56 protein-coding genes and 1 pseudogene (1 of these 57 only partly in view) are annotated in these 54,558 nt (G+C 67.8%); 33 read left to right on the forward strand and 24 right to left on the reverse strand.

The features are described from left to right. A pseudogene (locus B5Y19_RS26150) lies at window positions 1-321 on the forward strand (hypothetical protein); the annotation flags it as partial. A gap of 153 nt (window positions 322-474) precedes the next feature. Here the strand turns inward: B5Y19_RS26150 and B5Y19_RS17285 are convergent. Further along, window positions 475-2,103, reverse strand: coding sequence for a long-chain-fatty-acid--CoA ligase (locus B5Y19_RS17285; protein ID WP_055729503.1), 1,629 nt, complete (start codon window positions 2,101-2,103; stop codon window positions 475-477). A 140-nt stretch (window positions 2,104-2,243) separates the two neighbouring features. On the opposite strand from B5Y19_RS17285, the gene B5Y19_RS17290 reads away from it, so the two are divergent. The 4 genes from B5Y19_RS17290 (at window position 2,244) to B5Y19_RS17305 (ending at window position 6,122) form a co-directional block, all read left to right on the forward strand. Next, a complete protein-coding gene (locus tag B5Y19_RS17290) occupies window positions 2,244-2,708 on the forward strand; it encodes a MarR family winged helix-turn-helix transcriptional regulator (RefSeq protein ID WP_055729504.1) in 465 nt (154 codons plus the stop codon). Continuing rightward, entirely contained in the window at window positions 2,698-4,176 is a 1,479-nt protein-coding gene (locus B5Y19_RS17295) for an amidase (RefSeq protein WP_055729550.1), read from the forward strand. Before B5Y19_RS17290 ends, B5Y19_RS17295 begins: the two co-directional genes overlap by 11 nt. A gap of 153 nt (window positions 4,177-4,329) precedes the next feature. Next, complete coding sequence (locus tag B5Y19_RS17300; protein WP_055729505.1) at window positions 4,330-5,709, forward strand: aspartate aminotransferase family protein; 1,380 nt, start codon at window positions 4,330-4,332, stop codon at window positions 5,707-5,709. A gap of 203 nt (window positions 5,710-5,912) precedes the next feature. Beyond that, complete coding sequence (locus tag B5Y19_RS17305) at window positions 5,913-6,122, forward strand: hypothetical protein (RefSeq protein WP_055729506.1); 210 nt, start codon at window positions 5,913-5,915, stop codon at window positions 6,120-6,122. Between the two features lie 237 nt (window positions 6,123-6,359). Here B5Y19_RS17305 and B5Y19_RS17310 read toward each other — a convergent pair whose 3' ends face one another. After that, window positions 6,360-6,956 carry a L,D-transpeptidase gene (locus tag B5Y19_RS17310; RefSeq protein ID WP_055729507.1) on the reverse strand — a complete coding sequence of 199 codons (597 nt, stop codon included), beginning with the start codon at window positions 6,954-6,956 and terminating at the stop codon, window positions 6,360-6,362. A gap of 221 nt (window positions 6,957-7,177) precedes the next feature. Here B5Y19_RS17310 and B5Y19_RS17315 point away from each other — a divergent pair, with 221 nt between their 5' ends. Next, window positions 7,178-8,107, forward strand: coding sequence for a histone deacetylase family protein (locus tag B5Y19_RS17315; RefSeq protein ID WP_055729508.1), 930 nt, complete (start codon window positions 7,178-7,180; stop codon window positions 8,105-8,107). A gap of 117 nt (window positions 8,108-8,224) precedes the next feature. Here the strand turns inward: B5Y19_RS17315 and ribB are convergent, their stop codons facing one another. Both ribB and aroC read right to left on the reverse strand, forming a co-directional pair. Further along, window positions 8,225-9,505, reverse strand: a complete 1,281-nt coding sequence (ribB, locus tag B5Y19_RS17320) for a 3,4-dihydroxy-2-butanone-4-phosphate synthase (protein WP_055729509.1) — start codon at window positions 9,503-9,505, stop codon at window positions 8,225-8,227. Window positions 9,506-9,730: 225 nt separating this feature from the next. Then, window positions 9,731-10,849 (reverse strand): chorismate synthase, encoded by a 1,119-nt coding sequence (gene aroC / locus B5Y19_RS17325; protein ID WP_055729510.1) that lies wholly within the window; start codon window positions 10,847-10,849, stop codon window positions 9,731-9,733. A 372-nt stretch (window positions 10,850-11,221) separates the two neighbouring features. On the opposite strand from aroC, the gene B5Y19_RS17330 reads away from it, so the two are divergent. After that, window positions 11,222-11,983 (forward strand): pseudouridine synthase, encoded by a 762-nt coding sequence (locus B5Y19_RS17330; protein ID WP_055729511.1) that lies wholly within the window; start codon window positions 11,222-11,224, stop codon window positions 11,981-11,983. Window positions 11,984-11,990: 7 nt separating this feature from the next. Here B5Y19_RS17330 and B5Y19_RS17335 read toward each other — a convergent pair whose 3' ends face one another. Further along, window positions 11,991-16,010: a Pls/PosA family non-ribosomal peptide synthetase gene (locus B5Y19_RS17335; RefSeq protein WP_079591855.1), complete on the reverse strand. Its 4,020-nt coding sequence runs from the start codon at window positions 16,008-16,010 to the stop codon at window positions 11,991-11,993. 245 nt (window positions 16,011-16,255) lie between these two features. Continuing rightward, on the reverse strand, window positions 16,256-16,852 hold the full coding sequence (locus tag B5Y19_RS17340) for a histidine phosphatase family protein (protein ID WP_139384446.1): 597 nt from the start codon (window positions 16,850-16,852) through the stop codon (window positions 16,256-16,258). Between the two features lie 153 nt (window positions 16,853-17,005). Here B5Y19_RS17340 and folP point away from each other — a divergent pair, with 153 nt between their 5' ends. From folP to folK, 3 genes are read left to right on the forward strand one after another with little or no spacing between them, the layout of a single operon-like run. Then, window positions 17,006-17,848: a dihydropteroate synthase gene (gene folP / locus B5Y19_RS17345; protein WP_055729513.1), complete on the forward strand. Its 843-nt coding sequence runs from the start codon at window positions 17,006-17,008 to the stop codon at window positions 17,846-17,848. Next, on the forward strand, window positions 17,845-18,219 hold the full coding sequence (gene folB / locus B5Y19_RS17350) for a dihydroneopterin aldolase (RefSeq protein WP_055729514.1): 375 nt from the start codon (window positions 17,845-17,847) through the stop codon (window positions 18,217-18,219). The genes folP and folB overlap by 4 nt, the downstream gene beginning before the upstream one ends. Then, window positions 18,209-18,724, forward strand: coding sequence for a 2-amino-4-hydroxy-6-hydroxymethyldihydropteridine diphosphokinase (folK, locus tag B5Y19_RS17355; protein ID WP_055729515.1), 516 nt, complete (start codon window positions 18,209-18,211; stop codon window positions 18,722-18,724). Before folB ends, folK begins: the two co-directional genes overlap by 11 nt. Before the next feature lie 16 nt (window positions 18,725-18,740). Here the strand turns inward: folK and B5Y19_RS17360 are convergent, their stop codons facing one another. The 5 genes from B5Y19_RS17360 to B5Y19_RS17380 all read right to left on the reverse strand — a co-directional run bounded on the left by B5Y19_RS17360 (window position 18,741) and on the right by B5Y19_RS17380 (window position 21,938). Then, window positions 18,741-19,061, reverse strand: coding sequence for a type II toxin-antitoxin system PemK/MazF family toxin (locus B5Y19_RS17360; RefSeq protein WP_055729516.1), 321 nt, complete (start codon window positions 19,059-19,061; stop codon window positions 18,741-18,743). Further along, complete coding sequence (locus B5Y19_RS17365; RefSeq protein ID WP_055729517.1) at window positions 19,055-19,309, reverse strand: AbrB/MazE/SpoVT family DNA-binding domain-containing protein; 255 nt, start codon at window positions 19,307-19,309, stop codon at window positions 19,055-19,057. Before B5Y19_RS17365 ends, B5Y19_RS17360 begins: the two co-directional genes overlap by 7 nt. A gap of 75 nt (window positions 19,310-19,384) precedes the next feature. Further along, window positions 19,385-20,224, reverse strand: a complete 840-nt coding sequence (gene fabI, locus B5Y19_RS17370; protein WP_055729518.1) for an enoyl-ACP reductase FabI — start codon at window positions 20,222-20,224, stop codon at window positions 19,385-19,387. A 166-nt stretch (window positions 20,225-20,390) separates the two neighbouring features. Further along, the gene (locus B5Y19_RS17375; RefSeq protein WP_055729519.1) at window positions 20,391-21,329 is read right to left on the reverse strand and encodes a DnaJ C-terminal domain-containing protein; all 939 of its coding nucleotides are present in this window, start codon (window positions 21,327-21,329) and stop codon (window positions 20,391-20,393) included. A gap of 153 nt (window positions 21,330-21,482) precedes the next feature. Then, a complete protein-coding gene (locus tag B5Y19_RS17380) occupies window positions 21,483-21,938 on the reverse strand; it encodes an RT0821/Lpp0805 family surface protein (protein ID WP_079591857.1) in 456 nt (151 codons plus the stop codon). Between the two features lie 123 nt (window positions 21,939-22,061). On the opposite strand from B5Y19_RS17380, the gene pdxH reads away from it, so the two are divergent. The 5 genes from pdxH to B5Y19_RS17405 all read left to right on the forward strand — a co-directional run bounded on the left by pdxH (window position 22,062) and on the right by B5Y19_RS17405 (window position 24,857). Next, entirely contained in the window at window positions 22,062-22,676 is a 615-nt protein-coding gene (pdxH, locus tag B5Y19_RS17385) for a pyridoxamine 5'-phosphate oxidase (RefSeq protein ID WP_055729520.1), read from the forward strand. A 67-nt stretch (window positions 22,677-22,743) separates the two neighbouring features. After that, window positions 22,744-23,466, forward strand: a complete 723-nt coding sequence (locus B5Y19_RS17390) for an SDR family NAD(P)-dependent oxidoreductase (RefSeq protein WP_079591891.1) — start codon at window positions 22,744-22,746, stop codon at window positions 23,464-23,466. Window positions 23,467-23,482: 16 nt separating this feature from the next. Further along, window positions 23,483-23,962: an NUDIX hydrolase gene (locus B5Y19_RS17395; protein ID WP_055729553.1), complete on the forward strand. Its 480-nt coding sequence runs from the start codon at window positions 23,483-23,485 to the stop codon at window positions 23,960-23,962. Window positions 23,963-23,979: 17 nt separating this feature from the next. Then, a complete protein-coding gene (locus B5Y19_RS17400) occupies window positions 23,980-24,405 on the forward strand; it encodes a TIGR02301 family protein (RefSeq protein ID WP_244555625.1) in 426 nt (141 codons plus the stop codon). A gap of 182 nt (window positions 24,406-24,587) precedes the next feature. Next, a complete protein-coding gene (locus B5Y19_RS17405) occupies window positions 24,588-24,857 on the forward strand; it encodes a hypothetical protein (RefSeq protein WP_244555626.1) in 270 nt (89 codons plus the stop codon). A gap of 16 nt (window positions 24,858-24,873) precedes the next feature. Here B5Y19_RS17405 and B5Y19_RS17410 read toward each other — a convergent pair whose 3' ends face one another. From B5Y19_RS17410 to B5Y19_RS17430, 5 genes are all read right to left on the reverse strand, one after another. Next, entirely contained in the window at window positions 24,874-26,157 is a 1,284-nt protein-coding gene (locus B5Y19_RS17410; protein ID WP_055729523.1) for an RNA polymerase sigma factor, read from the reverse strand. 59 nt (window positions 26,158-26,216) lie between these two features. Then, window positions 26,217-26,642, reverse strand: a complete 426-nt coding sequence (locus B5Y19_RS17415; RefSeq protein ID WP_055729524.1) for a YciI family protein — start codon at window positions 26,640-26,642, stop codon at window positions 26,217-26,219. Between the two features lie 83 nt (window positions 26,643-26,725). Further along, window positions 26,726-27,133: a YciI family protein gene (locus B5Y19_RS17420; protein WP_055729525.1), complete on the reverse strand. Its 408-nt coding sequence runs from the start codon at window positions 27,131-27,133 to the stop codon at window positions 26,726-26,728. 93 nt (window positions 27,134-27,226) lie between these two features. After that, on the reverse strand, window positions 27,227-27,649 hold the full coding sequence (locus B5Y19_RS17425) for a YciI family protein (RefSeq protein WP_055729526.1): 423 nt from the start codon (window positions 27,647-27,649) through the stop codon (window positions 27,227-27,229). A 182-nt stretch (window positions 27,650-27,831) separates the two neighbouring features. Beyond that, window positions 27,832-29,172 (reverse strand): dihydroorotase, encoded by a 1,341-nt coding sequence (locus B5Y19_RS17430; protein WP_055729527.1) that lies wholly within the window; start codon window positions 29,170-29,172, stop codon window positions 27,832-27,834. 149 nt (window positions 29,173-29,321) lie between these two features. On the opposite strand from B5Y19_RS17430, the gene ygfZ reads away from it, so the two are divergent. The 3 genes from ygfZ to B5Y19_RS17445 are packed head-to-tail and all read left to right on the forward strand — an operon-like array spanning window position 29,322 to window position 31,464. Next, complete coding sequence (gene ygfZ, locus B5Y19_RS17435; RefSeq protein WP_055729528.1) at window positions 29,322-30,221, forward strand: CAF17-like 4Fe-4S cluster assembly/insertion protein YgfZ; 900 nt, start codon at window positions 29,322-29,324, stop codon at window positions 30,219-30,221. Continuing rightward, the gene (locus tag B5Y19_RS17440; protein ID WP_079591858.1) at window positions 30,218-30,859 is read left to right on the forward strand and encodes a DNA-3-methyladenine glycosylase I; all 642 of its coding nucleotides are present in this window, start codon (window positions 30,218-30,220) and stop codon (window positions 30,857-30,859) included. The genes ygfZ and B5Y19_RS17440 overlap by 4 nt, the downstream gene beginning before the upstream one ends. After that, window positions 30,859-31,464 (forward strand): YfbR-like 5'-deoxynucleotidase, encoded by a 606-nt coding sequence (locus B5Y19_RS17445; RefSeq protein ID WP_055729556.1) that lies wholly within the window; start codon window positions 30,859-30,861, stop codon window positions 31,462-31,464. Before B5Y19_RS17440 ends, B5Y19_RS17445 begins: the two co-directional genes overlap by 1 nt. 39 nt (window positions 31,465-31,503) lie before the next feature. Here B5Y19_RS17445 and B5Y19_RS17450 read toward each other — a convergent pair whose 3' ends face one another. Then, on the reverse strand, window positions 31,504-32,796 hold the full coding sequence (locus B5Y19_RS17450; protein ID WP_079591859.1) for a pilus assembly protein: 1,293 nt from the start codon (window positions 32,794-32,796) through the stop codon (window positions 31,504-31,506). A 305-nt stretch (window positions 32,797-33,101) separates the two neighbouring features. On the opposite strand from B5Y19_RS17450, the gene aceB reads away from it, so the two are divergent. Beyond that, window positions 33,102-34,709, forward strand: coding sequence for a malate synthase A (gene aceB, locus B5Y19_RS17455; RefSeq protein ID WP_079591860.1), 1,608 nt, complete (start codon window positions 33,102-33,104; stop codon window positions 34,707-34,709). Window positions 34,710-34,772: 63 nt separating this feature from the next. Here aceB and B5Y19_RS26155 read toward each other — a convergent pair whose 3' ends face one another. The 3 genes from B5Y19_RS26155 to B5Y19_RS17465 are packed head-to-tail and all read right to left on the reverse strand — an operon-like array spanning window position 34,773 to window position 36,118. Next, entirely contained in the window at window positions 34,773-34,934 is a 162-nt protein-coding gene (locus tag B5Y19_RS26155) for a hypothetical protein (protein WP_156367098.1), read from the reverse strand. Between the two features lie 18 nt (window positions 34,935-34,952). Next, entirely contained in the window at window positions 34,953-35,900 is a 948-nt protein-coding gene (locus tag B5Y19_RS17460) for a dihydrodipicolinate synthase family protein (RefSeq protein ID WP_055729531.1), read from the reverse strand. Window positions 35,901-35,908: 8 nt separating this feature from the next. Then, window positions 35,909-36,118: a hypothetical protein gene (locus B5Y19_RS17465; protein WP_244555627.1), complete on the reverse strand. Its 210-nt coding sequence runs from the start codon at window positions 36,116-36,118 to the stop codon at window positions 35,909-35,911. Window positions 36,119-36,297: 179 nt separating this feature from the next. Here B5Y19_RS17465 and B5Y19_RS17470 point away from each other — a divergent pair, with 179 nt between their 5' ends. From B5Y19_RS17470 to B5Y19_RS17510, 10 genes are all read left to right on the forward strand, one after another. Beyond that, window positions 36,298-37,344 carry a DUF3616 domain-containing protein gene (locus tag B5Y19_RS17470; RefSeq protein ID WP_055729533.1) on the forward strand — a complete coding sequence of 349 codons (1,047 nt, stop codon included), beginning with the start codon at window positions 36,298-36,300 and terminating at the stop codon, window positions 37,342-37,344. 5 nt (window positions 37,345-37,349) lie between these two features. Beyond that, on the forward strand, window positions 37,350-37,910 hold the full coding sequence (locus B5Y19_RS17475) for an NUDIX hydrolase (protein WP_055729534.1): 561 nt from the start codon (window positions 37,350-37,352) through the stop codon (window positions 37,908-37,910). A gap of 158 nt (window positions 37,911-38,068) precedes the next feature. Next, complete coding sequence (locus B5Y19_RS17480; RefSeq protein ID WP_055729535.1) at window positions 38,069-38,968, forward strand: DUF6662 family protein; 900 nt, start codon at window positions 38,069-38,071, stop codon at window positions 38,966-38,968. A 308-nt stretch (window positions 38,969-39,276) separates the two neighbouring features. Continuing rightward, on the forward strand, window positions 39,277-39,561 hold the full coding sequence (locus tag B5Y19_RS17485) for a metal-sensing transcriptional repressor (RefSeq protein ID WP_055729536.1): 285 nt from the start codon (window positions 39,277-39,279) through the stop codon (window positions 39,559-39,561). A 25-nt stretch (window positions 39,562-39,586) separates the two neighbouring features. Continuing rightward, window positions 39,587-40,699, forward strand: coding sequence for an S-(hydroxymethyl)glutathione dehydrogenase/class III alcohol dehydrogenase (locus tag B5Y19_RS17490; protein WP_055729537.1), 1,113 nt, complete (start codon window positions 39,587-39,589; stop codon window positions 40,697-40,699). A gap of 188 nt (window positions 40,700-40,887) precedes the next feature. Beyond that, window positions 40,888-41,724 carry an S-formylglutathione hydrolase gene (gene fghA / locus B5Y19_RS17495; RefSeq protein ID WP_055729538.1) on the forward strand — a complete coding sequence of 279 codons (837 nt, stop codon included), beginning with the start codon at window positions 40,888-40,890 and terminating at the stop codon, window positions 41,722-41,724. A 146-nt stretch (window positions 41,725-41,870) separates the two neighbouring features. Next, window positions 41,871-42,287: a low affinity iron permease family protein gene (locus tag B5Y19_RS17500; protein ID WP_055729539.1), complete on the forward strand. Its 417-nt coding sequence runs from the start codon at window positions 41,871-41,873 to the stop codon at window positions 42,285-42,287. Between the two features lie 104 nt (window positions 42,288-42,391). Beyond that, window positions 42,392-42,526: a hypothetical protein gene (locus B5Y19_RS26605; protein WP_280174387.1), complete on the forward strand. Its 135-nt coding sequence runs from the start codon at window positions 42,392-42,394 to the stop codon at window positions 42,524-42,526. 76 nt (window positions 42,527-42,602) lie between these two features. Beyond that, the gene (locus tag B5Y19_RS17505; protein WP_139384447.1) at window positions 42,603-42,902 is read left to right on the forward strand and encodes a hypothetical protein; all 300 of its coding nucleotides are present in this window, start codon (window positions 42,603-42,605) and stop codon (window positions 42,900-42,902) included. 237 nt (window positions 42,903-43,139) lie between these two features. After that, window positions 43,140-43,991, forward strand: a complete 852-nt coding sequence (locus B5Y19_RS17510; RefSeq protein ID WP_055729541.1) for an outer membrane protein — start codon at window positions 43,140-43,142, stop codon at window positions 43,989-43,991. 87 nt (window positions 43,992-44,078) lie between these two features. On the opposite strand, the gene gpmI is transcribed toward B5Y19_RS17510, so the two are convergent. After that, entirely contained in the window at window positions 44,079-45,593 is a 1,515-nt protein-coding gene (gene gpmI, locus B5Y19_RS17515; RefSeq protein ID WP_244555628.1) for a 2,3-bisphosphoglycerate-independent phosphoglycerate mutase, read from the reverse strand. A 238-nt stretch (window positions 45,594-45,831) separates the two neighbouring features. Between gpmI and B5Y19_RS17520 the strand changes: the two genes are divergently transcribed. From B5Y19_RS17520 to B5Y19_RS17530, 3 genes are all read left to right on the forward strand, one after another. Further along, complete coding sequence (locus B5Y19_RS17520) at window positions 45,832-46,581, forward strand: haloacid dehalogenase type II (protein ID WP_055729543.1); 750 nt, start codon at window positions 45,832-45,834, stop codon at window positions 46,579-46,581. Between the two features lie 20 nt (window positions 46,582-46,601). Beyond that, a complete protein-coding gene (locus B5Y19_RS17525) occupies window positions 46,602-47,288 on the forward strand; it encodes a glutathione S-transferase family protein (protein ID WP_055729544.1) in 687 nt (228 codons plus the stop codon). A gap of 158 nt (window positions 47,289-47,446) precedes the next feature. Continuing rightward, window positions 47,447-49,120, forward strand: coding sequence for a formate--tetrahydrofolate ligase (locus tag B5Y19_RS17530; RefSeq protein ID WP_055729545.1), 1,674 nt, complete (start codon window positions 47,447-47,449; stop codon window positions 49,118-49,120). Window positions 49,121-49,337: 217 nt separating this feature from the next. Here the strand turns inward: B5Y19_RS17530 and B5Y19_RS17535 are convergent, their stop codons facing one another. Beyond that, on the reverse strand, window positions 49,338-50,375 hold the full coding sequence (locus tag B5Y19_RS17535; RefSeq protein ID WP_055729546.1) for an L-idonate 5-dehydrogenase: 1,038 nt from the start codon (window positions 50,373-50,375) through the stop codon (window positions 49,338-49,340). Between the two features lie 132 nt (window positions 50,376-50,507). On the opposite strand from B5Y19_RS17535, the gene B5Y19_RS17540 reads away from it, so the two are divergent. After that, window positions 50,508-51,275 (forward strand): SDR family NAD(P)-dependent oxidoreductase, encoded by a 768-nt coding sequence (locus B5Y19_RS17540; RefSeq protein ID WP_176168651.1) that lies wholly within the window; start codon window positions 50,508-50,510, stop codon window positions 51,273-51,275. 333 nt (window positions 51,276-51,608) lie between these two features. Here the strand turns inward: B5Y19_RS17540 and glmM are convergent, their stop codons facing one another. Together glmM and ftsH are read right to left on the reverse strand one after the other, a co-directional pair. Beyond that, on the reverse strand, window positions 51,609-52,952 hold the full coding sequence (gene glmM / locus B5Y19_RS17550) for a phosphoglucosamine mutase (RefSeq protein WP_055729548.1): 1,344 nt from the start codon (window positions 52,950-52,952) through the stop codon (window positions 51,609-51,611). A 301-nt stretch (window positions 52,953-53,253) separates the two neighbouring features. Next, a protein-coding gene (ftsH, locus tag B5Y19_RS17555; protein ID WP_055729549.1) for an ATP-dependent zinc metalloprotease FtsH crosses the window boundary here: on the reverse strand, window positions 53,254-54,558 show its 3' portion. It continues 621 nt past the right edge of the window; 1,305 of the gene's 1,926 nt are visible here — the last part of the coding sequence; its start codon lies beyond the right edge, outside the window; the stop codon is at window positions 53,254-53,256.

Genomic DNA, 54,558 nt, shown 5'->3' on the forward strand with positions numbered 1-54,558 from the left:
GCCTCGGCCAATGCGCTGACCGGCCGGATCGGCCAGCTCAACGAACTGGTCGCGGCCTTCCGCACCGGCCGCGAGGCGGCCCAGGCCGCGCCGGTCGCGGCTGCGGGCTCGGCCTCCCCGCGCCCGGCCAAGCCTGCCCTGCGCTCGCTGACTCGCCCGGCGGCAGCGCCGGCCAGCGCCACGGCGGCCGCGGCCGACGGCTCCGAGCCGGAGCGGCTGCGCCAGCTCGCCCAAGCCGCCTTCGCCCAGTCCAAATCCGCCCCCGCCCCGCGCAAGGTCGCCAATGGCCGCGCCCAGGACGCCGGATGGGAAGAGTTCTGAGCTGGGCCCCGCTGCGCCAAGGGCTCAGCGGCTCAGCCCCGGTCAAACACACGCGGCGCCCCATCGGGGCGCCGTTCCCGTTTCAGGGCACAGACATGCTTGCCGCCGGTGACGTCGTCGCGAGAAGCGAAGCGGCTAAGCCGACCCGCAAGGTCACCCTGGCAGCCGATAGTCCCTGAACATCTCGCGCAGCGCCGTCTTCTGGATCTTGCCCGTCGCGGTATGCGGGATCGCCTCGACCAGCACGACATCGTCGGGCAGCCACCATTTCGCGATCTTGCCGGTCATGAAGGCCAGCATTTCCTCCTTGCCGGGCCGGCGCCCCGGCTTCGGCACGATCACGAGCAGCGGCCGCTCATCCCATTTCGGATGGGCGACGCCGATCACCGCCGCCTCCGCCACGTCGGGATGGCCGACAGCGAGGTTTTCGAGGTCGATCGAGGAGATCCACTCGCCGCCGGACTTGATCACGTCCTTGGAGCGGTCGGTGATCTGCATGTAGCCGGCCGGGTCGATGGTGCCGACATCGCCGGTGTCGAAGAAGCCCTGCTCGTCCAGGATCGGCTCATCCTCGCGCTTGAAATAGGCGCGCGCCACCGCCGGCCCGCGCATCTTGAGCCGGCCGAAGGTCTTGCCGTCCCAGGGCAGGTCGCGCCCGGCATCGTCGGTCAGCCGGAACTCGACGGTGAAGCCCGGGTGACCCTGCTTGACCTTGAGATCGTAGAGCGCTTCGCCTTCGAGATGCTCGTAGACCGGCTTGACCGAGCAGAAGGAGCCGAGCGGGCTCATCTCGGTCATGCCCCAGGCATGGGAGACGGTGACGCCGTATTTCCGCTCGAAGGCCTCGGTCATCGCCCGCGGACAGGCCGAGCCACCGATCACGACCCGCTTCAGCGTCGAAAGCTTGCCGCCGGTCGCCTCCAGATGCTGGAGCAGGCCGAGCCAGACCGTCGGCACCGCGGCCGTCATGGTGACTCCCTCGCCTTCCAGCAATTCGTACAGCGAGGCCCCGTCGAGCTTCGCACCCGGCATCACCAGCTTCGCGCCGGTCATCGGCGCCGAATAGGCCAGCGACCAGCTGTTTGCGTGGAACAGCGGCACCACGGGCATCACCGTGTCGCGCGAGGACAGGTTGAGATAGTCGGGCGCCGCCCAGGTCATCGCATGCAGCACGTTCGAGCGATGCGAGTAGAGCACGCCTTTCGGCCCGCCGGTGGTTCCCGAGGTGTAGCAGAGCCCGGCCGCGGTGTTCTCGTCGAAGGCGAGCCACGCGAAGTCGGCATCCGCCTCGGCGAGCCAGTCCTCATAGGCGACCGCGCCCTTCAGCGTCGTCTGCGGCATATGTGCGGCGTCTGTCAGGATGACGTAGCGCTCGATGCTCGGCAGCTTCTCCTGCAGCTGCTCGATCATCGCCACGAAGGTGAGGTCGAGGAAGAGCAGCCGGTCCCCGGCGTGGTTGATGATCCAGGCGATCTGATCGGGGAAGAGCCGCGGATTGACGGTATGCGTGATCGCGCCGATGCCGCTGATCCCGTACCAGAGCTCGAGATGGCGGTCGGTGTTCCAGGCCAGCGTCGCCACCCTGTCGCCATGCCGCATCCCCTGCCACTGCAGCCGCTTGGCCACCCTAAGCGCGCGCTCCCGGATCTCGACATAGCTGCGGCGCCTCAGGCCGCCATCCTCGACAGCGCGGCTCACCACCTCGCGCGTGCCGTGCTGGATCGCGGCGTGGTCGATGATCCGATGGAGCAGAAGGGGCCAGTCCTGCATCAGGCCGAGCATGCGCGTTTCTCCCGGAGCTTTCTGGTTTTGGGGAGAGGATAGCGGCGTGTTTCCGCGAAAGGGAAGCCGCACTATCGAAGGCTCGCCTGCTCGCGCGAGATGGTTTAGGTCTGATCGTTCAGAGCGGGGGGAAACGCCGTATGTCCGCACCGAAGCCTGCGCCGCCGGGGGTGCCCGAACCGGATCGGGTCTGGTTCCGCTTCATGCGCCTGCACCAGCGCATGCTCCTCCAGATGACGGCACGGATCCGCGCGTTCGGCCTCTCGATCCCGCAATTCGACCTGCTCTCGACCCTGACCGAGCAGGAGGGCATCAGCCAGAGCGAGCTCGCCGAGCGGCTCTATGTCACCAAAGGCAATGTCTCCGGCCTGGTCGACCGCCTGGTTCAGGCCGGCCTCGTCGAGCGTCGCGCCATCGCCGGCGACCGGCGCTCCTATGCCATGCATCTGACGCCCGAAGGCCGCCGCCTGGCCGAGGCCGGCATCGCCGCCCAGCGCGATTTCGTCGCCAGCACGCTCGGCAAGCTGAACCCCGGCGATCTGGCCGAGCTCGACCGCCTCGTCCTGCTCTGGCGCGACCTTGCCCGCGCCGTCGATGCCGAGTGACGCCGCGATGGCTGCCGAGATCGACCTCACCGCCTCCGCCACGGCCCTGCGCGCCGCCCTGGCCGCCCGGCGCTTCAGCGCCGCCGCGCTGCTCGAAGCGAGCTTCGCCCGGATCGATGCGCTGAACCCACGCCTCAACGCCATCGTGGCGCAGGACCGCGAGGCCGCCCGCGCCATGGCCCGCCTCAGCGACGTGCGGATCGCGAACGGCACGGCCCGCCCGCTCGAAGGGCTGCCGATCACGATCAAGGACGCCTTCGACGTCGCCGGCCTGCCCTCCTCCGGCGGCCTGCCCGCCTATCGCGAGCGCGTGCCGGACGAGGACGCCGCGCCGGTCGCAAGGCTGCGCGCCGCCGGCGCCGTCATCCTCGGCAAGACGAATGTCCCGGTGTTCTCCGGCGATTTCCAGAGCTACAACCCCGCCCATGGCGTGACCAACAACCCCTGGGACGAGACGCGCTCCCCCGGCGGCTCCTCGGGCGGTGCGGCGGTGGCCGTGGCCACCGGCATGAGCGCCTTCGAGCTCGGCTCCGATCTCGGCAGCTCGATCCGCTGGCCGGCCCATGCCTGCGGCGTCTTCGGCCTGAAGACGAGCTGGGGGCTGGTCTCGACCTGGGGGGCGATCCCGCCCCCGCCGGAGCGCCGCCCGCCGCGCAACGTCGATCTGATGGTGGCCGGCCCCATTGCCCGCGCCGCCGAGGATCTGGATCTCGTCCTGCCCGTCATCGCCGGCCCGCGGGATGCGGCCCTGCCCGCCCCGACCCTGCCGGAACCGCGGGCCGTCGGCGCGAAGGGCCTGCGCGTCGCGCTCTGGGCCGACGATCCCTTCGCACCGGTCGATCGCGAGGTCTCGGACGCGGTGCGCGAAGCCGCGCGCCGCCTGGCCGCGGCCGGCGCCATCGTCGACGAGACTGCCCGCCCCTCGGTCGGCTTCGCCGACGCCTTCGAGGTCTATGCGCTTCTGAACCATGCCGTCGTCGCCTACGGCCTGCCGCCGAAGGTGCGCGCCCGCATCCAGGCCCAGGCCTCGCGCTACAGCCCGAACGACCTGTCGCACCAGGCCCTGCAGGCGCGCGGCGCCCGCATGACGCCCGGTCTCTATCAGCAGCTTGCTCAGCGCCGCCTCGCGCAGAAGCGGCAATGGGCGCGCTTCTTCGCGCGCTACGACGTCCTGCTCTGCCCGCCGGCGCCCGTCGCCGCCATCCCGCATGATCATGGGCCGGACATCCACGCCCGGCAGTTGATCGTGAACGGCGCGCCCCGCCCCTATCTCGACTTCCTGCTCTGGGCCTCGCTCGCCACCGGCGCCGACCTGCCGGCCCTGGCAGCGCCGGTCGGATTCTCGCGCGAGGGGTTGCCGCTCGGCGTCCAGATCATCGCGCCCTTCGGCGAGGATCGCACCGCCATCGCCGTCGGCGCGATGCTGGAAGCCATGGGCGGCCGCTTCGTCGCGCCGCCGGCGCGCTGATCGGCGGGATGACTTTTGCGAGCCAGGCGGCCGCCTTACAGTGACGGCTGCCTTGCAGCAGAGTCTGCCGCCCCCCGCGCCAAAAGCGCTCAACATTTGCGGACAGATTAGCCTAGAGTGGCAAGAATCTTAAACGGAACCGGGAGGCCCATCATGCTGTCGAATCTCGCCGTCAGGGACATAGAAACGCTCGTCCACCCCTATACCAACCTCGCCACCCATCGGCAGAACGGGCCACTGGTGCTGGAAAGCGGCAAGGGCGTCTACGTCTACGACTCGGCCGGCAAGGAATATATCGAGGGCATGGCGGGGCTCTGGTGCACCGCGCTCGGCTACTCCAACCAGGAGCTGATCGAGACGGCCTACGAGCAGATGAAGAAGCTGCCCTTCACCCACATCTTCGGCGGGCGCAGTCATGATCCGGCGATCGAACTCGCCGAGAAACTGAAGGAGATCGCCCCGGTTCCGATCTCCAAGGTGTTCTACGGCGCCTCCGGCTCCGACGCCAACGACACCCAGGTCAAGATCGTCTGGTACATGAACAATGCGCTGGGCCGGCCGCAGAAGAAGAAGATCATCTCGCGGCTCAAGGGCTATCACGGCGTCACCGTCGCCTCCGCCTCGCTGACCGGCCTGCCGAACAACCACATCGACTTCGACCTGCCGCTGCCCGGCATCATGCACACCTCCTGCCCGCATCACTACCGCTTCGCCGAGCCGGGCGAGAGCGAGCAGGATTACTCGTCGCGCCTCGCCGCCGAGCTCGAGGAGATGATCCTGCGCGAGGGGCCGGACACGGTCGCCGCCTTCATCGCCGAGCCGGTGATGGGCGCCGGCGGCGCGATCACCCCCCCGGAAGGCTATTTCGAGAAGATCAACGCCGTCCTCGCCAAATACGACATCCTGTTCATCTCGGACGAGGTCATCACCGGCTTCGGCCGCACCGGCAAGATGTTCGGCACCGAGACCTACGGCATGAACGCCGACACGATCTCGCTCGCCAAGCAGATCACCTCGGCCTATTTCCCGCTCAGCGCCGTGATGATGAACGAGAAGGTCTACGAGGTCCTTGTCGACCAGAGCCGCAAGATCGGCACCTTCGGCCACGGCAACACCTATGCCGGCCATCCGGTCGGCTGCGCGGTCGCGGTGAAGACGCTGGAGATCTACCAGCGCGAGAAGATCGTCGACCACGTCAACAAGGTCGCGCCGGCCTTCCTGCGCCGGCTCGACAAGCTCGCCGAGCACCCGCTTGTCGGCGAAGCCCGTGGCGTCGGCCTGATCGGCGGCGCCGAGCTGGTCAAGGACAAGCAGACCAAGGCCTCGTTCGAGGCCAAGAACGGCGTCGCCGCCAAGGCCGTCGCCTATGCGCTGGAAGAAGGCTTCATCACCCGCGCCATGGGCGACCGCCTCGCCTTCTGCCCGCCGCTGGTGATCAGCGAGGCCGAGATCGAGGAAATGTTCAATCGCTGCGAGCGCGCCCTCGACAAGACGCTGAACTGGGCCAAGGCCGAAGGTCTGCTGGCCGCCTGATCCGCGTCGGAATACCTATCGGGAAGCCGGGCGGCGACGCCCGGCTTTTTTGTTTCGTTCAGCATTGTGGCCGGATATCTGCGCGGCCCGAGATCGCCACGAACAAATCACAGTGGTGCCCCGGCGCGGTCCCGATCGGCTTCCAGTGTGGCCTGGTCGAGGGCGAGAGCCCGCGACGTCAGGTCATCAGCGAGCCAGGAGCCATGGTCCAGCGCGACACCAGCCCCCAGATGCAGACCCGCAAGGGCTTCCACGACGCTTCGGCACGGGAAGTCTATGCAGCGCGCTTCCGTCCGATCGCAATTCAGGCGGTCGCGGCGGGAACCAGACAGCTCTCCGGCGCGTTGAGCCAGCACGGCAAGGTACCCAGGCCTGAATTGCCCGGCGTGCTTCGCCACGGTTTCGTCGACTGAAACCTCCCCTTCGAGACCCATGACTGGCCGGTGCGGAGCTCAAACTCCCACCGGCCTTTTTTTGTTCGGCTCCCTGGGCGGTGCCGAATCGCGTCTCAGCACGGGATCGCACCGTCATTCCGGGGCATGCCGCAGGCATAAGCCCGGAATGACGGCGTGGTTCCGCGGAAAGCATGCCCAAACGAAAACGGGCGGCCCCGAGGCCGCCCGCTGACATCTCCAAATCGTCCGATCCGATCAGACGACCACGACCTTCGCCCCGGCCGGAACCCGGTTGAACAGGTCGATCACATCGATGTTGCGCATCCGGATGCAGCCGGAGGAGGCCGAGCGGCCGATCGTCTCCGGCTCGTTGGTGCCGTGGATGCGGTAGAGCGTGTCCTTGCCGTCCTGGTAGAGATAGAGCGCGCGCGCGCCGAGCGGGTTCTCGGGGCCGCCATTCATGCCGCCCGCGACGGGCTTCAGATGCGGCCAGCGCTTCACCATCTCGGCCGGCGGCGTCCAGCGCGGCCATTCGGCCTTGCGCTGCACCACGGCCTCGCCGGTCCAGCCATAGGCTTCCTCGCCGGTCGCGACGCCGTAACGGATCGCCCTCCGGTTCGGCAGCACGAGATAGAGGAATTTCGACTTGGTATCGATATAGATCGTACCGGGCGGCTGGCCCGTCGGATCGGCGATCTCGTAGGGGAGATAGGGAAGGTAGGTGTCGAACTTGGGGACGAGCGCGATATATTCGGCGTCCCGCGCCGACAGTTCGGGAGCCGCAATGCTCTTATACTGGCAGGCGCCCAGGAGGGCGGAGAGCGCCAGTGCGACGAAAACGGACTTTTTCATAGCCTCCACCAGCGCGACCCGAAGGTAGCCTTTATGATGAATCGAACGTTAACGCTTCGTATCACCCGGGTCTTGCCCAAGAGGCTACGGTCTGGCGAAGCACTAGGCTCCAAACGGTCGCGGCGCAATCTGGTTCCCTTTATGGCATTCGCATGGAGCGAATGCGTGGCAAACCGGCCACGCCCCCCGCTTCACCGCCCGCATTTCCCGGACCGACACGCTTGACCACGCTGCTCATCACCCATCCCGCCGGTCTGGCCCATGCGATGCCGGCCGGTCATCCCGAATGCGCCGAGCGGCTGCGAGCGGTCGAGCAGGCGCTCGAGGCCGAGCGCTTCGCGGCACTGATTCGGGTCGAGGCGCCGCTCGGCACGATCGATCAGGTGGCGCTCTGCCATGACCGCGCCTATGCGCAGGCGCTGATCGCCTCTTCGCCCGAGGCCGGCTTCGTCCAGATCGATGCCGATACGCTGATGTCGCCCGGCACGATCGAAGCGGCGCTGCGCGGCGTCGGCGGCGCGGTCCATGCGGTGGACGAGGTGTTCGGCGGCAGGGCCCGCGGCGCCTTCGTCGCCATGCGCCCGCCCGGGCACCATGCCGAGCGCGCACGTGCGATGGGCTTCTGCTTCTTCAACCACGCCGCGGTTGCGGCGCGCCACGCCCAGGCGGCGCACGGCGCCGAGCGCGTCGTCATCGTCGACTGGGACGTCCACCACGGCAACGGCACCCAGGACATCTTCTGGAACGACGACAGCGTGCTCTACGCCTCGACCCATGAGATGCCGCTCTACCCCGGCACGGGCGCCGCGTCCGAACGCGGCGAGCACGACACGATCGTCAACGTGCCCCTCGCCCCAGGCACCGGTTCGGACGCGTTCCGCGAAGCCTTCGACATCGCGATCCTGCCGCGGGTCGCAGCCTTCCGCCCCGACCTCGTCGTCATCTCGGCCGGCTTCGACGCGCATTGGCGCGACCCGCTCGCGAGCCTCAACCTGCGCGAGGCCGATTTCGCCTGGGCGACCCGCAAGCTGATCGAACTGGCCGACCGGCACGCCGCCGGCCGCGTCGTCTCGATCCTGGAAGGCGGTTACGACCTCGACGCGCTGGCGAAATCGACAGCCGCCCATGTTTCGGCGCTGATGGAAGGGTGAGCGCCCCGCCCGTCATTGCGAGGCGCGAAGCGACGAAGCCGTCGAGGGGATTGGATCAGACGTTCGACCCAGCTCCCCTGGATTGCTTCGCGTGGCTCGCAATGACGACGAAGCGCCTTATTCCAGCGGCGCCGTCTCGGCGATCTCGATGCCGAAGCCGGAGAGGCCGACGAAGGAGCGCGGCGAGGAAGCCAGGTTCACGATCGAGCTGACACCGAGATCGCGCAGGATCTGCGCACCGAGGCCGACCTCGCGCCATTGCTGGCTGCGCAGCGCATCCGCGCCCTCGTCCTCGACGCTCTTGATCGGCACGCCGGCGCTGCCGTCGCGCAGATAGACGAGCACGCCCCTGCCCTCCTGCTGGAAACGCCTCAGCGCGCACTGCACCGCGCCCGCCCCGCCCAGCACGTCGCCGACGACATCGGCCCGGTGCAGGCGAGCCGGCACCTTCTCGCCATCGCCGAGCTTGCCCATCACGAAGGCGAAATGCTGCGTGTCGTCGAAGGGCGTGATGTAGACATGGCCGGTCATCTCGCCGAAGGCGGTCTTGACCGGGAAGGAATGCACCCGCTCGACCAGCTTCTCGCGCGACTGGCGATAGGCGATCAGGTCCGCGACGGTGATCTGCTTCAGCCCGTGCTTCTCGGCGAAGGCGCTGATCTGGGCGCCCTTCATCACCGTGCCATCGTCATTGGCGAGCTCGCAGATCACGCCGACCGGCGGCAGGTCGGCGAGCTTGCACAGGTCGACGGCCGCTTCCGTATGGCCCGAGCGCATCAGCACGCCGCCATCCTTGGCGATGAGCGGGAAGACATGGCCCGGACGCACGAAATCGGCGGCGCCCATATTGCCGTTGGCCAGCGCACGCACCGTGTTGTTGCGCTGCTCGGCCGAGATCCCGGTGGTCAGCCCGTGCTTGACGTCGACGGTGATGGTGAAGGCGGTGCCGAGCGGAGCGTCGTTCGACGACACCATCGGGTCGAGGCGCAGGCGCCGCGCCTCGCTCGTCGTCAGCGGCGCGCAGACGATGCCGCAGGTGTTGCGGATGATGAAGGCCATCTTCTCCGGCGTGCAGAGCGAAGCGGCGACGATGAGATCGCCCTCGTTCTCGCGATCGTCGTCATCGGTGACGATGACGATCTCGCCGCGGGCGAAGGCTTCGATGGTCTCGGCGACATTGTTGGACATGGCGGCCTCGCGCGGCCCTGACAGGCCGAGGAAATCATTCGGGGTCACGGCGCCGTCGGTGGCGGCGGCGATGCGCTCGGCGCTTTCGCGGGAGATCCAGGCGGCCGGATCGTTGCACAGCGCGGTCACGCTGGCCGGCGACAGGCCGACCTGCTTGGCGAAGGCGCTGCGCGCGATCTTGTTCTGCCGGAGCCAAGCGTCGAGCTTCATGCCGAGAAGCTAATACGTCTCGGCTTCATCCGCAATGAAGCAGGAGCACATTTTCAGTATTGCTGAAATGCAAGATGTCCCGATCTCTCAGCCGTCCCCGCCATTGCGAGGAGCGAAGCGATGAAGCAATCCAGAGGGACGGGGTGAAACGTCTCACCCGGTCCCCCTGGATTGCTTCGCTGCGCTCGCAATGACGCCCCCACGCTCGCGGATGACGGCCTTGCCTTACTCCTGAAACGGCCAGCGCGGCGCGACGACGCCAACCTGCCCGCGATGGCGCAGATACTGGTCCGCCAGCACGCAGGCGACCATCGCCTCGCCGACCGGCACAGCGCGGATGCCGACGCAGGGGTCGTGCCGGCCTTTGGTGAACATCTCCGCCTCGCCGCCGGTGCGCGTCACGGTGGCGCGCGTCGCCAGGATCGAGGAGGTCGGCTTTACCGCGAAGCGGGCGACGATCGGCTGCCCCGTCGAGATACCTCCGAGGATGCCGCCGGCATGGTTGGACAGGAAGAGCGGGCGCCCGTCATTGCCGGCCCGCATCTCGTCGGCATTCTCCTCGCCAGAGAGCTCGGCGGCGCCGAAGCCCTCGCCGATCTCGACGCCCTTGACGGCGTTGATGCTCATCAGCGCCGCCGCGATCTCGGCGTCGAGCTTGCTGTAGATCGGCGCGCCGAGCCCCGCCGGAACACCTTCCGCCACGATCTCGAGCACCGCCCCGATCGAGGAGCCGGACTTGCGGACACCGTCGAGATAATCGGCGAAGAAGGCCGCTGCCTTGGCATCCGGGCAGAAGAACGGGTTGCGGCCGACCTCCTCCCAGTCCCAGTTGGCGCGGTCGATCTTGTGCGGGCCGATCTGGACGAGCGCGCCGCGCACAACCATGCCCGGCACGACCTTGCGCGCGATGGCGCCGGCGGCGACCCGCATCGCCGTCTCGCGCGCCGAGGAGCGCCCGCCGCCGCGATAGTCGCGGATGCCGTATTTCACGTCATAGGTGAAATCGGCATGGCCCGGCCGGTACTTGTCCTTGATATCGGAATAATCCTTCGAGCGCTGGTCGACATTGTCGATCATGAGCCCGATCGAGGTGCCGGTCGTCACCTGCACGCCGTCGCTCTCACGGGCGAAGACGCCGGAGACGATGCGGACCTGGTCCGGCTCCTGGCGCTGCGTGGTGAAGCGGGACTGGCCCGGCCGGCGCCGGTCGAGATCGCCCTGGATATCGGCCTCGGTCAGCGGGATCAGCGGCGGGCAGCCGTCGACGACGCAGCCGATGGCGGGTCCATGGCTTTCGCCGAAGGTGGTGACGCGGAAGAGATGGCCGAAGCTGTTGTGCGACATGGGCGTCCGATGCGTTTCGTATCGGCTCTTAAGCCGGATCGGCCCGCGGCGAAACCCCGCCTGGCCGCATCGGGCCATTGACAAGGCGCGGCCTCGCCGCTTCAAGCGCGCCCATGAGCCGCCGGCCGCCCTGCCCTTCGCGCTCCTGGCGCCCCGGGAGTCCCATCATCGCGGGAATCTAGCCCCGAGTCGCCCTGCCGGGCGGCTTCGGGGTTGAACCGGCTCGGGCCAGCCTGCGCGCGCGGCGCCCGACCACGCCTCTCCAAGATCAACCGGGCTTCGACTGCAAGCCCTCGGCCGCGTGAGCGCAGCCGCCGAGCGCCTTTCCCAGGGCGCCGCCGGCCACCGCGTTCACGTCCTGCCCGGCTCGCCATGACCCGCTTCCCCAAACGCTCCACCCCCACCGCGACGGCCGCCGTCAGCCTGGCGCGCGCCCTCTCCAAGCTCGGCTATTGCTCGCGGACGCAGGCCGAGAAGCTGGTGCGAGACGGGCGCGTCGAGGTCGATGGCCGCATCGCCCGGCACCCGGAGCTGCGGATCGACCCGCAGCGCGCACGGCTACGGGTCGACGGCCGCGCCGTTGCCGCAGCGCGCCGCATCTATCTGGCGCTGAACAAGCCGCGCGGCCTGGTCACCACCGCGAACGACCCTGAGGGTCGCCAGACGGTCTATACCTGCCTGGAGGGGCTGGACCTGCCCCATCTCGCCCCGGTCGGGCGCCTCGACATGGCGAGCGAGGGCCTCCTGCTGATGAGCAACGATACGCGCTGGGCCCAGCGCATCCTCGACCCCGCCGCCGGAGTCGAGAAGACCTATCACGTCCAGATCGACCGGGTTCCCGACGCCGACCTCATGGCCCGGCTGGGACAGGGCGCGGTCGACGAGGGCGAGGTCCTGACGATCCGCTCCGCGACCCTGCTGCGGCACGGCGAGCGCAACGCCTGGGTCGAGATGGTGATCGACGAGGGCCGCAACCGGCAGATCCGGCGCATCGTCGAGGCCGCCGGGGCCGAGGTGCTGCGCCTCGTCCGCGTCAGGATCGGCGGGCTCGATCTCGGCGAACTCGCAAAGGGCGCCGTCAGGGAGCTGCGCCCCGACGAGGTCGCCCTCCCCCTCGCATCCGCTAGGGGCTGAGCCGGGCTCAGTGCGCGGCGGCCGTCGCCGGCACGGCCGGGGCGCCTTCCCAGCGCGTATGCGCCGGCAGGTTCTCGCCCTTCATGATCACGGTCAGCAGCCCGATCTGGGCGTAGTCGCCGACATGGGTGTCGTAGAGCACGGTCGCTCCCGCCCCGACGCAGACGCCCTTGCCGAGCCTGACCTTGCCGACCTTCATCACCCGGTCCTCGTAGAGATGGGTCTGCAGGGCCGAATGGGCGTTGACCGTGCAGAAATCGCCGACCTTGATGCAGTCGAACTCGGTGATGTCCGTGGAGTCGAGCCAGACGCCCCTGCCGTATTTTGCCCCGAACAGCATCAGGAACCAGGGCAGGAAGGGCGTGCCGCGCAGATAGTCGAACAGCACCTTGCCGCCCAGCCCCCAATACATCACCGCCACCGCCTCGGTGCGCATCGCCCACCAGGACCACATCGGCTTCATCACCGGCTTGTAGACGCCCATCATCAGCCATTTGACGGCGGCGCAGATCAGCGCCTGCACCACGGCGATCGCGACCGCGACAGCCATGAAGGAGAGCGCGAGCCCGATCCAGTCGCCCTCGTTGATCTTCTGCTGCAGCACGAGGTCGACCGCGAGCGTGCCGAAGGTGATGAACAGCATCGCCGGGAAGGAGGTGTGCAGCGCCTCGAACAGGCCGCGGCCGAACTGCTTGGCGAAGGACGGCTTGTAGGTCCAGTCGGCACCGAGATCGACCTTCTGCCGCGTCGGCAACTTGATCGGCGGCGAGCCGAACCAGGTATCGCCGGGCTGCATGCGGTCGTTGGCCGGCGGCTTCGACTTGATGCCGATCAGCACGCGGTCCGGGATGACCGCGCCCGGCGGCACCACGGCGTCGTTGCCGACGAAGACCTGCTCGCCGGTGCGCGTCGCGTCGAGGCGCATATAGCCGCGCCGCATGTCCTCGTCGCCGAAGACCACTTCGTCGGCGATGAAGTTGCCGGCGCCGATTCCGGTGAGGTCGTAGCGGCCGGAGAGGTTGGTCGAAATCTCCGCTCCCTTGCCGATGCTGGCGCCCATCAGCCGGTACCAGGCGCGCATGTAGATGGTGGCGAAGAGCGAGGAGAGCGTTTCCAGCGTCACTTCCGTCGCCAGTGCCACCGTCCATTTGCGGGCGTAGAAGCCGGAATGGATCGAATAGGAGCCGGAGGTGACGCGCGGCAGGACCGCCCAGCGCAGCCCCGCCATCAGCAGAACGGTGAAGGCGATCAGGCCGATCGCGGTCGGCCAGGTCAGGATCGGCAGGAACCAGAGATAGCTGATCTCGGTCCAGCCGGCGATGAAGTAGTCGATCTTGTCGAACAGCCAGAAGGCCGGGAAGATGGGCAGCAGACTGACCGGCGGCAGCACCACCAACATCAGGATGTAGAAGGCCAGCATCGCCGCCCGGCGGCCCGGCGAGGCCTGCGCCTGCGGCGGCAGGGCGGCGAGGTCGACCGTGCCGACCTTGCGCGCCGGCGTGCCGTCCCAGATCTCGGCGGCGCCGACCCGGGCGCCCGGCGCGATCGCGGTCAGGTCGGCGATCTCGGCATGGTCGCCGACGACGCAGCCATGGCCGAGAACCACGGAGGCGCCGGCCGAGACGTCCTTGCCGATCTTGATGCGGCCGATCACCAGCTTGTCGCCGATCGCCTCGCCATTGGCGAAGGTGGTCTTGGAGCCGAAGGTCGTGAAGTCACCGATCTCGATCAGGTCGATGGCGCCGGCCTCGTAGTCGGAGATGATCACGTCGCGCCCGACCTTGGCGCCGAGCAGGCGCCAGTAGAAGCGCATCACCGGAGTGCCCTGCAGCCATTTGATATGGACGAGCCCGGCAACGCGCGCGGCGAACCACCAGCGGAAGTAATAGACGCCCCAGAGCGGATAGATTCCCGGCTTGCTCCGGCCGAGCACGAGCCATTTCAACGCGATGGCGATGAGGCCGGTGACGACGATGATCGCGACATAGACGCCGAGCAGCGCGGCGATCTGGCCGAGCAGCGGCAGATCCTCGCCCGAGATGATCATGTAGGTGACGAAGACGCCGAGCCATTGCGCCGTCGACAGGCCGATGATGACCGGCAGCACCACCGCCTGGGCGAGGCCGCAGAGGAAGCGGCGCAGGAAGGGCGGCGGCGTGAAGGAGAGGTCCTCGGCCGTCGCGGCGCCGCGCTCGTCGAGCAGCGCCGCCATGGCGCGCAGCGTGCGCGCGCCATAGACGTCCTGCAGCGTGATGCCGGCATAGGCCGGCGTCTCGCGCACGATCGAGATGAAGCGGGCCGCCAGCAGCGAATGCCCGCCGAGATCGACGAAGAAATCGGCCTCCAGCGGCAGACTCGCGGCGCCGAGCACGCGCTTGGCCGCCTCCAGCAGCGCGGCTTCCGTGGCATTGCGCGGCGGCTCCTGCTCGCCCTCGGCGGTGGGCGCCGTCAGCGGCGCCGCCTTCAGCATCTTGCGGTCGAGCTTGCCGGAGACCATGCGCGGCAGCGAGCCGGCAGCCTCGAAATGGGCCGGCACCATGTAGGGCGGCAGCTTCTCGCGCAGAGCGGCCCTGAGCGCCGGTCCGTCGACCGCCACGCCCGGCTCCGGCACCACGAAGGCGACCAGCCGCTCGATGCCGTCGTCGCTGCGTAGCACGACGGCGGCCTGCGCCACGCCGGGCTCGTCGGCGAGCTTGGATTCGATCTCGCCGAGCTCGACGCGGAAGCCGCGGATCTTGATCTGGTCGTCGATGCGCCCGTGGAAGACGATGTTGCCGTCGTTGTCGAGGCTGACCGCATCACCCGAGCGATAGAGGACCGGGTCCTCCGCGCCGGCGACACCGGCGAAGGGATTGGCGATGAACTTCTCGGCCGTGAGTTCGGGCCGGCCATGATAGCCCTTGGCGACGCCGGGACCGCCGATCAGCAATTCGCCCTGCTCGCCCGGCCGGACGAGGTGCAGCTCCTCGTTGGCGACATAGGCGGTGTAGTTCGGGATCGGCTTGCCGATGGTGACGGTCTCGCCTGGCACGACCTCGGCGGCGGTGGCGACGACCGTCGCTTCCGTCGGCCCGTAGGTGTTGAGGATGCGCCGGCCAGGCTTGGACCATTTCTGCACGATCGCCGGCGGCAGCGCCTCGCCCCCGAGCAGGATCAGCTTCAGCGAGGGCACGTCGGCCGGCAGGATGCCGAGCAGCGTCGGCACGGTGTCGATGATGGTGACCCCGGCCTCGTTCAGGATGGCGGGCAGCTTCTCGGCATCGCCCATCATCTCCGGCGAGGCGACGAACAGCGTCGCGCCGACGAGATAGGGCGTCCAGATCTCCTCCATCGACAGGTCGAAGGCGACCGAGGCGCCCTGGAACACGACGTCGTCGGGACCGAAGCCGTAGAGCGCGTTTCCGGAGCGGAGGAAGTGGCAGATGTTGCGATGGCTGATGACGATCGCCTTCGGCGTGCCCGTCGAGCCCGAGGTGTAGATCAGATAGACCGGATGGTCCTTGGTCAGCCCGGCCGGGCGCGCCGGCGGTTCGACATCGTCCGCGCTCGCGGCGAGAGCCTCCGGTGTCCAGACCGCCCGCTCGGTCTCCTCCGCCCGCCCCGCCCATTCGGGGCAGGTGACGACGCCCTTCGCCTCGGCATCGTTCAGGCAGGTCGCGATGCGCTCGACCGGAGCTTCCGCGTCGAACGGCACCCAGGCCGCGCCGGCGCGCGTGATCGCGATCTGGGCGACGAGCAGGTCGATGCCGCGCGGCATCCACAGGCCGACCATGTCGCCAGGACCGACACCGGCCAGCTGCAGCCCGCGTGCCTGCCGGCCCGCCGCGGCCCAGACGGCCGCATAGCTCAGGCGGCGGTCACGATCGACGAGGGCGGCATGGTCGGGCCGCGCCGCGACGGACGCCGCGAAGATCTCCGCCAACACCTCGTCGCGGATCAGATCGGGGCGCTTCTCGCCAGCCAGCATGGCAAAGGGTTTCGCGCCGGCCGCGTCCGACGCCGCCGGCAGCTTCGTCATATCGTTCATCGCGCCCCGCTGCGCTCAAAGGCCCGTCGCTGTCGTCCCAGGCAGCCCGTGCCTGCGGCAGTGCGGCGCCTTACCACGCGCCTTATGAAGAAAACGGAATCGTCGCTCCTGCGCCGCGACATCCACATGAGGCCCCCCGGCCGGGCAGCCGCCGCTTCACGCCGCTCTGCTAGCACATTCCTCCTGCGGAATCACGCGTGAACCGCCGATGAACGCGCCCGCGCATACGCGCGGGCGATGCACGATCAGAGCCATTCAGCCTTGTCGCCGGTCACGACAAGCAGCTTGCCCTGCCAGATATCGACCCGGGCGGCATCGCGCGGCGCCACCGCTCCGACCAGCGCCAGCACGGCGCGCGCGACGCCGCCATGGCTGACGATCACCGTCTCGCGCCGCAGGCCCTCGAGCACCGGCCGGACGCGCTCGGCCAGCATGCGGTAGCTCTCGCCGCCCGGCGGCACGAAGCCCCATTTGTCGCGCTCGCGCAGTTGCGCCTGCTCGCGCTCGGCCTTGCGCACGTCGCGCCAGGTGAAGCCTTCCCATTCGCCGAAGGTCAGCTCGCGCAGGCGGTCCTCGACGACATAGCCGCCTTCGGGCAGGCCGAGCTCGCGCCGCAGGATGTCCATGGTCTCGCGCGCCCGCTGCATCGGCGAGCCGATATAGTCGAGCTCGGCATAGGCCGGCTCCAGCGCCTTGAGTCGGCCGGCAGCCTCCGCCGCCTGCCTGCGGCCGAGATCGTTCAGCGGAATGTCCTGGCCGCCCTGCAGCCGGCCCTCGCGATTCCAGTCGGTCTCACCATGACGGACGAGGATGAGCCGGTGCGGAAGCGAGATCGGAAGCATGCCCTCGCTTCTGCACGCTGGCGCCGGCATCGTCAAAAGCCTTGGGCAACTAGGGGGCATGCGTCGCGGCGATCGCGACAATAGGCCGCTTTCTGTGGCCCATCGCGCGCCGGCTGTGTATAGCGCCAGTGCCTTTTCCGGACGCGAAGCCCCATGCCCGCCACCCTCGCCTTGCCAGACGGCCGCAGCCTCGCGCTCGACGCGCTGCCGCTCGTCATGGGCATCGTCAACGTTACCCCCGATTCCTTCTCGGATGGCGGCCTGCTCGCGAGCACGGAAGCCGCGGTGGCGCATGGCGCGCGCCTCGCCGCCGAGGGCGCGGCCATCGTCGATATCGGCGGCGAATCGACACGCCCCGGCCACGCCGCGGTCGATGCCGCGACCGAGATGGCGCGGGTGCTGCCGGTGATCGCCGCGCTGAAGGCCCGGGTCGACGTGCCGATCTCGATCGACAGCTACAAGGCCGAGGTGGCCGAGGCGGCGCTCGCCGCCGGCGCCGGCATCGTCAACGATGTCTGGGGAGCGCAGCGCGACCCGCGCATCGCCGCGGTCGCCGCCCATGCCGGCGCCCCGATCATCCTGATGCACAATCGCGAGACCGTGGACGCCACGCTCGACATCTTCGACGAGGTGCTGCGTTTCCTGGAGCGCTCGATCGCGATCGCGATGCAGGCCGGCGTTCCGCACAGCCAGATCGTCGTCGATCCCGGCATCGGCTTCGGCAAGACGGCGCGGCAGAATCTCGACCTGATCCGCCATCTCGACCGTCTCGGCGCGCTCGGCTGCCCGGTCCTGCTCGGCGCCTCGCGCAAATCGACGCTCGGCCGCATCACCGGCCGTACGGTCCCCGCCGAGCGGCTCGCCGCCAGCATAGCCGCCCATCTCTACGGCGCCAGCCGCGGCGCCGCCATCATCCGCGCCCATGACGTCGCGCCGCATGTCGACGCGCTCAAGACCTGGGCCGCGATCGAGGACAGCACGAAGGTAGATCCGTGAGCGAGACCGGCCGCATCCTGATCGAGAAACTCGATATCTACGCCTATCACGGCTTCTTCTCCGAAGAGGAGCGGCTCGGCCAGCGCTTCCTGCTCGACCTCGTGCTCGATGTCGACTTGCGCGCCGCCGCCGCCAGCGACCGCCTGGCCGACACGGTCGACTATGGCCGCGCCGTCGCGATCGTGACCGAGGCCTTCACCGCCCGCCGCTATCATCTGCTGGAGGGCGCGGCGCGCTCCGTGGCCGTCGCGATCTTCGACGCCTTCCCGCCGGTCGACGCCGTCGAAGTCACGCTGCGCAAGCCGGCCCCACCGATCCCTGCGACTCTCGGCTCGGTCGGCATCCAGCTGAGGTTCCAGCGTGAAGGTTGAGGCCGCACTCGCCTTCGGCGGCAATCTCGGAGATCCGGTCGCGGCCTTCGCCGCGGCCTTGCAGGGGCTGCGCGACCATCCGGAGATCACGCTCGGGCGGCTGTCCTCGGTCTATCGCACGCCGCCCTGGGGCAAGACCGACCAGCCCGAATTCCTCAACATGGCCGCCGTGGTCGAGACCTCGCTCGCCCCGCAGGACCTGCTCGCCTTCTGCCTGGAGCTGGAGCGCGCCGGCGGCCGCGAGCGCCGCGAGCGCTGGGGGCCGCGCACGCTCGATATCGATATCCTGACTTATGGCGACGCCGTCATCGACCAGGCGCGGCTGCAGATCCCGCATCCGCGCATTCCCGAGCGCGCCTTCGTGCTGACGCCGCTGGCGGAGATCCTGCCGCAGCGCCTGATCGGCGGGCGAACCGTGGCCGAGCTCCTTGCAGCAGCCGCAGACGAAACGATCCGCCGCGACGATGCCGCGACGGATCGCTTGAAGGCCTTGCTGGCGGGTTAGGCCGCCAGTCGAGCGGTCATTCTTCGTAGAGTTCGCGCAATACGGCCAAGGCTCGGCTGAGCGTTGCCGGCGGAGCCGCGCCGAGCTGCCTGATCAGCCTCGTCTTGTCGAGGGCGCGGCTCTGTTCGAGCAGGATCAGCCCATCGGTGCCTTGAAAGGAAATCGGGACCCTGAATCCGGCCGGGCGGCTTTTCGAGGTCATCGGCGCGAGGATGACGGTGCGCAGATAGTCGTGAATCTCCGGCGGCGAGATGACGAGGCACGGCCGCGTCTTCTGGATTTCACTGCCGACCGTCGGATCGAGCGCTGCAAGCCAGATGTCGCCGCGCTTCACCATGTCAGCTCGGCGTCTTCGGCATTGCCGAATTCCGGCCAGGCCAGCCCGTCGTCCTCGGCAGCCGCGAGACGCCTGGCATCGTCCGCCCAGCCCTCGCGCACCTGCTCCTGCACGCGCTGGATGACGATGCGGCCCTGCTCCACCGTGAGCTCGACACCATCGCCGGCCTTCGCCCCGATTTCCGCCAAAAGCGGCTTCGGGATGACGATGCCGGCCGAATTGCCGATTTTCTTGACGGCGCTGCGCATGGCTCCCTCCGCTGAAGGAACCAATATAGGCTCAGGCCCAGCCCGTTACAACAATGTTATAACGAGAGCGGCGTTTCACTCGCCCTTGTCGAGGGAGATGTCCGGCGCGGTCGGCACCTTCATGCCGACGACGTGGTAGCCTGCGTCGACATGCAGGATCTCGCCGGTGATGCCGCGCGACATGTCGGAGACGAGGAACACTGCCGTTTCGCCGACCTCCTCGATGGTGACCGTGCGGCGCAGCGGGGAATTGTACTCGTTCCAGCGCAGGATATAGCGGAAATCGCCGATGCCGGAGGCGGCCAGCGTCTTGATCGGCCCGGCCGAGATGGCGTTGACCCGGATCTTCGAAGGGCCGAGATCGGCCGCGAGATACTGCACGCTCGACTCCAGCGCGGCCTTGGCGACGCCCATGACGTTGTAGTGCGGCATCCACTTCTCGGCGCCGTAATAGGTCAGCGTCAGCATGGCGCCGCCATCGGTCATCAGCTTCTCGGCGCGCTGGGTGATGGCGGTGAAGGAGTAGCAGGAGATCAGCAGCGACTTGGTGAAGTTCGCCTCGCTGGTCTCGACATAGCGGCCGGTCAGCTCGTCCTTGTCGGAGAAGGCGATGCAGTGGACGACGAAGTCGAGCTTGCCCCAGAGCTTCTCGATCTCGGCGAAGACCGCGTCGATGGTCGCGCCGTCGGTGACGTCGCAATGGCCGACGACATGCCCGCCGAGTTCCTTCGCCAGCGGCTCCACCCGCTTCTTCAGCGCATCGCCCTGATAGGTGAAGGCGAGCTCGGCGCCGGCATCGGCCGCGGCCTTGGCGATGCCCCAGGCGATGGAGCGATTGTTCGCGACGCCCATCACGAGGCCGCGCTTGCCCTTCAGGAGATTGGCGGTCGGCGAAACGGCGTTGGAATCAGGCATGTGGGACCCGCAGGGAAAACGAGGAGCAGGTCTCTTAGAACAGTCGCAGGAAAGTGGGAACCGCTTTTGACGCCGGCCTCCACGGCTGAATCGCGTATCCGGCCCCGATCGACGGCGATTTCCCGCGATCAGGACCGGAAAAGGCTCACGCCGGGCCGTTGCCGGCTCAGCTTGCCTCGCTGCGCGCCTTCATCAGGGCGGTGAGCTCGGCGTCGGCAGCCGGCATCTCGATGTCGATCGCGACGAAGAGATCGCCGACCGCCCCCTTCTCGCCCTTGAGCCCCTTGCCGCGCAGGCGGAACTGCTTGGCGGTGCCGGTCAGCGGCGGGATGTTCATCTCGACGGCACCGGTCAGCGTCGGGACGTGCAGGGGCCCGCCGAGCACCGCCTTGGCGAGCGGCACCGCGACCCGGGTCCGCAGGTCCTTGCCGTCGATGGTGAAGCGCGGATCGGGCTTGACCTTGATCGTCATCAGCACGTCGCCGCTCTCGCCGGAGAACGGGTCGGTCTGGCCGAGGCCGCGCAGGCGCATCACCTTGCCGTCGGTAACGCCCTCGGGGATGGTGATCTCGACCTCGCGCCCGGTCGGCAGCTTGACCCGGCGCGTGCCGCCGGTCGCGGCCTGCACCAGCGTGACCTCGAGCGTGAAGCTCTGCTCCGGCGGCTTCTGCGGCTCGGCCCGGCCGCGCGCCCGCCGGCTCGCCTCGCCGAAGAGCGAGGAGAAGATGTCGGAGGCGTCGAAGCCGGCATCGCCGCCGCTGCCGCCCGCGCTGCCGGCGCGCGCGCCGAACGGATTGCCGCCCCCCTGGCCGAAATGGAACTCGAAGCCGCCGCTGCGCCCGCCGCGGCCGGCGCCCATACCTTCGAAGCCCTGGAACTTCGGCTTGCCTTCGGCATCGATCTCGCCGCGGTCGAACTGCTTGCGCTTGGTCTCGTCGCCGACGATCTCATAGGCGCTGTTCAGCTCGGCGAACTTGTCCTGCGCCTTCGGATCCTCCCGGTTGCGGTCCGGGTGCAGCTCCTTGGCGCGGCGGCGGAAGGCCTTCTTGATGTCCGCATCGCTCGCGCCGCGGGCGACGCCCAGAACCTGATAGGGATCGCGCATCCAGAACCTCGTTTCCATGCAAAGTCGAACGGCCGGCGCCCACGCCGCCAGCCGTCCGCCTCGCCTTATCTGGGGATGGTGTGGCGTCGACGCAACACCCTCCGGAAGCCCTTCTGCACCCGCGACGAGGCCTAGGCAAGCCGGAAAGGTGCGTCAGCTCAGCCCCTTCCAGGGCCCGACATCCTTCACCGCCCATTCCCCGCCCGAGGGGCGGCAGGCCGTGCCCTGCAGCTTGACCGGCTGGCTCTGGGTCTGGACGCTGGCGATGAAGGCGCGGCAGATCTCGTCGGAACGCAGGAACGGCCCGCCGACCGGCACGAAGGAGCCCTTGATGCCGCTCTGGGGGTTGTCCCAGGACACGGCGGCGCCGTTGCCCTGCGGATCGAGCGCGACGCCCATCGCCCCGTCGGCCCGGCGCATGTCCTCGGGGCCGAGCTCGGCGGCGAGGCTCGCCAGCGCGGCCGGCCGCTCGTTGCTGCGCGAGGGCAGGATGGCGGAGGTCGTCGCGACCTCCTCCTCGCTCTTGGAGGAGAGGCCGATGATCGGGAACGAAACCGAGCAGCCGGCGGAGAACAGCGCCAGCGCCGCCGCCGCCAGCAGCGGGCGCATGGGGGCTGCGCGATCAGGAAGGCTTTGGAACGCTCCGGCCCCTGCCCTATATAAACCAGCCGTCCGAAACCGGATCACTTCGCGCTCGCCCAACGCCCATATTCCACTGACGAGGATTAGAACGTGCAACCGTTAACGAGCGGTGACTTCACCGAGGAAAACGAGCCTTTCGCCTTGTTCCAGAAGTGGTTGGACGAAGCGACGAAATCCGAGCCGAACGACCCGACCGGGATGGCGCTCTCCACGGTCGATGCCGACGGCATGCCCAACAGCCGCATGGTGCTGCTCAAGGGCCACGGGCCGGACGGCTTCGTCTTCTACACCAACACCGAGAGCCAGAAGGGCCAGGAGCTGCTCGGCCAGCCCAAGGCGGCCGCGCTGTTCCACTGGAAGAGCCTGCGCCGGCAGGTGCGCATCCGCGGCGAGGTCGCGCTCGTCTCCGACGCCGAATCGGACGCCTATTTCCAGTCGCGGCCGCGCGACAGCCGGATCGGCGCCTGGGCCTCGCAGCAGTCGCGCCCGCTGGAGAGCCGTTTCGCTCTCGAGAAGGCGGTGGCGAGCTACGCGCTGAAATTCGGCGTCGGCGAGATTCCGCGTCCGCCCTACTGGCGCGGCTTCCGCATCACCCCGACCTATATCGAGTTCTGGCGCGACGGCGCCTTCCGCCTGCATGACCGCATCGTCTTCCGCCGCGCCTCGGCCGCCGAGCCCTGGACGAAGACGCGCTTCTACCCCTGAGGATTCCCGCGCCATGGCGATGCCGAAGTTCGATTTTCCGAAGACCGAGCCGGGCAAGCGCCCGGTCATGCTGCTGACCGGGGCGAGCCGCGGCATCGGCCATGCCACGGTGATGCAGTTCGCCATGGCGGGCTGGCGCATCCTCTCCTGCTCGCGCCAGGCCTTCTCCGAGAAATGCCCCTGGCCGTCGGGCGCCGACGACCATGTCCAGATCGATCTCGGCGATCCCGAGGACACGATGCGCGGCATCGCCGAGATCAAGAAGCGCCTCGCCGCCGAGGGCGGCAAGCTCAACGCCCTGGTCAACAATGCCGGCATCTCGCCCAAGGGCCGCAATGGCGAGCGGCTGGGCGCCGCCACCACCTCCTTCAACGACTGGCACAAGGTCTTCCAGGTCAATTTCTTCGCGCCGATCATGCTGGCGCGCGGCCTGCTTGACGAGCTGAAGGCGGCGCAGGGCGCGATCGTCAACGTCTCCTCGATCGCGGGATCGCGGGTCCACCCCTTCGCCGGCGCGGCCTATGCGACGTCGAAGGCCGCGCTCGCCAGCCTGACGCGCGAGATGGCGGCCGATTTCGGCCCGCTCGGGATCCGCGTCAACGCCATCTCGCCCGGCGAGATCGACACCTCGATCCTCTCCCCCGGCACCGAGAAGATCGTCGCGACCCTGCCGATGCAGCGGCTCGGCAGGCCCGACGAGGTCGCCAAGGCGATCTATTTCCTCTGCACCGACGCCTCGAGCTACGTCACCGGCTCGGAGCTGCACATCAATGGCGGACAGCACGTTTGACGCGGAGCGCAGCAGCATGACCGGCGATGGCGGCCAGGTCATCCGCTTCCCGGCCACCGGCCGGGCCGCGGCGCGCCCGGTGCTGGCGGCCTCGGTCGCGGTCTTCCGCGACGGCAAGGTGCTGCTGGCGACGCGCACCAAGCCGCCGGCCGACCAGCTCTGGTCGCTGCCCGGCGGCAAGGTCGAGGCCGGCGAGACGCTCGAGGAAGCGGCCTTGCGCGAGCTCGCGGAGGAGGTCGGCGTCACCGCCCGCATCCTTGGCTTCAACCGCCATGTCGAGATCTTCGGCCGCGATGCCAAGGGCGATGTGACGCATCATTTCGTCGTCGCCTCCTTCGTGGGGGAATGGCTCGCCGGCGAGCCGCAGCCCGGGCCGGAGGCCGGCGCGGTGATGTGGGCGGACCCGCTCAGGCTCGGCGGGCTTGCGACGACGCGGGAGCTCGGCGACGTGCTGCGCCGCGCCCATCACCTTTTCGCAGCCGGCAGCGCCGCATGAGGGCGCCGGCGCGTGGCATGGCCGTCCTGGCCGCCTTGCTCTTGATCGCGCCCCTCGCCGCCGGCGCCCAGCGGCGCCCGCAGCCCAACGCCAAGCCCCCGGCGGCCCCGTCGGCCGAACAGCCCGCCCCGGAGCCGAGCGGCCCACCCTATGAGCCGCAGCTCCTGCAGCTCGCCGAGATCATGGGCTCGCTCGCCTATCTGCGCACCCTCTGCGGCGGCAAGGAAGCGCAGGACTGGCGCGCCCGCATGGCGGCGCTGATCGAGGCCGAGGGCCGCACGCCGCAGCGGCGCGAACGCCTGACCACCGCCTTCAACCGCGGCTTCAGGGCCTATGCGCTGACGCATCGGTCCTGTACCGACGCCAGCCAGGAGGCGGCGGCGCGCCTCGCCGGGGAAGGCGAGGCCCTCTCGCGCGCCCTCGCCGGCCGCTATGGCGGATAGGCAACAGCTGTTGCCCGAATGCGATCTTCGGTGGAATTCTTCCGGTCGCGTTAACCTTTCTTAAACGCCGCGGTAGCGTGCCGCTCTGGCACGGCTTATGACTTGAGCCTCGCTCAACCGTCGCGATCCGGAGCATAACCGGCGCGATTCGCATCAGATAAAGGCTCCAGAGTCCCGTTTCGATGCCGATCCAGCCCGAAGACACGATGCTCGACCCGAATCTCGCCGACGACCACGGCGATGCCCGCCGCGTGGCCTATGGCTATGTCGAGGACGCCTTCGCCGAAGGGCAGCAAGACGGGCTCGATTCGGACGCCATGGCCCATGCCGCCCTGTTCGCCGCGCTGCGCACGCTGGTCGAGACCTATGGCGAGGAGGCGACTGCGGTCTTCGCGGAAGCCTTGCCCGAGAAGGTCCGCTGCGGCGCCTTCACCAGCGGCACCCGGCACTAAAAGCCCGATCCAGCCGTCACTTTGGGAGCGAGTCGGCGGCGGTTCTCGCCGTCGCGGCACGTTCTTCCATCAGCGCCCGCTCTTTGACGTTGCGCGTCAGCGCGACCGCCTGATCGAACGCCTCCGCCGCCTCCCGATGGCGGCCGAGCTTGGACAAGAGGTCGCCGCGCACGCTCGGCAGCAGGTGGTAGCGCTTGAGCGCGGGCTCCGCCGCCAGCGCCTCGACCAGCTCCAGCCCCGCAGCCGGCCCTTCCGCCATGCCGACGGCCACCGCCCGATTGAGCTCGACGATCGGCGAAGGCGCCACGCGCCCGAGCACGGCGTAGAGCGCAACGATTCGAGCCCAGTCGGTTTCCTCGGCCGTGCGCGCCCGGGCATGGCAGGCGGCAAGGGCGGCCTGCAGCAGATAGGGGCCAGGCAAAGCGCCGGCGAGCTGTTGGGCCCGCTCCAGCGCGGCGAGTCCCCGCCCGATCAGCAGCCGGTCCCAGCGGGCGCGGTTCTGATCAAGCAGCAGGATCGGCTCGCCGCCGGGGCCGATACGTGCGCGCAATCGCGAGGCCTGCAGCTCCATCAGCGCCACGAGGCCATGGACCTCCGGCTCCTGCGGCGCCCGCGCCACGAGGATACGCCCGAGTCGCAACGCTTCTTCGCAGAGCGTCGGGCGAACCCAGTCCTGCCCCGCCGTCGCGGCATAGCCCTCGTTGAAGATCAGGTAGACCACCTCCAGCACCGAGGCGAGGCGCTCGCCCAGCTCGGCACCTGCGGGCACCTCGTAGGGCACCCTGGCATCGCTCAGCGTCTTCTTCGCCCTGACGATGCGCTGCGCCATCGTCGGCTCCGGCACCAGGAAGGCGCGCGCGATCTCCTCGGTCGTGAGTCCGCCGAGGAGCCGCAGGGTCAGCGCCAGCCGCGCCTCCTTCGGCAGGACCGGATGGCAGGCGGTGAAGATCAGCCGAAGCAGGTCGTCGCCGACCTCGTCGTCGAGCGCCTCGTCGAGATCGGGCGCTGCCGGCCCCTCGCTCGCGATATCCAGGCCGATTTCTTCCTGCTTGCGCCGGGCCATCATCTCATGGCGTGCGGCATCCAGCGCGCGGTGCTTGGCGACCTGCATCAGCCAGGCCGCGGGATTGTGCGGCACGCCTTCCTCCGGCCACTGCTTCAGCGCCGCGACCAGCGCATCCTGCGCCAGCTCCTCGGCCCGGCCGACATCGCGGGTCAGCCGCGCGAGGCCAGCGATCAGCTTCGGCGCCTCCATGCGCCAGACCGTCTCGATGGTGCGGTGTGCATCGCTTGCCGACATCGGGAGCGATACACACCATCAGCGGCGCTCGCTGGCAAGCGCCTCGCCCGGGCCGGGTTTCAGCCCTGGCCCTCGACCTCGTTCTTGAGACGCTCCCAGGTCGCCGCCGTCTCCGGCGACACCGCCTCGCCGAAATCGGCGATATCGACGACCGGGCGAATCTCGATCTCGGACGGGCCGGGCATCGGATTGGGGCAGCGCTTGACCCAGGAGATCGCCTCGTCGAGCGACTTGCACTCCCAGAGCCAGTAGCCGGCGACGAGCTCCTTGGTCTCCGCGAACGGCCCGTCGACGACCGTCCGCTTGCTGCCGTCGAACTGCACGCGGGCGCCCTTCGCGCTCGGCTGCAGCCCGTCGCCGCCCTTCATGATGCCGGCTTTCACCAGCTCTTCGTTAAAGGCCATCATCGCATCGACCAGTTCTCGCGTCGGCATCGCGCCGGCTTCGCTGTCCTGGGTCGCCTTGACCATGATCATGTAGCGCATGACATCTTCCCTTCAATCCGTTGTGGCGGCGGATCGCCGGCCCTGATCGGCCGGGCAGGCCATCCTGCCGGTTCGTTCCAAACTCAGACGCCGCCGACGCCCATGTCGCGGAAGCGCTGTATCGCCTCGCCCTGCTCGAAATCGTCGAGCTCGAACATCTGGCGGATCTCGATCTCGCTGTCCGTCAGCATCGGATTAGGGAATCCGCTTGCCCATTCCCGCGCCTCCTCCACCGAGGAGACATTGATGATGGTGTAGCCGGCGATCAGCTCCTTGGCCTCGGCGAAGGGGCCGTCGACGACCGACTTCCGCCCGCCCTTCCATGTGACACGCCAGCCCTTCTCGCTCGGGTGGAGGCCGCTGGCATCGACCAGCACCCCGGCCTTGAGAAGCTTCTCGTGGTAATCGGCCATCTCGGTGAAGACCTCGGCGGACGGCATGACGCCGGCTTCGGAATCACGCGTGGCCTTGACGATGATCATGAAACGCATGGTCTGCTCCTGGTTCCTGGCTTCGGAAGCGGCTCGGGTCGAAGCCCTCGCTTCCGAAATCACGTCGAACGGGGTTCTGGGAGTTCGACAGGCTCAGGCGATTTTTTTCACGGTTTCGGCGCGGATGCGTTCTTCCTGCGCGCGCAGCTCCGGCGTCATCTCGGCACCGAAATCCTCCGTCTCGAAGACGGGCCTGATCTCGATCTCGGTGCCGCCGTCGAAGGGCGCGCGCTTCAGCCATTCGATGGCTTCGGCCATCGACTTCACCTGCCAGAGCCAGAAGCCGCAGAGCAGTTCCTTGGTCTCGGCGAAGGGGCCATCCGTCACCGTCCGCTCGCTCCCGGAGAAGCGCATGCGGATGCCCTTCGAGGTCGGGTGCAGCCCCTCGCCCGCCAGCATGATGCCGGCCTTCACCAGCTCCTCGTTATAAGCCCCCATCCGGGTGAGGAGCTCCTGGCTCGGCATGATGCCGGCTTCGCTGTCCTTGTCGGCCTTGACCAGAACCATCACTCGCATCGGTCTTCTCCTTGGGTTGGGAGAACCGGGCGGCTCCAGCGCAAACCGCCGGAACCCGTTCTCTGCCGGCACGTCGAACGGGCGCGGCCGGAATCGACATCGCCGGGAATCTTTTTTCAGTTTTTATTTGCGGAGCCGCTCGCACGCCCGATGCGCACCCAACGCGAGCGGCTCCGATCCGTTCAGGCGCTGCGCGGCAGCGCCTCCAGGAAGCGGGCCGGCTCGCCCTGCGAAGGTGTGGTCAGCTCGCCCTCCCACATCACCTTGCGGCCGCGCACGAAGGTGCCCACCGGCCAGCCCGTGACGGAGACGCCGTCATAGGGCGTCCAGCCGCATTTCGAGGCGCTCCACTCCTTGGTGATCGTCTCGCGGCGCTTGAGGTCGACGATGGTGAAGTCGGCATCGTAGCCCACCGCGATCCGGCCCTTGCCTTCGAGCCCGAAGATGCGCTGCGGGCCGTGGCTGGTCAGGTCGACGAAGCGCTCCAGCGTCAGCCGGCCGGCATTCACATGGTCGAGCATGATCGGCACCAGCGTCTGCACGCCGGGCATGCCGGAGTGGCTCGCCGGATAGGCGTGATGCTTCTCCTCATGCGTATGCGGCGCATGGTCGGAGCCGAGCACGTCGACGATGCCCTGCTCGACGCCCCACCAGATCCGCTGGCGGTGGCTGTCGTCGCGGATCGGCGGGTTCATCTGGGCATAGGTGCCGAGCCGCTCGTAGCAATCCGGCGCGACCAGGGTCAGGTGGTTCGGCAACACCTCGACGGTGGCGACATCCTTGTGGTCCTTCAGGAACAGCATCTCGTCGCTGGTCGAGATGTGCAGGATGTGGACGCGCGCCCCGGTCTCGCGGGCGATGCGCACGAGCCGCGTCGTGCAGGTCAGCGCCACCTCGGGCGAGCGCCAGACCGGGTGGCTCGCCGGATCGTTCTCGACCCTGAGCCCCATGCGCTCGCGCAGCATGGTCTCGTCCTCGGAGTGGAAGGCGGCGCGACGGCGCGTGCGCTTCAGGATCTCGGCGACGCCCTTGTCGTCCTCGACCAGGAGGTCGCCGGTCGAGGAGCCCATGAACACCTTGATGCCGGCCGCGCCCGGCAGCCGCTCCAGCTCCGGCACGTCGGCGGCGTTCTCATGCGTGCCGCCGACCCAGAAGGCGAAGTCGCAATGCATGCGGTGGCGCCCGCGCCTGATCTTGTCGGCCAGCGCCTCCGGCGTCGTCGTCTGGGGAATCGTGTTCGGCATCTCGAAGACGCAGGTCACGCCGCCGAGCGCGGCCGAGCGCGAGCCGCTCTCCAGGTCCTCCTTGTGGTCCAGCCCGGGCTCGCGGAAATGCACCTGCGAGTCGATCACGCCCGGCAGGATGTGCAGGCCGGTGCAATCAACCGTCTCGCCGGCCGAAGCCTGCGAGAGGTCGCCCAGCGCCATGATCTTGCCGCCGGTGACGCCGATGTCGCGCGCGACGCGCCCATCCTGGTTCACCACGGTGCCGCCCTTGAGGATGACGTCGTAGGTCTGGGGCATGGCGGTTCTCCCGGCGGTTGAGCAAAAGGCTGATGCAGCCTACCTATCGGCAGACTCGCCGGGCCGGAAGCGGAAACAGCTTTCGGGTGGCGCCATGATCGCTCACGGCCGACGAGCCCGGCACGGAATCAGAAACGGAACGGCTGCCCATGCCTGCAACCCGATTGATCGACCGCGGCGTCCTCCGCGTCAGCGGCGAGGACGCCCGCGACTTCCTGCAGAACCTAGTGACCTGTGATCTCGATCCGGTTACGCCCGGCCGGGCCGGCTATGGCGCGCTGCTGACGCCGCAAGGCAAGATCATCTGCGATTTCCTCATCGTCGCGCTGCCGCCGGAGGATGGCGGCGGCTTCCTGCTCGATTGCCCGCTCCTCCAGGCCGCCGACCTGATGAAACGCCTGAAACTCTACAAGCTGCGAGCCAAGGTCCTGCTCGAGGATCTCACGAATGCGAGCGCCGTTCTGGCTTCCGCCGACGGCGCCCCGCTGCCTGCCGATGCCGGCGTGGTCTATGACGACCCGCGCCTGCCGGCGCTGGGCCAGCGCGCGATCGTCGATGCCGAGGGCGCCGAGGCGCTCGCCTCCGCCGAACCGGACACCTATCACGCCCGCCGCATCGCGCTCGGCGTGCCTGCCGGCGGACGGGACTTTCCCTATGGCGACAGCTTCCCGCACGAGGCGCTGCTCGACCAGCTCGGCGGGGTCTCCTTCGGCAAGGGCTGCTATATCGGCCAGGAGGTCGTCTCCCGCATGCAGCATCGCGGCACGGCCCGCACCCGCGTCGTCCCGATCGTCTTCGACGGCGGCATCGTCGCGGAGACCGGCGCCGAAGCGACCGCCGCCGGCAAGCCGCTCGGCACGATCGGCTCCGGCACCGACGGCAGGGCACTCGCCATGCTCAGGCTCGACCGCCTGGCCGACGCCGTCGCCGCCGGCCAGGAGCCGCTCGGTGGCGGCCTTGCCTTCCATCTCGCGGAGAAGCCCGGCTTCATCCGCTTCCCCTTCCCGGGCGAGGCCGGCTTCGGCACCACACCAGGAGCCGCGATATGAGCGACGCGATCATCTCGAACGAGGAACGCGTCGCGATCGCAGGGCCCGACGGCAAGTTCCGCTGCCGCTGGCCGGGGACCGACCCGCTTTATCTCGCCTATCACGACACCGAATGGGGCGTGCCGGAATATGATTCCCGCGCCCTCTGGGAAAAGCTGATCCTCGATGGCTTCCAGGCCGGTCTCTCCTGGATCACCATCCTCAGGAAGCGCGACGCCTTCCGCGCCGGCTTTGCCGGATTCGAACCCGAGCAGGTCGCCCGCTTCACCGAGGCCGATGTCCAGCGCCTGCTCGCCGATCCCGGCATCATCCGTCATCGCGGCAAGATCGAGGGCACGATCAGGAGCGCGCAGGCCTATCTGAAGCTCAGCGAGCGCGAGCCCTTCGCCGACTTCCTCTGGAAGCATCTCGACGGCCGCGTGCTGCAGAACAGCTTCCGCGTCCAGAACGAGGTGCCGACCCAGACCAAGCTCTCCGAGGCGATCTCGAAGGAACTGAAGAAGGCCGGCTTCACCTTCTGCGGCCCGACCATCGTCTACGCCTTCATGGAAGCCTGCGGGCTGGTCAACGACCACCTCACCGGCTGCTTCCGCTGGAGCGAATGCGCCGCACTGGCGCGCGACAGTCGCGCCGCCTGATGGCCCGCGCCCCGGAACCGCCGCGCGCCTGGCAGCGCATGCTCTCGGGCCGCCGGCTCGACCTCCTCGACCCCTCGCCGCTCGACATCGAGATCGAGGACATCGCCCATGGCCTCGCCCGCGTCGCCCGCTGGAACGGCCAGACACGCGGGGCTCATTCCTTCTCGGTGGCGCAGCATTGCCTGCTGGTCGAGGCGATCGCCGGCCATCTCAACCCTGGCTGGAGCGAAGACTGGCGCCTGATGGCGCTGCTGCACGACGCACCGGAATACGTCATCGGCGACATGATCTCGCCGTTCAAGGTGGTGATGGGCGATGCCTACAAGAGCGTCGAGAACCGGCTGCTCGCCGCGATCCATCTGCGCTTCGGCCTGCCCGCGGCGACGCCCGCCATGCTGAAGCGCGGGACGAAGGAGGCGGACACCATCGCCGCCTTCTTCGAGGCGACCCGCCTCGCCGGCTTCGCCCGCGAGGAGGCCCTGAAATTCTTCGGCAGGCCGCAGGCGCTTCCGGCTGAGGTCCTCGCCTGGCTGGAGCCGCTCGACACCGAGACGGCCCAGGCCCGCTTCCTCGCGCGCTTCGGCGAGCTCGCCGGCGCAGCCTGAGCCCGTACAGGTCAGGCTTTCGGCCTGACCTGAGCCGGATCAGAGCGTCAGGCGGACCTGGCTGATCTCGGCAGCGATCGCCTTGAAGACCGGGCCGAGCTGGGAGGCATTATCCACCTCATAATACATGTCCTTGCTGGTAGCACAGTTGCGCAGCATCGTGGTGTTACCGTCCATCACACGAATGGTGTAGACAGTAATTCCTGCGGCCTTAGCATTCTCACAAGCTTTCGCCGTGCGAAGGTCGATATTAGAATTCCAGGTTCTTCCGTTTCCGGCAAAGCGGCTTCGCGTATTTTGACCGTCAGTCAAGAGTATCATGTATTTCTTTAGCCGCGGCGTGGAAGCCGGCTTGGCCTGCGTAAACGGCTCACTAGGGCTGAGCGTCGCCATGCCCCACACAGCGCCAATAGTTACGTTGGTCGCCCCGATCGGCTTCATTGAAGCAACCTTTGCCCTCAATGCCTGCCAATCGCCGGTCAGCGGCAAAATGGAGGCCTGACCGCGGGGAGAAAAATCGTCACAGAAATCCGCAGGATATGGATTAATGCTGCTATCGCTGTCCGTAACATCATTAGGATCGTCACGATCAGCGACACACCCCTCCCAGTTTTGCTTGGAGATTCTGGTTGATGTCTCCCTGCAGGTATACGGCGAATAATTAGAGCAATCTAGAAGCTTCATTCCCCATCTCAGCCAGGAAGAAGATACCAATCCCGTATCTAGAACAATTCTGGTTGAGAACGGCACAATAGAAATTCTAATTTGATCAGCAATACTGGGATCTTTTGCCTTTTCCATAACGTTAATCAGATCATTGGATGCCAGCTTCAAAGCATCCATCTTGCCATCGTCCTTCATCGATCCCGTATTATCGAGCACGAGGGCTAGCTCGATGGTATTGGTGCCCCAGGTCGAGCGGCTGTTGCTGGCGACCAGGATATGGTTGGTCCCGATGATCTTGGCGATGGTCGTCGGCATGTCGACCTTGGCCGAGATCTGCACCGTGCGCGCCGTTCGGTCGATGGTGATCGTCGGCTCGACCAGCCCTTCCTTCACATCGGGCGGGAGGTTGTCCTTGATCCAGCCGGCCACCCTCGTCTTCACATCGGCGTCCGACAGCTTCTGCGCGTCGCGGGCGGCCATCAGCGCCGCGGCGTCGATGGCGGAACTGAGCGCCTGCCGTGCATTGCTGGCGCGGGAGTAATCGACGGCGACGCCGACCACGCCCATCATCGGCACCAGGGTGAGCCCGAACAGCAGCGCCACATTGCCGCGCTGGTCCCGGCGGAAACGCCGCATCATCTCCTGAAGGAAACCGATCTTGCCCATGACATTCCACACCCCGGCCGGATTGACCGCATTCGGCCGCAGAAGCGTTGGAGGCTGGGAATTACGAATTTCTGAAAGCAATTCCCCGAACTGGGGCCTATCTGCACATTTTGAACGGAAATCATCTGCCGTTGCGTCACCCGACGCTTCTCGCCCCCTCCGCGCACGCCTCCTGACTGCCGGAGAGCGTCCTGCGCAGCCTCCACGATTATTTCCCACACGGAACAGGTGATCGTTCTTTTTTCTGGATTTCGAAAAAAGCGCTTTCGCGGGATCATTCCGGGATCTGATCGGAGGAGCCCGTCATGGCCGATACGTCCACCCTCGCCTTGCCCCGCGGCGTCGTCGTCAAGGGGGCGCTGCAGCCCCGCTTCGACGAGATCCTGTCCACGGAGGCGCTGGCCTTCGTCGCCGATCTCCATCGCCGCTTCAACGAGACGCGCAAGCGCCTGCTCGCACTGCGGACCGAGCGCCAGAAGCGCTTCGACGCCGGCGAGACGCCCGACTTCCTGGCCGAGACCCGGCACATCCGCGACGGCGACTGGACCGTCGCACCGATCCCGGCCGATCTGCAGGACCGTCGTGTCGAAATCACCGGCCCGGTCGACCGCAAGATGATCATCAACGCCCTGAACTCCGGCGCCAAGGTCTTCATGGCCGATTTCGAGGACGCCTCCTCGCCGGTCTGGGCGAACATGGTCGAGGGTCAGATCAACCTCAGGGACCGCTGGGCCAACAGGATCGACTTCACCGATCCGGCGAGCGGCAAGGCCTACAAGCTCAAGGACAAGCCCGCCGTCCTGATCATCCGCCCGCGCGGCTGGCATCTGCCGGAGCGCCATATCGAGATCGACGGCGAGGAGGCCTCGGGCTCCCTGGTCGATTTCGGCCTCTACCTCTTCCACAACGCCAAGGCGGCGCTGGCCGCCGGCTCCGGCCCGTATTTCTACCTGCCGAAGCTGGAGAGCCATCTCGAAGCCCGGCTCTGGAACGACGTCTTCGTCGCCGCCCAGTCGGCGCTCGGTCTGAAGAACGGCACGATCAAGGCCACCGTCCTGATCGAGACCCTGCCCGCCGCCTTCGAGATGGACGAGATCCTCTACGAGCTGCGCGAGCACATGGCCGGCCTCAATTGCGGCCGCTGGGACTACATCTTCTCCTTCATCAAGAAGCTCGCCCGCAACAAGGCCTATGTCCTGCCCGATCGTTCACAGGTCGTGATGTCCAAGGCCTTCCTGCGCGCCTATTCGCTGCTGCTGATCAAGACCTGCCACAAGCGCGGCGCCTTCGCGATGGGCGGCATGGCGGCGCAGATCCCGGTCAAGAACAATCCCGAAGCCAATGCCGCGGCCTTTGCCAAGGTCAAGGCCGACAAGGAGCGCGAGGCCGGCGACGGGCATGACGGCACCTGGGTCGCCCATCCGGATCTCGTCCCGGTGGCCATGGAGGTGTTCGACCGGCTGATGCCGCAGGCCAACCAGCTCGGCAAGAAGCGCGACGACGTGAGCATCGGCACGAAGGACCTGCTCGAGGTCCACCAGGGCACGCGCACCGAGGAAGGCTTCCGCGAGAACATCCGCGTCGGCGTCCAGTATATCGAGGCCTGGCTGCGCGGCCGCGGCGCTGTGCCGATCTACAACATGATGGAGGACGCCGCGACCGCCGAGATCAGCCGCGCCCAGATCTGGCAGTTCGTCCAGTACGGCGTCGCGCTCGAAGGCGGGGTGAAGGCCGATGCCGCGCTGTTCAAGCGCTGCCTGCCCGAGGAGATGGAGCGGGTGAAGGGCGAGCTCGGGGCGGAGACCTATGCCAAGGGCCGCTTCCCCGAGGCGATCGCGCTCTTCGAGACGCTCTCGCTGGCGCCGAACTTCGAGGACTTTCTGACGGTCCCGGCCTACGCCAAGCTGGGCTGATCCTCGGCTTCGATTCGACGATCAGGGGCGCCGCGGCCACGCGGCGCCCTTTTTCTTTGCCGGTCAGGGCTGGTGCCACCAGATCCGGGCGCCGACGATCACGGCGAGCAGGAGGACCGAGCCGAAGAGATGCAGCAGGTCGGCCTTCCAGCCGCCGGCCGACGGCCGCCGGATGTTCTGGTAGACCGCCTCCCGACGACGCCGATAGGTTCCGATCGTGGTCATGGCTGCCTCCATCCGGTTTCAGCTGGCGCGGCCGGAGATCGCCGCGGCGCCGGATCGCACCGGCGCCATCGCCGTCCCGGCGAGCGGGCGCGGCAGGTCCTCGACCGCATCGCGAACGAGGGACGCGTATTCCGGGCGGGCGGGGGAAAGCGGCGCCCGGCAGGAAGTCCCGATCTCCGGATGCAGCATCGACAGGGCGAGCTTGGTGAGGACCGGGTCTGGCTCCCGCGCGATGACCTCGAGCAGCGGAACGAGCCGCCGCTGCAGGATCTGCGCCTGCCCGTAGAATTCGGAGCGCGCCGCGCTCTCCAGCCGCGCCAGCCAGTGCGGCGCCAGATTGCCGATGCCGGTGATCGCCCCGCATCCGCCCGCGAGCAGATAGGCCGGAATGGTCTCGGCCGCGCCGGTCAGCCGCATGAAGCGGCGGTCGCGCAGGCGCGCGATCCGGTCGCAGCGGATGAGATCGCCGCGCCGCTCGAGGATGCCGACGATGTTCGTCGCCCCCTCGAGCCGCTCCAGCGTCTCCGGCATGATCTCGATGCCGCAGCGATCCGGGTCATTGTCGAGGATGATCTCGAGCCCGGTCGCCTGCGCCGCGGCCAGCGCGTGGGCGACGAGCCCGGCCTGCGTCGGCCGGTTGTAATAGGGCATGCGCAGCAGCAGGGCCGAGGCGCCGGCCTTCTCGGCCGCGGCGATCTCGGCGAGCGTTTCGGCCGTGGCATAGCTGCCGACGGCCGCGAGCACCGGAAAATGCCGGCCGGCGATACGGCGGGCAGCCACGCTGAGTTCCTGTCGTTCCGCCCCGCTCAGCGTCGGGCTTTCGCCCGTGGCGGTGCCGATCACGATGCCGTCGGCGCCCTGCGCGATCTGCCAGTGGATGAGGCGCTCCAGCGCGCCGTAATCGATCGCGTCCTCATCGAAGGGCGTGACCAGCGCGGTGAACATGCCGTGAAGCCAGTGGTTCATGGCAGGCCTCAGAGCAGCCTGAGCGTCTTCGCGGTCATGCGGACCGCGCGCGGCCTGTGGCCGGTCTCGAACACGGCGTAGCGCAACGCCGCGCCGCGATCGGCGAAAATGCCGCCGCCGCGGCCATGGGTCTCGACGGCCAGCCAATGACCTTCGCTGTCGCGCCCGACCAGGAACCGGAGCGGGCCACCGAACGCTTTGCGAGGGATACTGAACATCATCCTGTTTCCCGAACGGTCTTTTTGGACCGCCCGGACAAGGTATTTGCGCCGCCATAGCCGTTCGAGACGGGGCGAAGGACGGCGACATCAAGGATGCATAAAGGCGGCGACGCCGGCCCTTTTGACTTCCGCGGGCCGCTCGCGCTCAATCCGCCGCTCTCGCCCGGATTCGCCCCATGCCGTCTCGCCTTCTCGCCGCCCTCGCCGCTGCCCTGCTCGGCGCCTCCCTCGCCCAGGCCGCGACGCTCAGCCCCGAACAGCGCTTCAGGACGCTGGGCGATTTCTCCGCCCGCAAGCCCGGCAAGCCGGCGCGGGACGTCAGCGGCCTCGCCTGCATGCCCGCCGCCAACGGCGTTCAACGCTGCCTGTTGATCAACGACGAGGGCGCCTTCGCCCAGTTCGCGGAGCTCGCGGAGAACCGGATCACGCCGGGCGCCACCCTGCCGATCATCGGCGCGCAGTCGGCGCCGGACACGCTCGGCCAGCCGCCGCAAAACATCTGCCGCACGGCCGGCCGCTTCGCCGAGCTCGACGGCGAGGCCGTCGCCTATGCCGATGGCGCCTTCTATGTCGCCGGCTCCCATGGCTGCTCGCGCAACAAGGGCGAGTTCCGCCTCTCGGCCTTCCATCTCGCCCGGATCAAGGTCGGCGCCGATGGAGCGCCCGCTGGCGGAGTCGAGCTGACCTACCGGCTGAGCGACATGCTGCGCCGCGCGGGCGAGGCCGGCGCGTTCTTCGGCAGGAGCCTGATGGACGACAACGGGCTCAATGTCGAAGGCATCGCCGTGATCGGAGGCACGCTCTGGGCCGGCCTGCGCGCGCCCTCCCTCGGCAACCGCAGCTTCCTCGTCGGCGCTTCGCTCGATGCCCTGTTCGCGTCGGGACACGCGGCCGCGACCGAAATCCCGAAGCTGATCGCACTGCCCGCCGGACGCGACCGTGGCATCCGCGATCTCGCCCCCCTGCCCGACGGACGCCTGCTCGCGCTCCTCGGCCCGGCGCAGGAACAATCCCTGCCCTATGCCGTGATGCTGGTCGACACGGCCCGGCCGGAGGCCGCCGCGTTCCTCGGCGAATTGCCGGCCCGCGGCAACGGCAAGGCGGAGTCGCTGACGGTGCTGGCCCAGGACCGCAGCGGGCTCACCGCCCTGATCGGCTATGACGGCCGCAAGAACGGACATTTCGAATCCTACCGCCTGCCTCTCCCGAGCGAGCCCCGCTGACCGCCATGGATTTCCGCACCCGCCTGTCCGCCGCCGTCGAGCGGTATCGCGCCGAAATCGCCGGTCCGCGCGAACATCTGGCGTTGCTGCGCTGGCAGATCGCGGAAGGTCACGCGCTCGACCAGCGCGACACCTTTCCCGGTCACCTCACCACCAGCGCCTTCGTGCTCTCGCCCGACCATGCCCAGGTCCTGCTGATCGATCATGTCGTGATCGGCCGCTGGCTCCAGCCCGGCGGTCATTGGGAGGAGGCAGCGCATTTCCATCTGTCGGCCGCGCGCGAGGCCGAGGAGGAGACCGGGGTCCAGGGGCTGACGCTCCATCCCTGGCATGCCGGCGGCGACCTGCCCTTCACCATCGACAGCCACGACGTGCCCGGGAAGCCGTCGCGCGGCGAACCGGCCCATATCCACCACGACCTGCAATATCTCTTCCTCGCCGACCCCGCACGGCCACTGGTCGCGCAGGTCGAGGAGGTTCATGCAGCTGCCTGGAAGCCCGTCGCGGCCCTGGCCGAGATCGCGCCGCACGCCTTGGAGCGGCTCGCGCGCCTGCCGAAACCCTGAGTGTTGCAGCGCAGCAACATCAGGCCCGATTGCAAAAACGCCTATGGCTCTTTTATCGCGGCCCGTGCGGGGCGGCGGCATGGTTGCCTCGCGGATGAGTTATTTATTGCAAATCTTTTGCAACAATGAATTCATCCGCGATCACATCGGAGCCTTCCATGTCCTCGAAAGTCATCGCGCTCGCATTGTTCGCGTCGGCCGCATCCATCTCGGCCGTCGCAGCCGACCTGCCCGCGCGAAAGGCAGCACAACCGCCCGCCCCGGCCATTTCCGCCTGCACCGAAAGCGAGGGCATCCCGATCGACGCCTTCGGCTTCACCACCGGCTCTGATGTCGCCGATGTCGGCTCCTTCGGTCCAAGCCTCGCCTATAACGGCGCCTTCGGCACCCGCATTGGCAACTCGAACGGCCATGGCCTGAACCTGCAGGGCTCCTACGGCCTCTTCCCCTGCTTCGAGATCGGCCCCTATGTGCTGGGCTCCATCACCAGCGCCTCGGCCGGCGGCGTCAGCGCCGATTCGCGCGCCTTCGGCGCCGGCGTCGAGATGAAGTACCGGCTGCTCGGGCGCGACATGCACGGGCTCGGCCTGACCGTCGTGCTCGACCCGAGCTTCAACCGCGTCGATCCGGATGGCGCCGGCCGCTTCACCACCTACAACACCGGCATCCGCCTCTTCGCCGACAAGACGCTGATCCCGAACACGCTCTATGCGGCGCTCAACCTCTCGCAGGATCTGACCTGGAGCGGCCCCTCGCCCTATCAGCGCTCCTCCACCTTCACGGTCGCCGGCTCGCTCGCCTGGCAGGTCGCGGACGGGCTCTATCTGAGCGGCGAAGTCCGCCACATGCGCGCCCATAACGAGCTCGGCTTCGGCAAGGAAGCGGGCTACGCCACCTTCGCCGGTCCCGGCATCTTCTGGCAGGCGACGAAGCAGCTCGCCCTCTCCGCCGCCTACAACATCCAGGTCGCCGGCAAGGCCAAGGGCGAGCCCGGCAATCTCGACCTGACCAATTTCAGCCAGCATCTGGTCAAGGTGAAGCTCGGCTACAGCTTCTGACGGCCCGATCGGACGTCAGCCCTCGTCCAAAGTGCCTGAATAATAGAAGCCCTCATCCTGAGGAGGCCCGCAGGGCCGTCTCGAAGGATGATCCAGCGGGCTCTGGAGCCTCCTGAAGCATCCTTCGAGACGCGCCTACGGCCCTCCTCAGGATGAGGGCTGAGGCGATGCTTGACCCTGCTCTGAGGCTTTCCGGCAAAGCGAGAAGCGGCAACGCAGCCGCCCTTTTCGTTTCGGCGCGCCATTCGCGTTGACATACTCCCCCTCAGTACCATAGCGTCTCGCGGATCGAAGCTCGATGCGCGCCCATGCCTCACACGCCTGAAGAGAAGAAGCGCGCGGTCACGCGGCTGCGCCGGATCAGGGGACAGACCGACGCCCTGATCGCCGCCGTGGAACGCGGCGAGGAATGCGGCGCCCTGCTGCAGCAGCTTGCCGCGCTGCGCGGCGCCGCCACCGGGCTGATGGCGGAGGTGCTCGAGATGCATCTGCGCGAGACCGTTCAGGGCACGGCCGGCGCGGCCAAGGCGCCCTCCGACGATGCCGACGAGATCGCCGCGATCATGCGCGTGATCCGCCCCTATCTGAAATGACCGTTCGCAAGGAAGGAACCACCCGATGAAGACCCGTGCCGCCGTCGCCTGGGAAGCCGGCAAGCCGCTCACCATCGAAACCATCGAGATCGGCGGCCCGAAGGCCGGCGAGGTCCTCGTCGAGGTCATGGCGACCGGCATCTGCCACACCGACGCCTACACGTTGTCGGGCCTGGATTCGGAGGGCAAGTTTCCGGCGATCCTCGGCCATGAGGGCGCGGGCATCGTCCGCGAGGTCGGCGCCGGCGTCACCACGCTGAAGCCCGGCGACCACGTCATCCCGCTCTACACGCCGGAATGCCGCAGCTGTAAGTCCTGCCTGTCGCGTCGGACCAATCTCTGCACCGCGATCCGCTCCACCCAGGGTCAGGGCCTGATGCCGGACGGCACGAGCCGCTTCTCCTGCGATGGCGGCGAGGTCTTCCACTATATGGGCTGCTCGACCTTCGCGAACTTCACCGTGCTGCCCGAGATCGCGCTCGCCAAGGTCCGCGAGGACGCCCCCTTCGACAAGATCTGCTACATCGGCTGCGGTGTGACGACCGGCATCGGCGCCGTGATCTACACCGCCAAGGTCTGGCCCGGCGCCAATGTCGTCGTCTTCGGGCTCGGTGGCATCGGCCTCAACGTCATCCAGGGCGCCCGCATGGTCGGCGCCGACAAGATCATCGGCGTCGACATCAACCCGGCCAAGCGCGCCATGGCCGAGAAATTCGGCATGACCGACTTCATCAACCCGAAGGAGATCGGCAACGACAAGGTCGTGCAGGCGATCGTCGACCTCACCGGCGGCGGCGCCGATTTCTCCTTCGACGCCACCGGCAACACCGATGTGATGCGCCAGGCGCTGGAGTGCTGCCATCGCGGCTGGGGCGAGTCGATCATCATCGGCGTGGCCGAGGCCGGCAAGGAGATCGCCACCCGCCCGTTCCAGCTCGTCACCGGCCGCGTCTGGAAGGGCACGGCCTTCGGCGGCGCGCGCGGGCGCACGGACGTGCCGAAGATCGTCGACTGGTATATGGAAGGAAAGATCAACATCGACGACCTGATCACCCACAAGCTCAAGCTGGAGGAGATCAATCACGGCTTCGACCTGATGCATGAGGGCAAGTCGATCCGCAGCGTCGTGGTCTATTGAGCCGCCGCTCCACTGCCTTATTCCGCAGGCAGTGACACATCATGGTCGCCCTTGTGGCGACCATCCGCGTCTTCGCTGGCCGAGACCTGCGTTCAAGACGTGGATGCTCGGGATAGGCCGGGCGTGACGCCAACAGCTAAGGCCCGTTCTCCGGAAGCGGCGCCGGCCCGCGACAGAAGGGACCCCCTATGGAACTCCTCTCCTCCTCGAAGGCCTTCGGCGGCTCACAGCGCGTCTATCGTCATGACAGCGTTGCCTGCGCCTGCCCGATGACCTTCGCGATCTATCTGCCGCACCAGATCGAGGACGGGCCGGTTCCGGTGCTGTGGTACCTGTCGGGCCTGACCTGCACGCATCAGAACGCCATGGACAAGGGCGAGTACCGGGCCGCGGCCGCCGCCAACGGCATCGCCATCATCTGCCCGGACACCAGCCCGCGCGGCGCCGATGTGCCGGACGAGCCCGACAACTGGCAGTTCGGCTCCGGCGCCGGCTTCTATCTCGACGCCACGCAGGAGCCCTATGCCCGCAACTATCGGATGGAGAGCTATATCCGCGACGAGCTCCAGGCTCTGGTCACGAAGAACTTCCCGCTCGACATGAACCGGCAGGGCATCTTCGGCCATTCCATGGGCGGCCATGGCGCGATCACCCTCGCCTTGAAGAACCCCGGGCGCTACCGCTCCGTCTCCGCCTTCGCGCCGATCACCCAGCCGTCGACCGCCGGCTGGTCGCGCCCCGCCTTCGAGAAATATCTCGGGCCGAACGAAACGGCCTGGCGGAACTATGATTCCACCCTGCTGATCGCCGATGGCCATCGCATCGCCGATCTGCTCGTCGACCAGGGCACCGCCGACGGCTTCCTCGAGGAGGGCCTGCGCCCGCAGCTCCTCGAGATCGCCTGCGCCACCGCCGGTATTCCGCTGCAGCTGACGATGCGGGAGGGCTACGACCACTCCTACAACTTCGTCTCCACCTTCATGGCGCAGCACATCGCCTGGCACGCCGAGCGGCTGGTCGCTTAGGGTCTCAAAACCGGAGGAGATCGAGGCCTCTCCGTACTCGTCGATCCCGCGGAAGCACCGGCCGGGCCGATTCGCCGCGCCGCGGGAACGCCCACGCGCATCGCCGCGTTGAGTTTCCCGTAACCGTCCGGCACGGGGGCTCGTCCATGGCCAAGCACAGGAAGCCGCGGCGCAACCGCTCGCTCTTCACCCGTCTGTCGCAGGCCGTCTCCCGCTGGGCCGGCAAGCCGCAGACCTTCTTCATCGCCGGCGCGCTGATCGTCCTCTGGGCGCTTTCCGGCCCGTTCTTCGGCTTCAACGACAGTTGGCAGCTCGTCGTCAACACCTCGACGACCATCGTCACCTTCCTGATGGTCTTCATCATCCAGAACAGCCAGAACCGCGACACGGCCGCGATCCAGATCAAGCTCGACGAGCTGATCTGCAGGCTCGAGGGCGCCCGCGAGGAGTTGCTCGACCTCGAGGAACTCGACGAGGACAAGCTCGAGACGATCCGCGGCGAGTTCGAGGCGATGGCTGCAAAGGCGCGCGAAGTGGCGCACCCGTCCCCTGCCGGGCAGTAGCCGGGGAACGAGGCGGCAAGCTGTCGAGGCTGGGTCTGCCATGTGCGCGTCGACAACCCTGCCCTGCAGGATCACACTTCGCGCATCAAGCATGGGAGGCTGTGATGCTGTCGACAGTCGTCCTCATCGTCGCGAGCCTGTTCGGGCTCGCCGCCCTCACCGGCATCGTCCTGATCTGGATCATGGGATATCTGATGTGGCGCGCCGGCCCCCACGGCCACCCGGGGAACGAATTCTGACGCTCCCGCGCGCCTCCTTTAAATGAAGGATGTGACGTTAGGTTAATTAAAGCTAAATACCTGACGGGGGGTCCACGTGGGGGTGGGCTGGCAAATGTCGTATCTACGAATCGCTCATATCAACGAGCAGGGCACCTATTTCGTCATCGTTCCGGTTGAAACATCCTTCGGGTCACAGCCCCGCGTCGCACAGGAAGCCTCCATCGACCGGTGGCGGCTGGCCGCCATGTCGGCGCGCCTGAACGGCACCGTCGTTCCGGTCTGGGAGAACGGCGACCGTCTGGCCTTCCGCGCGCCGCAGCGCTTCCACGCCTTCTTCAAATCCCTCTCCCTCCCGCTCGTCCTCGGCATGCTCAACGAGACCCTGAGCTGCTAGCGGGCGAGTGCGGCATGGGAGCCGCACGCTCATCCGGCCTCTGGCCGGCTTGGGCGTGCGGAGCGCGTCGCCGAGCTGCGACCAGTGCCGCCGGAGGTCTGCCCTCCGGTCATTCAGGCAAAAGTAAGGTTAGCTTTTAGGGTTAAGTGTCATTTAAGAAATCAATGCCATGGTCCTTCCCGTTGGTAACTCGCGCGGGCTGCGTATCTGCGCCGCGCAAACGCGAAGGAAACTGCCATGGGCAGCCTGAAAACTCTCGCGCTGGCGGGCGGCCTGGCCCTCGGCGTCTCCGCCGCAGCTCAGGCAGCCGACCTCGCCTATGCACCGCCTCCGCCGCCGCCCGAGCCTCTCGGTCTCAAGGGCACGATCTCGAGCGGCATCTATCTGCGCGGCGATGTCGGCGTCGGCCTGCAGACCGTCGGCAAGTATCACCAGGACGATGTCGTGCAGTTCGGCGGCAACTTCTTCGGCAAGAGCGACAACTCCGCCTTCTTCGCCGGCCTCGGCGTCGGCTACCGCTTCAACAACTGGCTGCGCTTCGACATCACCGGCGAATATCGCGGCTCCTCGTCGATCGGGGTGAACGACATCGTCTTCAACCCCTGGATCAACGACTTCCAGACCAACACCTACAAGGGCAACCTGACCTCGCTGGTCACCCTGTTCAACGGCTATATCGACCTCGGCACCTGGAACTGCCTGACGCCCTATATCGGCGCCGGCATCGGCTTCTCGCAGAACCGCATCAGCGGCCTGACCGACCAGGGCTCCGTCGCCGGCTTCCCGACGCTCGGCTACGCCACTAACGGCAGCAAGACCGATCTCGCCTGGGCGCTGATGGCGGGCGTCGGCTACGAGGTGAACAAGAACCTGACCCTCGAGCTCGGCTATCGCTATCTCAACCTCGGCGACGCCCAGTCCGGCCGCATCGTCAACGCCTTCAACGGCGAGATGTACGCGCCGCTCAAGGCCAAGAACATCGACAGCCACGACTTCCGTATCGGCATGCGCTGGAACTTCGGCGATCCGAACTGCTGCGGCACGCCGGAGCCGGTCGCCTACGCGCCGCCGGTGGTGCGCAAGTACTGAGAGCCGACGGCTCGCCCGACACGGACGGCGCGGATCATCTCCGCGCCGTTTTGCTTTGGTCGCCTGGCAACGCGGCGTCGCTGACCCTCACCGCAGCAGCGACTGGCCCGTCATCTCGGCCGGCTGCGGCAGTTCCATCAGCGCGAGCAGCGTCGGCGCGATATCGGCGAGGCGCCCCTCGGCCAGCGCCTTCCCCTTCCCGCCGATCAGCATCAGCGGCACCGGATTGGTGGTGTGGGCCGTATGCGGCTTGCCGGTCTCCGGATCGACCATCAGTTCGGCATTGCCGTGGTCGGCGGTGACGAGCAGGGCCCCGCCCTGCCGCTCCACTGCCTCCGCGATCGCGCCGAGCCCGGCATCGACGGTCTCGACCGCCTTGATCGCCGCCGCCAGCACGCCAGTGTGGCCGACCATGTCCGGATTGGCGAAGTTGAGCACGACGAGGTCGTAGCGGCCGGAACCGATCGCCTCGACCGCCTTGGCGGTCAGCTCCGGCGCCGACATCTCGGGCTGCAGGTCGTAGGTCGCGACCTTCGGCGAGGGCACCATCACCCGCTCCTCGCCGGAATAGGGCGTCTCCTCCCCGCCATTGAAGAAATAGGTGACGTGCGGATATTTCTCCGTCTCCGCCATGCGGATCTGCGTCCGCCCGGCCTTGGCCACCGTCTCGCCCAGCCCGTTGGCGAGCGTCTGCGGCGGGAACAGCACGGGCATTACCTTGTCGAGCTCGGCGCTGTAGGAGGTCATGCTGACGGCCTTGGCCAGCCGCGGCACGCGCGGCCGCGCGAAACCGGCGAAGTCCGGCTCCAGCACGGCGTTCAGGATCTCGCGAATGCGGTCGGAACGGAAATTGAAGCTCAGCAGCCCGTCGCCATCCTTCATCCCGGCATAGCCGCCGATCGCCGCGGGCAGGATGAATTCGTCGGTGACGTTGCCGGCATAGGCCGCCGCGATGGCGGCATCCGCCGTGGCGAAAGCGGCCCCCTCGCCCAGCACCATGGCGCGCCAGGCCTTCTCGACACGCTCCCAGCGGTTGTCGCGGTCCATCGCATAGTAGCGGCCCGAGACGCTGGCGATCTTCGCCCCGGCCGGCAGCGCCGCGGCGAAGGCCTTCACATAATCCGCAGCCGATTGCGGCGGGGTATCGCGCCCGTCGGTGAAGACATGGACCCGGACCGGGATGCCCTGCTTGGCCAGGATCTGGGCGAGCGCCACCGCATGGTCCTGATGGGCGTGGACGCCGCCCGGCGAAACCAGGCCGAGCAGATGGCAGGCGCCGCCGCTCACCTTCAGCCCGGCGACGAGGCCGCTCGCCTCCAGCGCCGCCGCGATCGAGCCGTCGGCGATCGCCTGGTTGATGCGTGGCAGGTCCTGCATCACCACGCGGCCGGCGCCGAGATTGAGATGGCCGACCTCGGAATTGCCCATCTGGCCCGGCGGCAGCCCGACATCGAGCCCGGAGGTGCGCAGGAAGCTGTGCGGGCTCGCCGCCCAGAGGCGGTCGAAATTCGGGGTCTTCGCCAGCCGGACGGCGTTGTTCTCGCGCGCCTCGCGCGCGCCCCAGCCATCGAGGATCATCAGCATCACGGGGCGAGGCGGCATCGGCGGACCCTTGGTATCTGTGAAAACTCCGTGTGCGGATATCATGCGCCGCGCCGCGAATGCGAGTGTTATGAGTCGACCCTGGAATTCGAGCCCTCATCCTGAGGAGCGCCTTCAGGCGCGTCTCGAAGGAGGTTCCAGGAGGCTCTGGAACCATCTGGAGCATCCTTCGAGACGCCGCTCCGCGGCTCCTCAGGATGAGGCTGAGTGTCAGGCTAGGCCGCAACGGAGGATGCCGATGTCGATCAAGGCGCTGGTCTTCGATGCCTATGGCACGCTGTTCGACGTGCAGTCCGTGGCGAGCGTCACCGATGCGGCCTTCCCGGGCCGGGGCACCGCCATCACCCAGATCTGGCGGCTCAAGCAGCTCGAATACACCTGGTTGCGCGCGCTGATGGACCGCTACGAGGATTTCTGGACCGTCACCCGCGACTCGCTCGACTTCACGCTGAGATCGCTCGGCCTCTCGGCGTCGCCGGAGCTCGTCGCGCAGATCGCGGAAGCCTATGACGCGCTCGCCCTCTATCCGGAGGCGCGGACGGCGCTGGAGGGGCTCGCCGCCCACCGCCTCGCCATCTTCTCGAATGGCAGCCCCGCGATGCTGAAGCGGCTCGTCGCCCATGCCGGCATCGGCGAATTGCTGGAAACCGTGATCAGCGTCGACGAGATCGGCGTCTACAAGCCCGATCCGCGCGGCTATGCCCATGTCGAGAAGCGGCTCGGGCTGGGGCGCGAGGAGATCCTGTTCGTCTCGTCCAACGGCTTCGACATCGCCGGCGCCAAGGCTCACGGTTTCCATGTCGCCCGCATCGAGCGGATGCCGGCGAGCAGGCTGCGCGGCGAACTGGCGGCAGCGCCGGAAATCGGCCCCGCCTTGATGTTCCAGGCGCTGCGCATGCAGCCGGAGCAGCTCGGATTCCAGGCCGACGCGACCATTGCAGCACTGACCGATCTCGTCTCCTATGTCGCCGCACTGAGACAGGCCTGAAGCGCCGCCGAGGACGCAACATGATCAAGCTCTACTACCACCCCTCGCCGAACCCGGCGAAGGTCGCGCTGTTCCTGGAGGAGACCGGGCTGCCGTACGAGATGGTGCCGGTCGACACCCGCAAGGGCGACCAGTTCAAGCCGGAATTCCTCGCCATCAACCCCAATGCCAAGACGCCGGCCTTGACCGACGGCGACGTCACCGTCTTCGATTCGAACGCGATCCTGCTCTATCTCGCCGAGAAGACCGGGAAGTTCCTCCCCGCGGACACGCCGAAGGCGCGCGGCGAGATGCTGTCCTGGCTGATGTTCGTCGCCACCGGCATCGGCCCCTATTGCGGCCAGGCCGTGCATTTCAGCCGCTTCGCGCCCGAGAAGATCCCCTATGCCATCAACCGCTATGCCCGCGAGGCCGAGCGGCACTGGGGCATCGTCAACGACCTGCTCGCCGGGCGCCGCTACATGCTCGGCGAGACCTACACGCTCGTCGACATGTCGATCTGGGGTTGGGCGACGCGCCTGTCCTTTGCGGTGGGCGAGACCTGGCCCGAGATGTTCCCGCATGTGAAGCGCCACCTCGACGAGATCTCGGCGCGGCCCGCCGCGCAGCGCGCGACCGCGCTCAAGGACCAGTTCGCCTTCAAGGCCGATTTCGACGCCGAGGCTCGCAAGTTCCTGTTCCCGCAGAACGCCCATCTCCCGGGCTGAAGGTCGCCCGGGAACGACGGGGCGTCGTGTCCAGCACCGCCTGTGCATCATGCCCGCCCCGGCGGCGAAAGCTCTGGCGACACCCGCCGTTTCGGGCCAGTGTCGCCCCCGCCTCGTGCCGGAAGGCGCGGGGTACCGCATAGTTTCCGAGGGGACGGATGCCGACCGATATCGAGATTGCGCGCGCCGCGACGCTGCAGCCCATCGCCGCCATCGCCGCCAAGGCCGGCATTCCCGTCGAAGCGCTGAGCCCCTACGGCAAGTTCATCGCCAAGATCGACCCGCACGCCCTGCCGGATTCCGGTGACAAGCCGGACGGCAAGCTGATCCTGGTCACGGCGATCAGCCCCACCCCCGCCGGCGAAGGCAAGACCACGACCACGGTCGGCCTCGGCGACGGCCTCTCGCGCATCGGCAAGCGCGCCATGATCGCACTGCGCGAGCCCTCGCTCGGGCCGAGCTTCGGGATGAAGGGCGGAGCGGCCGGCGGCGGCTACGCCCAGGTCGTACCGATGGAGCAGATCAACCTGCACTTCACCGGAGACTTCCACGCCATCACCAGCGCCCACAACCTGCTGGCGGCGATGATCGACAACCACATCTACTGGGGCAACGGGCTCGACCTCGATACGCGCCACGTCGCCCTGCGCCGCGTCATGGACATGAACGACCGGGCGCTGCGTCAGGTCGTGTCCTCGCTCGGCGGGCCCGGCAACGGCTTCCCGCGCGAGGACGGATTCGACATCACCGTCGCCTCCGAGGTGATGGCGATCTTCTGCCTGGCGCAGGGCGCCGCCGATCTCGAGGCCCGGCTCGGCCGCATCGTCGTCGGGCGCACGCGCGACAAGCGGCTGGTCAGCGCCGCCGACATCAAGGCCACCGGCGCGATGAGCGTGCTGCTCAAGGACGCGCTGATGCCGAATCTGGTGCAGACCCTGGAAGGCACCCCGGCCTTCGTCCATGGCGGCCCCTTCGCCAACATTGCCCATGGCTGCAACTCGGTGATCGCGACGCAGACCGCACTGAAGCTGGCCGACTATGTCGTGACGGAGGCCGGCTTCGGCGCCGATCTCGGCGCCGAGAAGTTCTTCGACATCAAATGTCGCAAGGCGGGGCTGAAGCCGGCCGCCGCCGTGGTCGTCGCCACGGTGCGCGCGCTCAAGATGCATGGCGGCGTGGCCAGGGATGCCCTCGGGCGCGAGGACCTCAAGGCGCTCGAGGCCGGGCTTTCCAACCTCGCCCGCCACATCGTCAACATCCGCAAATTCGGCGTCCCGCCGATCGTCGCGATCAACCATTTCGCCGGCGACACCGCCGCCGAGCACGCGTTGATCCATCACTTCTGCCGCAACCATCTCGGCGTCGAGACGGTGATCTGCCGGCACTGGGCCGAAGGCGGCGCCGGGGCGGAAGAGCTCGCCCGCAAGGTCGCCGCGCTCGCCGACGATGACGAGGCCGACTTCACCCCCCTCTACCCCACCTCCATGCCGCTTCGGCAGAAGCTGGAGACGATCGCGCGCGAGATCTATGGCGCCGGGGGCGTCAGCGTCGACCCGAAGCTGGAGGCCCGCTTCGCCGAGCTCGAGGCGGCCGGCTTCGGCGAGCTGCCGGTCTGCGTCGCGAAGACCCAGTACTCCTTCGCCGCCGACCCGACCTTGCGCGGCGCGCCCTCCGGCCACATCGTGCCGCTGCGGGAGCTCCGTCTCTCCGCCGGTGCGGGCTTCGTCGTCGCCATCTGCGGGGACATCATGACCATGCCCGGCCTGCCGCGCGAGCCGGCAGCGGAGCGCATCCATATCGACGCGCAAGGGTATATCGAGGGGCTGTTCTAGGCGGCCTCTTCGTCGTTTCCGAACGCCGCGGGGTTGCGGACCCAGCTCCCGAGATCGCAATGCTTCCCGTCATGGTCGGGCTTGTCGCGACCATCCACGTCTTCCTTGGCCGAAGGCGGTGTTCAAGGCGTGGATGCTCGCCACAAGCGCAAGCATGACGACGTCGGAGCAGCTGCGCGGGCTTGCCAGGCAGTTGCCCGGAACGGCCAAGCCTCGCTCAGGCGAAGTCGAGCTGAACCTTGATCGCCTTCGACTTGTCGGAGGCGAGGTCGAAGGCCTCGACCGCCCGATCGACCGGGATCGTCGCCGTCAGCAGCGGCGAGAGATCGATGCGGCCGGAGCCGATCATCGCGACCGCCCAATCGAATTCCTCATGGAAGCGGAACGAGCCGCGCAGGTCGAACTCCTTGGCGACGACGACGTTCATCGGCAGCGTGAACTGGCCGCCGACACCGATCTGCACGATGACTCCGCCGGGCCTGATCACGTCCAAGGCGCCGCTCAGCGCGTGCTGGTTGCCCGAGGCCTCGAACATCACGTCGAAGGCCCCCTTCTCCGCCCCGTATTCCTCCTTGAGCCGTTCCGGCTCGGCCGCGACATTGACCGTCCCGGTCGCCCCCATCCTGCGCGCGATCGGCAGCGGTCCGTCGACCACGTCGGTCGCGACGATTTCGGCGGCCCCCGCCGCCTTCGCCGCAACGACGGTGAGCGCGCCGATCGGCCCGGCGCCGGTGACGAGCACCCGCTTGCCCAGCAGCGGCCCGGCTCGCTTGGCGGCGTGCAGGCACACCGAGAGCGGCTCGGCGAAGGCGGCCTGGGCGGCGGTGACGCCATCGGCGACCTTCACCGCCTGCCGCTCCTCGACCACCAGCACGTCGCGGAAGCCGCCCTGGACATGCGGGAACCGCATCGCCGAACCGTAGAACAGCATGTCGGTGCAGTGCTGCTGCAGCCCCATCTGGCAATAGCGGCAATGGCCGCAGGCCCGGCTCGGATTGACCGCCACCCTGTCGCCCGGCTTCACCCGCGAGACCTCGCCGCCGACGGCCTCGACCCGGCCCGCGATCTCATGGCCGAGGATCATCGGCTCGCGCACGCGGATCGTGCCGAAGCCGCCATGCAGGTAATAATGCAGATCGGAGCCGCAGATGCCGCCGGCCTCGATCCGGACCCGGACATCGCGCGGCCCGAGCTCCGGCGCCGTGGTCGGCTCGACGCGCAGGTCCTTCTCGGCATGGATGACGACGGCACGCATGTCTCGCTCCCGGATTAGCCGCGAAACCGCGTCACGGCCATTGTCTAATCGATTGAAACCTGCTTACCGAGGGAGGCAGGCTTTGCGCAAACCAAATTTGCCCAACCCCAGGACACTCTGCGAGGATACGCCATGTCGCTGTCTCTGTTCAGTCTCGAAGGCAAGATCGCACTCGTCACCGGTTCCGGCCAGGGCATCGGCCTGGCGCTCGCGGAGGGGCTGTCGGAAGCGGGCGCTCATGTGGTGCTGAACGGACGCGACAAGGCCAAGCTGGAACGCGCCCGCGAGGCGCTCGCCGGCGCCGGCCGCAAGGCCTCCGTCGCCGCCTTCGACGTCACCGACCAGAAGGCGGTCGAGGCCGGCATCGCCGCGATCGAGACCGAGATCGGGCCGATCGACATCCTGATCAACAATGCCGGCATGCAGAAGCGCGCGCCGATCACCGAATTCCCGGTCGAAGGCTGGCACGAGGTGATCAACACCAACCTGCATTCGGTGTTCTACGTCACCCAGGCGGTGACGAAGCGGATGGTGCCGCGCAAGCGCGGCAAGATCATCAATATCGGCTCGGTGATGAGCGAGCTCGGCCGCGCCACCATCATCCCCTATACGGCGTCCAAGGGCGCGGTGAAGATGATGACGCGAGGCCTGGCCGCCGAGCTCGGCAAATACAACATTCAGGCCAACGCCATCGGGCCGGGCTATTTCGCCACCGAGATCAACGCCGCGCTGATCGCGGACGAAGCCTTCTCGAGCTGGGTTTCCAGCCGCACGCCGGCCGGGCGCTGGGGCGAGACGAAGGAATTGGTCGGAGCCGCGATCTTCCTCTCGGCGCCGGCTTCCGACTACGTCAACGGCCATCTGCTGATGGTCGATGGCGGGCTCACCGCGGTGGTGTGAGGCTTATCTTTCCTTCTCCCTTGCGGGATGGTTCGACGTATCCGAGACGGACAAGGGGGCGCGCAACCTCGCCGTCGTGCTCGCCCTTGTGGCGAGCATCCACGTCTTGAACACCGCCCCCGAGCAACGAAGGAAGACGTGGATGGTCGGGACAGGCCCGACCATGACGTGGTGAGGCGGCGCGCGCCTCGCATCGAAATCGGCTGTTGCCGACTTTTGACCCCGGGGTTTCCTTCGCGGGCAATCCCAAGACGATGGGAAGAAGGGCCGAGCGCGGTTCCGCGCCCACGGGTCAAGAGATGCTCGGGTCAAGCCCGAGCATGACGCCTGATGTCAGGCCGCGGCCTTGGTCACCGCCTCGACGACATCGTCGACCGCGCGCTCGACCAGATCGCGATCATCGCCCTCGGCCATCACGCGGATCACCGGCTCCGTGCCGGAGGGGCGGATCACGAGGCGCCCGCTCTCGCCGAGGAGCTGCTTGGCCGCCTCGATCGCCCGGACCACCAGCTGCTCCTCCAGCGGCTTGCCCTTCTTGTAGCGCACGTTCTTCAGGATCTGCGGCAGCGGCTCGAAGCAGTGGCAGACCTCCGAGACCGGCTTGTCCATGCGCTTCACCACCGCCAGCAGCTGCAGCGCCGCGACGAGCCCGTCGCCGGTCGTGCCGAAATCCGAGAGGATGATGTGGCCGGATTGCTCGCCGCCGAGATTGAAGCCGTGGTTGCGCATATGCTCCAGCACGTAGCGGTCGCCGACCGCCGTGCGGGCGAGCGTCAGCCCCAGCCCGGCCAGATAGCGCTCCAGCCCGAGATTGGACATGATCGTGGCGACGATGCCGGGTGCCGAGAGTCGGCCATCCTCGAGCCAGGAGCGCGCGATCACGGCCATGAGCTGGTCGCCATCGACGACATGCCCATGCTCGTCGACGACCAGGACGCGGTCGGCGTCGCCATCGAGCGCGATGCCGACATCGGCGCGCAGCTCGCGGACCTTGGCGACGAGCGCCTCCGGATGGGTCGAGCCGACCTCATGGTTGATGTTGAAGCCGTCCGGATCGACGCCGATGGTGATGACCTCGGCGCCGAGCTCCCAGAGCGCCTGCGGAGCCACCTTGTAGGCGGCGCCATTGGCGCAATCGAGCACGATGCGCAGGCCTTCCAGGCTCAGGTTCCGCGGCAGCGTCCGCTTGGCGAATTCGACATAGCGCGCATCGGCGCTGTCGATGCGCTTGGCGCGGCCGAGGCTGGGCGAGGTCGCGAGGCGGGGCCCGAGATCGGTGTCGACCAGCGCCTCGATCTCGCGCTCCACCTCGTCGTTGAGCTTGTAGCCGTCCGGCCCGAACAGCTTGATGCCGTTGTCCTCATAGGCGTTGTGCGAGGCCGAGATCATCACGCCGAGATCGGCCCGCATCGAGCGCGTCAGCATCGCGACGCCCGGGGTCGGGATCGGGCCGAGCAGCATCACGTCCATGCCGACCGAGGTGAAGCCGGCGACCATGGCGTATTCGATCATGTAGCCGGAAAGCCGCGTGTCCTTGCCGATCACGACCCGGTGTCGATGCTCGCCTCGGCGGAAGGCCAGCCCCGTGGCCTGGCCGACCTTCAGGGCAAGGTCTGGCGTGATGACGCCGTTCGCCCGCCCGCGAATGCCGTCCGTTCCGAAATATTTGCGCGTCATGTGCGATTCATGTCCGAGAGGCGATCAGCCCAGTTTTGCGGGTTCTATAGCCAAAAAACCTTTCCGCCTTCTCACAAATTATGACGGAGCGTGAAAGCAGGGCTGAAAGAAGCGGGAGCGGGCGGAAGGAGCCGTCATTCTTGGGCGAAGCGAAGCGCAGACCCGGGAATCTCCGGCAAGACGGGCACCAGAACCTCATTCGGCGGGAGATGCTCGGGTCAAGCCGGAGCATGGCGCACTGGAGCCACGAAAAAAGGGCGGCCTCACAGCCGCCCTTTTCGCATTCCTGCAGCCGGCCTGTTCAGGCCTGCGGCTGCGGCTCCATGCCGGCATCCGGTTCGCCGCGCTTGCGGCCCTTGCCGGCGCTCGGCACGGCCGAGCCGCGCGGGGCATGCGGCGTGTCGTCGAGATCGCGCGAAGGGCGCTTGCCGGCGATCAGGTCGCGGATTTCCTCGCCCGTCAGGGTCTCGAATTCGAGCAGCGCCTCGGCCACCTGCACGAACTCCTCATGATGCTCGGTCAGGATCTTCTTGGCGTCGGCATAGCCCTCGTCGACGAGGCGCTTGACCTCGGCGTCGATCTTCTGCGCGGTCGCCTCGGAGAGCGACTGGCTGCGGCCCATCGACATGCCCAGGAAGACCTCTTCCTGGTTGTCGCCATAGGCGACCATGCCGAGCTCGTCCGAATAGCCCATCTGGGTGACCATGGCCTTGGCCATCTTGGTCGCCTGCTGGATGTCGCCGGTGGCGCCGGAGGTGATGTTCTCCTTGCCGAAGGTGATCTCCTCCGCCACGCGCCCGCCCATGGCGACCGCGAGCTGCGAGGTGAACTCCTTGTACTTCATCGAGTACCGGTCGCCCTCCGGCAGGAACTTGACCATGCCGAGCGCGCGGCCGCGCGGGATGATCGTCGCCTTGTGCACAGGCACGCCGGCGGGAACGTAGAGGCCAACGATGGCGTGGCCCGCCTCGTGATAGGCGGTCAGCTTCTTCTCCTCCTCGGACATCGCCATCGACTTGCGCTCGGCGCCCATCATGACCTTGTCCTTGGCGTCCTCGAACTCGGCATGGGTGACCATGCGCTTGCCGCGACGGGCCGCCAGCAGCGCCGCCTCGTTGACGAGGTTCATCAGGTCCGCGCCCGAGAAGCCGGGGGTGCCACGGGCGAGGATCTTGAGGTCGACGTCCGGCGCCATCGGCACCTTGCGGACATGGACGCGCAGGATCTTCTCGCGGCCGGCGACATCCGGATTCGGCACGACGATCTGCCGGTCGAAGCGGCCCGGGCGCAGCAGCGCCGGGTCCAGCACGTCCGGACGGTTGGTCGCGGCGATGATGATGACGCCCTCGTTCGGCTCGAAGCCGTCCATCTCGACGAGGAGCTGGTTCAGCGTCTGCTCGCGCTCGTCATTGCCGCCGCCAAGGCCGGCGCCGCGATGGCGACCGACGGCGTCGATCTCGTCGATGAAGATGATGCAGGGCGCGTTCTTCTTGGCCTGCTCGAACATGTCGCGGACGCGGCTGGCGCCGACGCCGACGAACATCTCGACGAAATCCGAGCCCGAAATGGTGAAGAACGGCACATTGGCTTCGCCGGCGACGGCGCG

The organism is Allobosea thiooxidans, from assembly GCF_900168195.1.
GTDB lineage: Bacteria > Pseudomonadota > Alphaproteobacteria > Rhizobiales > Beijerinckiaceae > Allobosea > Allobosea thiooxidans.

Excerpts from the sequence above, each read along its gene's own strand:
- B5Y19_RS17410 (WP_055729523.1), bottom strand. The coding sequence starts at position 26,157 with ATGTCGGCAAGCGATGCACACCGCACCATCGAGACGGTCTGGCGCATG.
- B5Y19_RS17380 (WP_079591857.1), bottom strand. The coding sequence starts at position 21,938 with ATGCGCCCGCTGCTGGCGGCGGCGGCGCTGGCGCTGTTCTCCGCCGGC.
- fghA (WP_055729538.1), top strand. The coding sequence starts at position 40,888 with ATGGAACTCCTCTCCTCCTCGAAGGCCTTCGGCGGCTCACAGCGCGTC.
- B5Y19_RS17465 (WP_244555627.1), bottom strand. The coding sequence starts at position 36,118 with ATGTTCAGTATCCCTCGCAAAGCGTTCGGTGGCCCGCTCCGGTTCCTG.
- B5Y19_RS17300 (WP_055729505.1), top strand. The coding sequence starts at position 4,330 with ATGCTGTCGAATCTCGCCGTCAGGGACATAGAAACGCTCGTCCACCCC.
- B5Y19_RS17460 (WP_055729531.1), bottom strand. The coding sequence starts at position 35,900 with ATGAACCACTGGCTTCACGGCATGTTCACCGCGCTGGTCACGCCCTTC.
- B5Y19_RS17310 (WP_055729507.1), bottom strand. The coding sequence starts at position 6,956 with ATGAAAAAGTCCGTTTTCGTCGCACTGGCGCTCTCCGCCCTCCTGGGC.
- B5Y19_RS17440 (WP_079591858.1), top strand. The coding sequence starts at position 30,218 with ATGAGCGACGCGATCATCTCGAACGAGGAACGCGTCGCGATCGCAGGG.
- B5Y19_RS17295 (WP_055729550.1), top strand. The coding sequence starts at position 2,698 with ATGCCGAGTGACGCCGCGATGGCTGCCGAGATCGACCTCACCGCCTCC.
- B5Y19_RS17540 (WP_176168651.1), top strand. The coding sequence starts at position 50,508 with ATGTCGCTGTCTCTGTTCAGTCTCGAAGGCAAGATCGCACTCGTCACC.
- B5Y19_RS17365 (WP_055729517.1), bottom strand. The coding sequence starts at position 19,309 with ATGCGCAGCGCCGTCAAGAAAATCGGCAATTCGGCCGGCATCGTCATC.
- B5Y19_RS17430 (WP_055729527.1), bottom strand. The coding sequence starts at position 29,172 with ATGCCCCAGACCTACGACGTCATCCTCAAGGGCGGCACCGTGGTGAAC.
- aroC (WP_055729510.1), bottom strand. The coding sequence starts at position 10,849 with ATGTCGCACAACAGCTTCGGCCATCTCTTCCGCGTCACCACCTTCGGC.
- B5Y19_RS17520 (WP_055729543.1), top strand. The coding sequence starts at position 45,832 with ATGTCGATCAAGGCGCTGGTCTTCGATGCCTATGGCACGCTGTTCGAC.
- folP (WP_055729513.1), top strand. The coding sequence starts at position 17,006 with ATGCCCGCCACCCTCGCCTTGCCAGACGGCCGCAGCCTCGCGCTCGAC.
- B5Y19_RS17480 (WP_055729535.1), top strand. The coding sequence starts at position 38,069 with ATGTCCTCGAAAGTCATCGCGCTCGCATTGTTCGCGTCGGCCGCATCC.
- aceB (WP_079591860.1), top strand. The coding sequence starts at position 33,102 with ATGGCCGATACGTCCACCCTCGCCTTGCCCCGCGGCGTCGTCGTCAAG.
- ygfZ (WP_055729528.1), top strand. The coding sequence starts at position 29,322 with ATGCCTGCAACCCGATTGATCGACCGCGGCGTCCTCCGCGTCAGCGGC.
- gpmI (WP_244555628.1), bottom strand. The coding sequence starts at position 45,593 with ATGCCGCCTCGCCCCGTGATGCTGATGATCCTCGATGGCTGGGGCGCG.
- fabI (WP_055729518.1), bottom strand. The coding sequence starts at position 20,224 with ATGCCTGATTCCAACGCCGTTTCGCCGACCGCCAATCTCCTGAAGGGC.
- B5Y19_RS17535 (WP_055729546.1), bottom strand. The coding sequence starts at position 50,375 with ATGCGTGCCGTCGTCATCCATGCCGAGAAGGACCTGCGCGTCGAGCCG.
- B5Y19_RS17330 (WP_055729511.1), top strand. The coding sequence starts at position 11,222 with ATGACCCGCTTCCCCAAACGCTCCACCCCCACCGCGACGGCCGCCGTC.
- B5Y19_RS17445 (WP_055729556.1), top strand. The coding sequence starts at position 30,859 with ATGGCCCGCGCCCCGGAACCGCCGCGCGCCTGGCAGCGCATGCTCTCG.
- B5Y19_RS17425 (WP_055729526.1), bottom strand. The coding sequence starts at position 27,649 with ATGCGAGTGATGGTTCTGGTCAAGGCCGACAAGGACAGCGAAGCCGGC.
- glmM (WP_055729548.1), bottom strand. The coding sequence starts at position 52,952 with ATGACGCGCAAATATTTCGGAACGGACGGCATTCGCGGGCGGGCGAAC.
- B5Y19_RS17525 (WP_055729544.1), top strand. The coding sequence starts at position 46,602 with ATGATCAAGCTCTACTACCACCCCTCGCCGAACCCGGCGAAGGTCGCG.
- B5Y19_RS17500 (WP_055729539.1), top strand. The coding sequence starts at position 41,871 with ATGGCCAAGCACAGGAAGCCGCGGCGCAACCGCTCGCTCTTCACCCGT.
- B5Y19_RS17305 (WP_055729506.1), top strand. The coding sequence starts at position 5,913 with ATGGTCCAGCGCGACACCAGCCCCCAGATGCAGACCCGCAAGGGCTTC.
- B5Y19_RS17415 (WP_055729524.1), bottom strand. The coding sequence starts at position 26,642 with ATGCGCTACATGATCATGGTCAAGGCGACCCAGGACAGCGAAGCCGGC.
- B5Y19_RS17405 (WP_244555626.1), top strand. The coding sequence starts at position 24,588 with ATGCCGATCCAGCCCGAAGACACGATGCTCGACCCGAATCTCGCCGAC.
- B5Y19_RS26155 (WP_156367098.1), bottom strand. The coding sequence starts at position 34,934 with ATGACCACGATCGGAACCTATCGGCGTCGTCGGGAGGCGGTCTACCAG.
- B5Y19_RS26605 (WP_280174387.1), top strand. The coding sequence starts at position 42,392 with ATGCTGTCGACAGTCGTCCTCATCGTCGCGAGCCTGTTCGGGCTCGCC.
- B5Y19_RS17510 (WP_055729541.1), top strand. The coding sequence starts at position 43,140 with ATGGGCAGCCTGAAAACTCTCGCGCTGGCGGGCGGCCTGGCCCTCGGC.
- ribB (WP_055729509.1), bottom strand. The coding sequence starts at position 9,505 with ATGAAGCTCGACGCTTGGCTCCGGCAGAACAAGATCGCGCGCAGCGCC.
- B5Y19_RS17285 (WP_055729503.1), bottom strand. The coding sequence starts at position 2,103 with ATGCTCGGCCTGATGCAGGACTGGCCCCTTCTGCTCCATCGGATCATC.
- B5Y19_RS17290 (WP_055729504.1), top strand. The coding sequence starts at position 2,244 with ATGTCCGCACCGAAGCCTGCGCCGCCGGGGGTGCCCGAACCGGATCGG.
- B5Y19_RS17400 (WP_244555625.1), top strand. The coding sequence starts at position 23,980 with ATGGCCGTCCTGGCCGCCTTGCTCTTGATCGCGCCCCTCGCCGCCGGC.
- B5Y19_RS17335 (WP_079591855.1), bottom strand. The coding sequence starts at position 16,010 with ATGAACGATATGACGAAGCTGCCGGCGGCGTCGGACGCGGCCGGCGCG.
- B5Y19_RS17360 (WP_055729516.1), bottom strand. The coding sequence starts at position 19,061 with ATGGTGAAGCGCGGCGACATCTGGCTTGCAGCGCTCGATCCGACGGTC.
- B5Y19_RS17530 (WP_055729545.1), top strand. The coding sequence starts at position 47,447 with ATGCCGACCGATATCGAGATTGCGCGCGCCGCGACGCTGCAGCCCATC.
- B5Y19_RS17375 (WP_055729519.1), bottom strand. The coding sequence starts at position 21,329 with ATGCGCGATCCCTATCAGGTTCTGGGCGTCGCCCGCGGCGCGAGCGAT.
- B5Y19_RS17470 (WP_055729533.1), top strand. The coding sequence starts at position 36,298 with ATGCCGTCTCGCCTTCTCGCCGCCCTCGCCGCTGCCCTGCTCGGCGCC.
- B5Y19_RS17490 (WP_055729537.1), top strand. The coding sequence starts at position 39,587 with ATGAAGACCCGTGCCGCCGTCGCCTGGGAAGCCGGCAAGCCGCTCACC.
- B5Y19_RS17475 (WP_055729534.1), top strand. The coding sequence starts at position 37,350 with ATGGATTTCCGCACCCGCCTGTCCGCCGCCGTCGAGCGGTATCGCGCC.
- B5Y19_RS17485 (WP_055729536.1), top strand. The coding sequence starts at position 39,277 with ATGCCTCACACGCCTGAAGAGAAGAAGCGCGCGGTCACGCGGCTGCGC.
- B5Y19_RS17390 (WP_079591891.1), top strand. The coding sequence starts at position 22,744 with ATGCTGCTGACCGGGGCGAGCCGCGGCATCGGCCATGCCACGGTGATG.
- B5Y19_RS17340 (WP_139384446.1), bottom strand. The coding sequence starts at position 16,852 with ATGCTTCCGATCTCGCTTCCGCACCGGCTCATCCTCGTCCGTCATGGT.
- B5Y19_RS17420 (WP_055729525.1), bottom strand. The coding sequence starts at position 27,133 with ATGCGTTTCATGATCATCGTCAAGGCCACGCGTGATTCCGAAGCCGGC.
- B5Y19_RS17395 (WP_055729553.1), top strand. The coding sequence starts at position 23,483 with ATGACCGGCGATGGCGGCCAGGTCATCCGCTTCCCGGCCACCGGCCGG.
- B5Y19_RS17450 (WP_079591859.1), bottom strand. The coding sequence starts at position 32,796 with ATGGGCAAGATCGGTTTCCTTCAGGAGATGATGCGGCGTTTCCGCCGG.